Origin of the sequence: Enterococcus sp. CWB-B31 (assembly GCF_020567645.1) — a bacterium.
In the GTDB taxonomy this organism is placed as follows: Bacteria; Bacillota; Bacilli; order Lactobacillales; family Enterococcaceae; genus Enterococcus_L.
This window is the reverse complement of the sequence record NZ_JAJDJW010000021.1, coordinates 1-57671: the sequence shown is the minus strand read 5'-3', so window position 1 is coordinate 57671 and position 57671 is coordinate 1. Positions and strand designations below refer to the sequence as shown.

Genomic DNA, 57671 nt, shown 5'->3' with positions numbered 1-57671 from the left:
TCATTCATGGAAATATTAATAGAATTTGTTTGCAGATGTACAAAAGCCATGTAGACACCATTTGAACATTTCATGATAATATAGTTTCCAGCGATTACACTATAATCGTCTTTGTTTTCGTTAAAGGTAAGAGTTTTTCTTAAAGCAAGAATAGATTCTCTTAACCAATGAACATGTTTTCTTTCCGAAATACCATCTACGATTGCCACGATCTCTCCATCACACGGAGCATAGATTTTTTCCCCCCAGCAATAGAATTTTTTTAAAGGTATACCAAGTAGTAGGAATCTTAAGAAACTAGCATCATAATCTTTGTTCTTATTCTTCCGATCAACTTGTAAAAAATCAAATGCATATCTTAACCCCATTCTATTAGTTCCATGACTAGGGACTTTTTTTGCTGGTGTGGTTGGAGCATTCCATTCTCCCCTTAAAGGAAAGTCTATTGTTACTGGTTCGTTATTGAATATTTTAATCATCTCTAAGATACCTCATTAGAAACATAGAAAATTTTTCGTAGTTCATCAAAGTACCCATCAAGTGTTGAAATAATCTGTTCATTATTCGGGCTTGGAGCTTCTTTACTTTTAATATCTTCTAAAATTTGATTGGTAAATCCTACATTAGACCAAAGAATAAATTGCTTACATTTTTCGATATCTAAATCTTTACGAAATTTAGATATATCCATATCATCAAAAAGTTGAAAACATTCAGACACTTTTCTTTCGTTACCACTATTTTGAATTCTTTTATTTATTTCATTAGAACTTGTTTCAACAGTTAATTTATCAAAATCAAGAATCCACGGATATTGTTTGATTAACTCTAATTGAAGTAAGTAAGACTGTCTTAATCTCTTAAAAAGGTCTTTCTCTTTCAAATTGATTTTTAAATAATATTCCTTTTCTAAAACCTCTTCAAAATAGTCATAAATAAACAAAAATAGTTCTTGCTTACTTCCGACATAATGGAACATTAATGCCTTAGAGATTCCTGCTTCTTTTGCTATAACATTTGTTGAAGCTTCATCATAACCCTTTGCTGTGAACTCTTTTAAAGCAGAGTTTAGTATCACAATTTTTCTTTTTTCATCTAGTTTAGAAATATTCATGCTATCACACCTTTCTAAAGATTTCCGATATTGATGTCTATACTGCTAATTTTTTTAGATTGAAATAATCTAAATAACAAAAAACAACTCCGATTGCACACACAATTAATCCGATTACGCCCAACGTAGCAATTAAAAATTGACTAGATGAGTTAGCAGATGAGGCAAATTCAAATACATTGAACATCGTTAAAGATACACTATTTGTTGTTATTAGAATTGCGATAATAAAAGCGATAATAATAACTAATGAGGTCATAATTAGCTTAAGTCCTCTTTTATTGATTTCTTTATTATCTTTATTCTGAAATAAAGTTACCAGTGCAAAAACGATAAATGCTAATTGAACAGGCTCTCCGATTCCAATCATATTTGTTAAATATGGAATACAGACTAAAGTTCCAAGTATTGCTGTAATAAGAAACATAGTTCTAGTTGTACTATAATTATTTTTCATAATTTCTCCTTTCATTATTTTTTTGACCTACTAGATCAATATCATAATATCGCTTTTTACCTAATAGGTCAATGTAGAAAAGATTAATCTTTTATGATTTTCCAGTTTTCATTTTTCTGTAAGGTTAACTCAAATTGAGAAAGCTATGTAACTTTAGTTTCTTTATCAAGGTATTTCACTGTTACAATGGCTGTCACTTGATTGGCAGCTTGTGTGTAAACAGGTGGTCCTATGTCAAGAATTAGGACAAGTTAAAATGAGAACACCTTATGCTTTTAGCTAATGAGTCGACATTTCCTTTTCTCGGCTTGTTCATGCACCGTTTCAAATTCATTTGGGGACAGATAATTGCAATGGCTGTGGATTCGAACTGTATTGTAGAATGTTTCAATGTATTCAAAAATCATATGGTAGGCATGAGTGAAATTTTTGAGAGTAAAACGATTTAACCATTTGTTTCCATTACAGGGTAGTAGAGGATAGTTGATTCCAGATGGAGCAAGTGCCTTGCCTAGTTTCTAGGGTGTTAGGTACCACTATAGACCATTAAAAACCAGTAGAGAATATCATACATAGGGAACTCCTAAGGTTTAGTTGCAGGTTCGATTCCTGCAGGGGACGTTATGAAAATAAGAAAGCTGAGAATCTTTATTTGAGATTCTCAGCTTTTTCTTATATTACAGGTTTCTTGTATTTTAAGTTAGATGGATTGATAAAAGATATTTTCTCATCTTTTTTAGACTATGCAAAAAAAGAAACACTTGTCTTTATTGTTTCCTCATGCTTCGAAGAGTTTTTAACACTTTTTTCAGAAAAGGAGTATAATATGATTTCGGAAGGTTTAATTAAATCTTCTGTAAATTGTGATTAGGCAAAAGGAGAATAGAAACCTCATGACAAAGGAATTTAAAGAGCGAATTATCAAGCTGAAAAATCAGTATCCTGAGTTGTCTCTTGAAGAAAAAAAAGAACAAAAAAAGTTATTAAAAAAGCGGAACAAGATTGCCTATCATCGATGTGAAATGATGAGACATGAAATTCTGCGTCTTGAAGCTAAAAGAAGTCAGCTGCTGCTTGAAGGAAATGAAGAGCAGGTAGCAGAAATTGAAGATAAAATTTTAGAGAAAAAAGGTCAGTGGCTGAAAATCTTTTATACTAAATTAGAAAAAGTTTAGGAGGTGACCGGATGGAATTTGTTACCCTTATTATCATGTTTGCTTTTGCAGTAACTTTTTCTAATATTATCAGTCGAGTACTGCCGATTATTCCGACTCCCTTTATTCAGATTTTTGTCGGTATTTTAATTGGTCTGACTGAGCAGGGCCGCTCCATCACATTTGAACCAGAATTATTTTTGATTATGATTATTGCTCCGCTGTTATTTCGTGAGGGTGAAAAGATGAATGTTCGTACCTTTTTAAAAAACAGTGGACCTATTCTATTTTTGGCTTTTGGCGGAGTTGTATTAACGTTACTTGCTGTAGGTGGTGTATTTTATATATTATTACCAACAATCCCTTTGGCCGCTTGTTTTGCACTTGGTGCAGCATTAGGACCAACTGATGCAGTAGCTGTTAAATCTTTGGCAGGAAATCTAAAATTTTCAGAAAAGTCGACCAGCATCCTGGAAGGTGAGGGCTTGCTGAATGATGCTTCTGGTGTAACGGCTTTCCAGTTTGCACTTGGTGCACTAATTACAGGGAGTTTTTCTTTACTGGAAGCATCTGAAACATTGCTCTTCTCTAGTCTATTTGGTGCTCTGATTGGTTTTCTTTTAGTATGGATGAAAAATAAAGTGGTAGAATTAATTGAACGAGCTTCTGCAAAAGATGTGACAGGTTACTTGCTTTTAGAATTACTGCTGCCGTTTTTGGCTTATCTACTAGCGGAAGAATTTCATGCATCAGGCATTATTGCTGCTGTAGTAGCCGGTGTGATGCAGTCTTCAGGATTTCGTAAGGTTAGTTTGTTTGAAGCGAAGCTTTCCAATGTTTCTGATACAACATGGTCTACAATTGAATTTACTTTGAATGCATTAGTTTTCCTTTTTTTGGGAATAGAAGTGTCTCAGGTATTTTCTCCTATCTGGAACAGCGTGACCTACTCAAATCCCTACCTTCTTCTGATTGTGGTGATAATCTCCATATTACTCTTTCTTGTCCGTTTTATTTATATCGTTGCTTTTTATCTTTATAAAGAAGGGTATTCTACTGTAAAAAGTCATTTTCACGATCTTCTTGTTCTGACTTTTGGCGGAGTGAAAGGAACCGTCAGTTTGGCAACAATTTTCATCCTTCCTCTATCAATAAATGGAGAGACTTTTGAAGATCGGTCATTGCTATTGTTTATCACTGCCTGTGTTATTTTGACTACACTATTAGTTGGAATGGTGGTTCTGCCTATTCTGGCTGAAGATGAAGAAGTGGAGACGGCAGATGGAAGCTTTATTGCTATTTTAGAGGAAGTAAAAAGCACGCTGATGAGTGAAGTGGAAGGGAAGTCGGAAGATAACCGTCTTCGTCTGGCTGCTGAGGTCGTGATTGAAAATTATCAGGATCGTATTGGAGAAAGTTATACTAACACATTGACCAGTGATGAGCGCAGCGAGTCGCAGGAACTTCAGGCACTGATGCTTTCTGTTGAACGAGACAGCTTAGATAATTATTATCGGCAAGGAAAAATTACAATAAATGGTTATCGTTTTTATTCCCGGTTTATCGATAATTTTGATAAATCAATTACCAGACAGATTCTTTCTTTTGCCAGTTTTTGGCTGGCTTTTGTTAAACGTCTGTTACGGGTTCTTTTACACCCAAAACTTTTTATGTCACGTCATCAAAAGGGAGCAACCTTATTGAGCCAGACGGATATTGCAGAAGTAAAAGCTCTGTTTTTAAAAAATTCAGAGTTACTTCTGGAAAGCTTAGAAAACCTGCAGGATGTCTATGATGAAAGCTTGATTGACTTTTATGCAGCCAAGCGAAAACGATTGCTGATACGCTTGGAGCAGGGAACGTTGATTCCTTCTATGTTGATCCAGCAGGAAGCAGAATATGCCAGAGAGATGCTTCGAGGGTATTACTTGGAGCGTAAGATTATCGATGAATACGAGGTTTCCAATAAAATAACTTCATGGACAGCCAACGATTATCGCCAAAGAGTGAATTTGCTGGAGTCCTACTCTATCAATAATTTGACCGAACAACTGCCGTTAACATTTGTTCTCAGAAAGCGTCGACAAATAAAAAATGAAGTAAAAGAAAGAATGTAGATAAATTGTAATCATTTGAATTGCTGAACGAAAGAGTTATTTTTTCAGGAGTATATTGGTAAGCATTACAAAAAGACGGGACTGTGACATAAGTATGTCTGAGTCCCCTAAAATTGAATAAATGGTGTTCCAGTCTTTGTATGATCTGAGCTTCGAAGAAGCGTAGGAGCAAGTTCATACATGCCCCTCAGACATGCTGTGCATCTTCATCTATCTGAGTTGAGGTCATATCATTCCAAACCTTAACTCTTTCATTTCTTTCCCAAAAAAAGACTATACCTCAAGAGTCCAACAGGAATTTCATTTTCTGATAGTATATAGCCCAGTTGTCTCTGTATTTTCTTTTCGAATTCTTATTCCGGTAAGTGTTCATCAAGTGTAAACCAAAAGGACATATCTGATCGTTGTCATTATTAACCACTCTATGCCAGTCTTTTTATTTTTATTATAGCAGGACCTGAGTATGAAGAATTCATTTTTGATGAAGCAAACGTCTTTATTCAATGTCTTCAACTAACTGATTTATTTCCAGTTGTTTAGTCAATAGACTTAGAGATTTTTTATAATGTGTGCTGAAGGGTTCATTGAAATAATAGGCTCTTCTTTGATGATTTTCCTGTGATTATTTTTATAAGACCCAAATTATTTATTGCTGAAACTCCTTGTAATTTTCTGATGCTCGTTTGTATTGTATATAAGCGAAATTTATTAAGAACTGTCATTGTCATTTAAAATAACCAGTTCTGTAAGCAACAGTGTTCTATCGTTCCAAAATAAGCTCTGAAGATTTGTCAGTAGCTAGCAAATCTTCAGAGCTTTAATAAAAGATTTATTTCAGATGAAACAGATAAACTATGCCCAGTTTCCATTGCGGAAAACAGGGACAACTGAGCCATCTTTTCGGATACCGTCAATATTCATCTGTGCTGAACCAACCATAAAATCAACGTGCGTCTGACTGCGGTTTAACCCGGCTTTAATCAGTTCTTCTTCACTCATTTCAGTTCCGCCCTTAATACTGAATGCATAGGCAGAGCCTAAAGCCAAATGGTTAGAGGCATTTTCGTCAAACAACGTATTGTAAAAAGTGATGCCGGATTGAGAGATTGGAGAGGGATCAGGAACTAGAGCGACTTCACCTAAACGTTTAGCGCCGTCATCTGTCTGCAATAATTTGGCCAGAGTTTCCTCCCCTTTTTCAGCTGAAAAATCAATGATTTTTCCTTTTTCAAATGTAAATTTCATTCCGGAAATTGTTGTACCTGCGTAGCTTAATGGTTTAGTACTGGAAATATAACCATCTACTCTGTGACAGTCAGGAGCAGTAAAGACTTCCTCAGTTGGCATGTTGGCCATAAATTTTTCTCCACGGACATTGTAGCTTCCGGCACCTTCCCACAGATGATTTTCAGGCAGACCGATTGTTAAATCTGTTCCAGGGGCAGTATAGTGTAAGAAATCAAATTGTTCTTGGTTCAGCTCTTCTGCTTTTGAGGCCAAAAGGGCATCATGCTTTTCCCAGGCTGCAATAGGATTCTCTTCATAAACTCGGGTTGTTTTGAAAATCTCATTCCAAAGAGCATCAACTTGTTCCTCTTCAGTTTTCAGTTCAGGGAAGACTTTAGCTGCCCATTCTTTACTGGAGGCTGCTACGACAGACCAACTGATTTTATTTGCCTGCGTTGTTTTTCTTAATTTCATCATCGCTTTTCCAGTTGCGTTTTGAAATAGTGCAACACGTTCAGAATCAACACCTGCCATAGCATCAGGGTTAGAGGAAACGACACTGATTCGGCTTGCACCTCTTTCGATCCATTCGTCCATTTGCATAGTTTTATAAGTAGAAACATTTTCAAGATATTTTTGATCTGCATTCATGAGGAATTCTTTTTGAACAACATCATCTGTCCATTGAACAATTACTTCACCAGCACCTAATTTATAAGCTTCTTCAGTAATTAATCGGGCTAAAGGTGCCTGATCTACATTAATTTGCACTACAATTGTTTGTCCGGGCAGTACATTCACTCCTGTTTCTACAATCAGCCGGGCATATTTTTTTAATAAAACATCAAAATTTGGTAACGTCATAAAACATCCTCCTAAAGTTTATATCATAAACGTAAATATCATAACATGGATAAAAAGCAAACTCAATTATATTAGGAAGTGATGAAATAAGGCTGATTTAACCGTCTATTAAGAACCATAACAAGCTAGTATTAGTATTTTGCAGAAATCTCTAATCGTGTTACAATAATACTAGATATCATATGGAAGATTTTTGAGGGTGTAGGTAAGGTAGAGAGGATTGAGAATATGGCAAGAAAGAAAACAATTACTAAAGACCAAATACTGAATGCTGCATATGATGTAGTAGCTACTGAAGGATTCTCTAAGCTTACTGCAAGGAATATTGCAGCAAAAATGAAATGCTCAACACAACCTATTTATTTAGAATTTGAAAATATGGACGATCTAAAAGAAGCACTGTTTGACAAGATTCACAGCTATCTTTCAACTGAGGTATTTCCTGAAAAGCATACTGGTAATACAATTATTGATCTGGCATTAAACTATATTCATTTTGCAAAAAAGGAAAGTAAATTGTATCGCGCGCTATATTTAGAAGAATATGGCGGGGGACAGCGTATGCAGGAATTTTCTTATAACTATTTTTCCAGTGCGGTTAAAAAGGACCCTAAATATGCAGAATTGACTGATAAGCAGATAAATTCACTACACATGGGAACTTGGATTGTAGCGACTGGGGTTGCGTCACTAATGACTTCCGGGATTATTCATCCGACAGATGAACAGATTGAAGAACTTATGAAAGAAAGTGTTGAAACCACACTTGAACGTAATGTTTTTATAGACATCAGCTAAAATTGAATCGAACGAAATGAAAAGAGAGCAGCCGTATTTTCGGAAACTCTCTTTTTTATCTATTTGTTTATTTAGCTTATTGAAGACTGACTTAAGAAGCAGCTTCTACAAGTTTTTTTGCGAATGCTTCCAGATTTTGAATATCTTCTTCTTCTGCAGCAAGATCAACTTTTACGCTGTCAGCACCTTTTACAGCACCGATTTTAGAAAAAACAGCTTCAAAATCATCTACAGATTTACAAAATTCCTCATAGAATGTATCGCCGGAACCGCAGACACCAAAAATCTTGCCATTCAGATTAATTTCCTGCAGCTCTTCATAAAAATCTACGATTTCATCCGGAAGCTCTCCATCACCATAAGTATATGTAGCAACGACACAGATATCTGCATCCTTAAAATCTTCTGCATCTACTTGAGTGCATTCGTCAATTTCAACTTCAACAGTTAAGTTTTCAAATGCTTCTGCAACGATATCAGCTATTTCTTCAGTATTACCGGTCATACTGGCATAAACAATTTTAGCTAAGGTCATCTATTTCCCTCCTTTGAAATAATACAAATTTGATTATAACAGAAATTTGCTTAAGATGTAAATTACTTAAACGGCAGATGTTTTTTTACTTAAACATTGTTGTAAAGTAAGGTCTGTTGGAACTGGATAATTCAAAAAAAGAACCGCCGTTCTTATCTTTTTTAGTAAGAACGACGATTGATAGTTATTATTGAATAACAGAATCTGTTACTGGCTCTATAGTTGATTCGTCTGTAGATATTTCTGTTTCAACTGTTGTAGAAAGAGTTGTTGAAGTGGTATCAGCTGTTTCTTCAGTAGAAGAGGTGCTAGTAGTAGTAACTGTTTCCTTAGTTGAAACATATTTACTTGGATCAAAGGCTAAAATATTCTGTGTATAGAAATCCGATTGTTGCGAAAGCTGGTCACGCACACTTTGCAGTGAGTCACTTTCTACAATCGTTTGTCTGTCTGAAAATAGGTTTGTTCCCAGGCCTAGCCGATCGCCCTGAATTTTAGCATTTAAGCTAGCCAAAGTTGTCGGGAACATATCAAAACTGGTAAAATCCCTGTTTTTTGTTCTATCTTCCTTGACTTGAAGAGGAACGTTGACGAACATATTAAATATCATACGTTCATAGTCGGCAGGAACACTGTCTGCAAAGGTTTGATCCATCGTCAAATGGTCTCCTGAAATAACTATAGTTGTGTTCTCATAAAATGGTTGTTGACTACACCATTCTATAAAAGCTACCACTTGTTGACTTGTAAATGAAATGACATTTGAATATTGATCGTCAAATTTTTTCGGTGTATCTTCTGACATATAGCCGTCCGGGAAGTGTGTATCAGCGGTTAATATTGACAAATTAAAAGGTTGATTCTGTTCAGATAATCTTGATGCTTCAGATTTGGCAAATTCAAACAGTTTTTGGTCTTCAAATCCCCACCAGACAAAGTAATCGGGGTCTATAAGACCTGTATTTCGAGCTTCGACTAAGTCCAGAATATGATAAGCACCGTGTTGATCAAGATAGGTTCTTCGTCCGCCAAAACTTGCATTGGACCCCATAATAAAGGTTTGATTATACCCTTGATCAGCCAGAACTTCACCTATAGAAGTCAATCCTGGGAGAAAAGCAGAGTCACCATTACTGTAACTGTCCCCATCCCCAAAGTTATTTGCATCAGCTGTAGGAGCTTTGAGTGGCATTCCAGATGTTTGAGCAACAATACCGGCTGCTGTATATTCAGCACCAGGTACTTGATAAGCCCCTCCAAAGTTTTCTGTGTTAGAAAAGTTAATAGCTCCAATATTTGTCAAATCTGTTAAATCTTGTAGCAAATTCTGTTCCTTTATACCGCCTAAGTCTTGGCTTGCATAACTACTTTCAAGAGATTCAACAAAGATATAAATTAAATTCCGTTTTTGTTCAGGAAACTGGATATCAACTAGTTTAGGGTCGACATACTCTTTCTCAAAAAGAGAAGACTTTCCAAAATACAGTTTCACCTGCGCGAAACCTACATTATTAATACTTAACAGAACAGCCCCGGATAATACTATAAAGATAGATAGAGGCAGAAGCGCCTTTTTCCATAATGCTTTCTTTTGCCGGCGAGTCTTTGATGAAGTAAATAAAGAATAATGTGAGAAAAATACAGTCCCTCTAATAAAGAAATAGGTTAAAACCAAGGAAATAATCAGAGGTTTGTCGATAAATGTAATCACCTGATCTGTGTTTGTACCGCCTAATGTTTGCATGCTGTAAAGCAGCTGATCAATGCTGACGGGTCCAAATGTACGAATCAGCCAGCTGCTGCTTGTATATAGTAAAAGAGAAACCAGCAATATGATAGAGTAAAATCCCAAAAGAATTTTAGCAGGTATGGTCAGGGCAGCATTCTTTTTTTCTTTAACTGAGATGTTGACAGCTACTTTATCTGACTGGATATAAGCAACAGCCAGTGCTATAACAACAGCGATAAATAAGTTAATCAAAAAATAGAAAGAATGACTTGTGGTATTGACAGCTTTAAGCGAGCGATTAAAAATATTTGTATAGATTAGCAGAGAGCTACACCAGACAATAAATGAAAGATCCAGTGTCTGCGAAAAATATTTCAGACCGCTTTTTTTGTCAAACAACAGCTTTCCAAAAAGCAGGTTAAAAATGTATATTAATATGAAAGCTATAGATAATGTTAATAAAATATTCAACGAAATTCTCCTCCCAATCTATAGAATAATATCATAAAATCACTGTCATTCAAAGTGTTCGTTTCTTCTTTTAATCCTATTTTAAAACTTTTTTAGTTCTTGTTTTTTGACAATTAATCAGTTTTGTAATTGAATAAATTCTCTTATTCGACAATTTTATGCTAAACTAACAGATGATAAAGATTAATTTGCAGGAGTGGAGTACAGGAATGATTACACTAAAATCAGCTAGAGAAATTGAAATGATGGATGAATCTGGAGAATTACTGGCGGATGTTCACAGACATTTGAGAACGTTTATTAAGCCAGGTATTTCCAGTTGGGATATTGAAGTATTTGTAAAAAATTTTATTGAAGGCCATGGAGGAGTAGCAGCACAAATCGGATATGAAGGTTATAAATATGCCACTTGCTGCAGCATTAATGATGAAATCTGTCATGGCTTTCCAAGAAAAAAAGTGTTGAAGGACGGGGACTTAATCAAAGTAGATATGTGTATTGACTTAAAGGGGGCCATGTCTGATTCTTGTTGGGCTTATGTTGTGGGAGAATCTACGCCGGAAATTGATCATTTGATGAACGTAACCAAAAAAGCACTTTATATTGGGATTGAGCAGGCGCAGGCAGGGAATAGAATTGGCGATATTGGTCATGCTATTCAAACCTATGTAGAAGGGGAGGGGCTATCAGTCGTTCGCGATTTTGTGGGACATGGAATTGGTCCGACAATTCATGAAAGTCCTTCTGTTCCTCACTATGGAGAAGCAGGAAAAGGTCTGCGTTTAAAAGAAGGTATGGTTATAACGATTGAGCCTATGGTAAATACCGGCACTTGGCGAATGAAAATGGACCCTAATGGCTGGACAGCCTACACTCAGGACGGCGGACTAAGCTGCCAATTTGAGCACACGCTGGCTATTACTAAAGAAGGACCGAAAATTTTAACTTCTCAAGGTGAAGAACTTACTTATTAAGCCTTGAATGAAGCGGAGCATTTTTTTTTGCTGTATAAAATTATAAAGTGTTAAAATGGGGAGAGAAATCAGTATGCTGGATAAATTGAAAAATAATGAGAATCTTAATCGATTTATTCAAACTACACAGGAGCGAATAGTCAACTCAGAGATGGGCAATACCTCTGTCGTTGTTGCGTATTATTTGCTTCTGTCATTGTTTCCTCTTTTAATTGCTGTAGGAAATTTACTGCCGTATCTTCAAATTAATCCAAACAGTGTATTGCCCTATATTTCAGAGTTTATCCCAGAAACAATATTTAATGATCTTAAGCCGGCAATCAAGTCTCTTTTGACTCAAAGCTCCGGGGGACTTTTATCAGTTTCAGCACTTGCCACTTTGTGGAGTGCAAGTCAGAGTATTAATGCCCTGCAGGTTGCTATGAATAAGGCGTTCGGTGTAGAACAGCGGAAAAATTTTATTTTGGTTCGACTGGTTTCGTTGTTTGTTATTGCTCTTCTCATGGTTGCATTGGTTGGGGTGGTGCTGATCTTAGGTCTTGGGCAGAATATTTTGGATTACATAGAGCCGATTATTCATATTCCGGCTGATTTTCTAAATACCTTTCAGACGCTGAAGTGGCCGGTTACAGGATTTGGTTTGTTTCTAACGATGAGCCTTCTTTATTTTGCTGTACCAAATGTCAAATTGAAAAGCCGTTCAGTTTTTCCCGGCGCAATTTTTGCAACAATCGGCTGGCTGCTGTTGTCTCAGGTATTTGGTGTGTATATTACGTATTTCAGCTCCCGAGTATCAGGGTATCAGATTATCGGAAGTTTCATCGTTCTGATGTTGTGGCTCAATTTTGCCTCAACAATTATTGTATTGGGAGGTATTATTAATGCGGTGGTTGAAGACTACCTCTCTGAAGGTCAAATAGAAAGCCGTGAAGGAATGATCCGCCAGCTGATCATTTTTATAAAAACTAAAGTTGCCAAATAAATCCTGATTTAACTTTTGATTCCCTGTAATTTTTATTTTAGTAGATTGCAGAAAGAGCAGGGGCGTTATCGAACTTGTAAATCGGGAATGATCCTGTATAATATACGTTGAAACTTAAGAAAGTGGGACGTTTATATGTCTATGTTTATTTATGAAGTCATGTTGCGGCTGTTACTGACATTCATGATTTCTCTAATCCTGACGCCGCTGGTCAAATTGTTGGCTTTTCAAATTGGGGCCTACGATGCTCCAGGGGAACGGAGAATAAATAAAAAAAATATGCCGACTGCAGGCGGACTGGCGATTTACATCTCTTTTTGTATCTCGTGTCTGTTATTTTTTCACTCAGTAATTCCAACAAATTATATTCTGCCGATTATCCTTGCCGGCGGTATAGTGATTGCAACAGGGCTAATTGATGATATTTATGAATTGTCGCCTAGAAAAAAAACAATCGGTATATTGCTTGCTTCGCTGGTCATTTATTTTGTGGCCAAAATCCGAATAGATTTTGTTACTTTACCATTCTTTAATCAGCTTGATCTGCGCTGGCTGAGCCTGCCTCTGACAGTGGTTTGGATTGTTGCTATTACAAATGCAGTCAATCTGATTGACGGGCTGGATGGTTTGGCATCGGGTGTCTCAATTATCAGTCTGACAACCATAGGAATGGTTGGCTATTTCTTTCTGCATGCTGATTCAGTTTACGTTCCAATTGCTATTTTTATTTTAGTTGCCAGCATTGCCGGTTTCTTTCCTTATAATTTTTATCCCGCCAAAATTTTTCTTGGGGATACTGGAGCGCTGTTTCTTGGATTTATGATTGCAGTAATGTCTTTGCAGGGATTGAAAAATGCAACATTTATTTCAATGATCACACCGCTGATTATCTTGGGAGTGCCGATTACAGATACGGTGTATGCTATCATTCGTCGGCTGTTAAATAAGCGTCCTATTTCATCTGCTGACAAGATGCATCTTCATCATCGTTTGCTTTCTTTAGGCTTTACGCACAAAGGGGCAGTTATGACAATCTATGCGTTGGCGCTGGTTTTTTCCTTTGTTGCTTTGCTGTTTAGTTATGCTAGTAATGTTGCCTCGATTCTTTTGATTGTTTTCAGTTTAATTGGATTGGAGCTTTTTATCGAGTTGATTGGGTTGGTCGGAGAAAAGCATCAGCCATTGATGTATATTTTAAGAATGTTTGGAAATAAGGAATTTCGACAAGATCAAATAAATAAGCATGCCGGAAAGCATTCAAAAAAGAGGAAGTAATTTCCGAAAATGCGGAGCCTATGGTATACTTTACAAGGTAGAATGGAGCATATGATAATTATCATATGCTTTTTAATTTATGAAAGGTATAATTACGTACTTAATTTTACAGAAGGCAATGTGGGACAGGGAATAAATCTTTGCTTATTTGGCTAAAAGCTGGTTTGTTTTTTTATGAACATATTGGGAATACGTATATTAAGGGGATTATCTAATATTATGAATAATAAGATCGCACTTTCGATTGTAACGCATAACAGCAAACATATTTTTAAAGTCCTGGATAATCTGAGAGCAGAGCTGGGCGATAATTCAGAATATGAAGTACATATTTTTGATAATAATTCCGATAAAGACTATATAGCACGGCTGCAAACGTATGAACCCTTTATTGTTCTCCAGCAACATAAGGAAAACAGAGGCTTTGGATACGGTCATAATCAGGTTTTTAAAGAAGCAGCTGCACAGTATGGTATTATTTTCAATCCTGATGTTCTTGTGAGCAAGCAAGCAATGGACAGCATGATTCAACGAATCAGAGAGAATGAACAGGTTGCTCTCATCTGCCCGAAGGTATTAAATTATGATGGGACGATACAATATTTGGTTCGTCAGAAATTGGATGTTTTTGACTACATGCTCCGGTTTGTTCCTATCCATTTTGTGAAAAAAATATTTGATAAGCGTCTGGCTTATTATGAATGCCGGGATCTGCCAGAAGACAAAACCTCATACATCAAAATGGGATCTGGGTGTTTTATGGTTATAGATGTAGAAAAATACAATGAGATTCAAGGATTTGATGAACGATTTTTCATGTATTTTGAAGATAATGATCTGTGTCTGCGTTTTGGACAAAAAGGATATAAGATTCTTTATACGCCTTTTGAAACAGTTACCCACCTTTATGAAAAAGGGGCGCATAAAAACATGAAACTATTTAATATTTTTATGCAGTCCATGTTCAGATTCTTCAATAAATGGGGCTGGAGGTTTTTTTGATGGATACGAGATTGGTAATTGTACTTGTATTGTATCAGAAGAAGCTTGCAGAGTCTCCGAGCTATGACATTTTACAGACTGCTGTATCAGAAAATGAAACAGTTGACTTGTTTATTTATGATAACAGTGAGCAAGCCCAGAAAGATTCTTTGTTTGATTTGAAAAATGTACACTATATTCATGATGCGGAGAACTCAGGTCTTGCGAAGGCATACAATGCCGGAGCAGAGTGGCTTAAAAAGTGTAAAGGCAGACTTCTGATGCTGTTGGATCAGGATACTGTCGTTGCTTTGGCAGATATCGAACAAATTCTTGCTCTGCCTGAAACAGAGATAGAGACAGTAGGGGCATTTGTTCCTTTTATTCGCTCAGGGAATCAGCAAATTTCTCCGGTTTTCAGTGATACGTATATCAGCAGAGAGCGTTCTTTTCCACAAACAGGTGTGACAGATCAGGCGCTGATGGCTATTAATTCCGGTACCGTTCTGACAGAGAAAGGGCTCATGGCTGTCGAAGCATTTAATGAATCGTTTCCGTTGGATTTTTTGGATCATTGGGTATTCTGGACCCTGCATCAAAAAGGTTTGAAAATTGAGGTTCTTCCTCTAACTTTCGAACATGACCTTTCTGTTCTTGACTATAGCAGTGTTTCGTTAAAAAGATACGAATCCATTATTTCGGCTGAGTCATTGTTTTATGGGGAATATGATCAAAAGAAATTGGACATTCATACAAAACATTTGCTTAAACGAACACTTAAGCAGTTTTTACTGGTAAAAAATAGAGCGATATGGCGACGAACTTGGAAAGAGTATCGAAAATTAGTGAGGGATAGTAAGTGATTTCTGTATGCATTGCTACTTATAATGGCCAAAAATTTATTTCAGCACAACTAGACAGTATTCTTCCTCAGTTAGGAGCAAAGGATGAAGTGATTGTTTCTGATGACGGTTCTTCAGATGAAACAATAACGATTATCAATGAGTATGTGAAGAAGGATAAACGAATTCGCTTAACAGAGGGACCGCGTCAGGGGGTTATAGCCAATTTTAACTGGGCTGTTAGTCAAAGTGCTGGGGAATTTATCTTTTTGGCAGATCAAGACGATGTCTGGCTGCCTGAAAAAGTTGATAAAATTCTTGGCTATTTTTCAGAACATCCTGAAGCAGAGCTTGTTGTCAGTGACTTAACAATTGTTGATGAAGGATTAAAGCCTATTATTTCTTCCTATTTTGACTATCGAAAGGTAAAGCAGGGATTCTGGACAAATTTTATGAAAAGCGGCTATATCGGAGCAGGCATGTGTCTTCGTGCAAGCTTAAAAAAGAAAATTTTGCCCATTCCTTATAATGTTCCGATGCATGATATGTGGATTGGACTAATCAGTGAATATTACCACAGCAGTGCTTTTCTTAAAGAACCGCTGACGTACTATCGCAGACATGAAGAGAACGTCAGTGAAATTGCTACAAGTTCCAGTGCTGTACAAAAAATAACATGGCGTCTGACTTTGATTTACTTACTGATTCAGCGGCTGTTTTTCAAAAGATGAAAGGCAGATTACGTTTTTGTAAAATATAAGGAAAATACATGACAAGTTTATAGGTTAATGAGATAATGTAAAATGGTATGTAAAGAATGCAACAATAAATATTTATGAAGGAGTTTTTCCATGAAAGGAATTATCTTAGCCGGCGGAAGCGGAACAAGATTATATCCGCTGACAAAAGCAACATCCAAACAACTAATGCCGATATATGACAAGCCAATGATTTATTATCCAATGTCCACATTAATGCTGGCAGGGATTAAGGAGATATTGATTATCTCTACCCCGGAAGACACACCTAGATTTGAAAACCTATTTGGTGATGGTTCTGATTTAGGCATCCATATTGAGTATGCAGTCCAAGAAAGTCCTGACGGCTTGGCACAAGCGTTTATTATCGGAGAATCCTTTATAGGGGATGACAGTGTTTGTCTGGTTTTGGGCGATAATATTTATTATGGCGGCGGGTTATCCAAGATGCTGCAGAGAGCAGCAGCAAAGGAAAACGGAGCAACTGTCTTCGGATATCACGTAAATGATCCTGAACGTTTTGGTGTAGTAGAATTTGATGGAGAGATGACGGCTCTTTCAATTGAAGAGAAGCCGGAAAAGCCAAAATCAAATTATGCGGTTACGGGCTTGTACTTCTATGACAATGATGTGGTGGAGATTGCTAAAGGTATTCAGCCTTCAGAGCGCGGCGAACTGGAAATCACCGATGTAAATAAAGTATATCTGGAAAAGAATAAATTATCAGTGGAAGTGATGGGCAGAGGCTTTGCGTGGCTTGATACTGGAACGCATGAATCGCTTCTGGAAGCATCAACCTTTATTGAGACAATTGAAAAACGTCAAAATCTAAAAGTAGCCTGTCTGGAAGAAATTGCTTATCGCATGGGTTATATTTCAAAAGAGCAACTGACTGAATTAGCACAGCCGTTGAAGAAAAACGGGTATGGTCAATATTTGCTGAGGCTGGCTGAAGTGTAGCAGGAGGAACGGAAAATAAATGAAAGTCATTGAAACAAAATTAAAAGATGTCAAAATAATCGAAATGGATGTCTTTGGTGATCATAGAGGATTTTTTACAGAAAGCTATTCAAAAGAAAAATTTGCACAGCATGGTCTGAATTTTGATTTTGTGCAGGATAACCATTCGCTTTCCAGCGAAGCAGGCGTTTTAAGAGGTCTGCACTTTCAAAAGGGAGAAGCTGCTCAGACAAAGCTGATTCGAGTGGTAACAGGAGCAGTTTTAGACGTTATCGTGGATATTCGTAAAGGCAGTCCGACTTATGGAGCTTGGGAAGGCTATATTTTGTCTGAACATAATTATCGTCAGCTGCTGGTTCCGAGAGGCTATGCTCATGGATTTGTAACGCTGACACCGGATGTTAATTTTATGTATAAATGTGATAACTACTACAGTGCAGAAGCAGATGGCGGGATCGCATTTGATGATCCTGATTTGGCGATTGACTGGCCGATTGATATCAGTAAGGCAATTACTTCTGAAAAGGATCAGCAACACCCTACTTTAAAAGAATTTGAAGCAGAAAACCCATTTGTTTATGGTGAAATTTAGAAATTGAGAGAGGTCTTGAAGATGAAAAACATTATAGTTACCGGCGGAGCTGGTTTTATTGGGTCAAATTTTGTTCACTACGTGGTGAATAACCATCCGGAAGTTCATGTAACTGTATTGGATAAACTAACTTATGCAGGAAACAGAGAAAACCTTGCAGGACTTCCCTCAGATCGAGTGGAATTAGTTGTTGGAGATATAGCAGATGCAGAGCTTGTTGAAAAACTGGTTAAAGAAACAGATGCGGTAGTTCATTATGCAGCAGAATCTCACAATGATAATTCTCTGAACGATCCATATCCATTTTTACAGACAAATATTATTGGAACTTATACACTGATCGAGGCATGCCGCAAAAATAATGTTCGTTATCACCATGTGTCAACAGACGAAGTGTACGGAGATCTTCCATTACGTGAAGATTTACCGGGACATGGAGAAGGACCGGGAGAGAAGTTTACTGATGAAACACCTTACAACCCATCAAGTCCTTATTCTTCAACAAAAGCAGGGTCAGACCTGCTTGTTAAAGCATGGGTTCGTTCATTTAATCTGCAGGCAACAATTTCCAACTGTTCAAACAACTACGGACCTTATCAGCATATCGAGAAGTTTATTCCTCGTCAGATTACGAATGTCTTAAGCGGAATCAAGCCTAAATTATATGGAGCAGGAAAAAATGTTCGAGATTGGATTCACACGAATGATCACTCTTCTGCTGTCTGGGCGATTTTGACAAAAGGACGAATCGGTGAAACCTATTTGATTGGTGCCGATGGCGAGGAAGATAATAAGACAGTTATTGAACTGATTCTGGAATTGATGGGACAGCCGACAGATGCTTACGAACATGTAAATGATCGCGCTGGTCATGATTTACGATATGCGATTGATTCTGCCAAGCTTCGTGAAGAATTGGGCTGGGAACCTGAGTTCACTAATTTCCGGGATGGATTAGCCGACACAATTAAATGGTATTCTGAAAATGAAACCTGGTGGCTGGCTGAAAAAGAAGCAGTTGAGTCAAACTATGCTAAGAACGGTCAGTAGTACTTGACATGTTTATTTAATAAGAGTCAGGATTATAGGTGCCCTTTATCATGTGTTCTAATGATAGAGGGTAGTATTGGTAATGGGGACCAGTTTTTTCGACAATATTTTTTCAAACAAGAAAAATTATTGCTATTACCGGAGAAAGGTTTCCGTAACAAACAATGACAAGCAGAGGAGAAAATAAAATGATCTTAATTACTGGTGGAAATGGACAGCTGGGAACGGAACTACGCCATTTACTTGATGAGCAGGGTTTGGAATATATTTCAACAGATGCTGGGGAAATGGATATTACCAATCTGGAAGAAACAAAAGCGTTTATTTCTGAAGTTAAACCTGAATTGATTTATCATTGTGCTGCCTATACTGCGGTAGACAAAGCGGAAGATGAAGGCAAAGAGCTTGATGAAAAGATCAACGTTGACGGGACTAAAAACGTGGCCGAAGCAGCGGAAGCTGTTGGTGCAGTTTTAGTCTATATCAGTACAGATTATGTATTTGACGGTACTAAAAAAGACGGGCTCTATCAGACTGATGATCAGACAAATCCTCAAAATGAATATGGACGTACGAAATTGTTGGGCGAACAAATTGTTCAGGAAACAATGAGCAAGTATTATATCATAAGGACTTCCTGGGTCTTTGGAAAGTATGGTCATAATTTCGTTTTTACCATGCAAAAGCTGGCGGAAACCAGAGATCAGCTGACTGTTGTAGATGATCAGTTCGGACGTCCTACATGGACCCGGACACTAGCTGAGTTTATGCTGTTTGTTATTCAAGAAAAAGCAGATTACGGTGTTTATCATCTATCAAATGAGAACAGCTGCAGCTGGTATGAGTTTGCAAAAGAAATCTTGAAAGACACGGATGTTGAAGTGCTGCCTGTGGATTCAACGCAATTTCCGCAAAAGGCAAAACGTCCGCAGTACTCTGTAATGGATTTAAGAAAGACTGAAGCATTGGGCTTTGAGATTCCAACTTGGCAGCAGGCATTGGCACAAATGCTGGAAAGTATTAAATAACCGAAATATAAAAAAAGATTTATTTAAATGAATAAGTTCTATGAATACCTGTAGAATAAAATGAAGGAGAGTATTATGAAAGTTGCAGTTTTGATCCCTTGTTACAATGAAGAATTGACAATCAAAAAAGTCATTGAAGATTTTCGTAAAGAATTACCAGATGCAGATATTTATGTTTATGATAATAATTCAACTGACAATACAAATCAAATTGCCAGAGAAGCCGGCGCGATTGTCAGAAAAGAACCACGACAAGGGAAAGGACATGTTGTGAGACAAATGTTCTTTGAGATTGAGGCGGATTATTATCTGATGGTTGACGGGGATGATACTTACCCGGCAGATGCCTGCCACAGTTTACTTGAAACGCTGATAAACGGTGAGGCTGACATGGTCATTGGAGACCGACTTTCCAATGGAACGTATACAAATGAGAACAAACGTCCAATGCATAATCTGGGAAATAATTTGGTAAAGAACTCTATTAATCTATTGTACGGTAGTGATATCAAGGATATCATGACTGGGTATCGCGGATTCAACAAGTATTTTGTTCAAAGTTACCCTGTAATGAGTAACGGCTTCCAAATTGAAACGGAACTGAGTATTCACACATTGGATAAACGCTTCAGGTTAAAGGAAATTCCCATCATTTACAGAGATCGTCCGGAAGGCAGCGAATCAAAGCTGAATACTATTTCAGATGGTTTCAAAGTAATTATGACAATTATTAATATGTTTAAAAATTATAAACCTTTATTTTTCTTTTCTATAGGTGCACTGATATTTTTTATCATTAGTCTTCTCATTGGAATTCCAGTAATCAATGAATTTATTCAGACTTCTTTTATCAGTAAAGTTCCATCTGCTATTCTGGCAGTGGGGCTAATGCTTGTTGCCTTGCTGTTGTTTATTACTGGTCTGATTTTAGATACAGTTGTTAACAATTCAAGGAAAGATTACGAACTGGAGCTGCACGATATTTACTGGCGAAACAATCAGGTTGATAAAAATAAAAAATAAAGCAGGTTGCGGCATAAAGCAAACAACGGATGGTCGGCACCTTGTTAGCAACAGTTAAAAGTGAATGGCAAGCAGAAATAATCATGCAGCTGTTTTTGGAGGCATATATTTTCTGCCTGCTGTTCACTGTTTTTTTGAAAAGCAGTTTTAGAAAGGATATAACTAAGTTTATGCTAAATAAAATCATAGGGTTTGGTATTGTCGGGATTATAGCAACAGTTATTGATTTTGCCAGTTTGTTTATTTTAAGATCTGTATTAGGTGTTGATGTGTACATAGCTGCTACAATTGCATTTATACTGGCACTAATTTTCAATTACGTGGCGAGTATGAAATATGTTTTTGTAGCTAAAGAAGGACTTTCCGTTCAAAAACAGGTAGTTATCTTTTTTGTAACAGCCGTAATCGGCTGGATGATCAATCAGGCAATGATGTATGTGGGAATTGAATGGCTGGGTATTTACTATATGCTGGCCAAGTTCCTTGCGACTACTGTGACGATGATCTTTAATTTTGTTTCTCGACACATATTGCTGGAAAGGTAGAGGAGATTGGGATGAAAAAAAAATTATATTCTTTTATTGTTTGTGGAATCATTTCTAGTATATTGGGGCTGTTTTTGGCGTATGGCACTCAAATTGGTTTTCTAAATATTATCAGTTCTTTAACAAAGCCTGAACTGGCAATTGAAATAGCAGAGCCGAGAATGATCGGATTTAAAGCAGAGGACGGCCGTTTGACTTCGCAGACAGATGATTCCTATTTGGTTTATCATGATATAAATGCGTATGTTAATCAAGTACAGATTTCTCTGAAAACAGTTGATCAGCCTGTTGAGATAAAGATTTATTATGCAAATGGCGGAGAGTTCTCAGAAGAACAGTCTATACAAAAAATTATAACAAATAAAAATAATACAAAACTCAATTTTTTAATTAATTCTTATATTACTGATTTACGGATTGATTTAGGTTCAGCTACAGGACAGGTATTTGAACTTGAATCTGTGGAATTGGAGAAACCAAAAATTCTGTTTTCTAAAGAGACATTGACATTGGCATTACTGATTACGTTGGTTTTTATATTTTTATTTGCACATTTCATTGTTGGTCCGACAGTTTTGTATAATACTATTGACCGCTATCGATACTGGATTGCCGCTGTAGTCGTTGCTTTCGCAGTGATCTTTGAATTGAGCGGTTCTTCTCTTGCATCTTGGAAAGATTACATATACATGGATAATGATGGAGTTTTAGCAGGTATTGCTCGTCCGATTCGATCTGATGAGTGGGCTGTAAATACACCGATGACTATGTCGCAATATTATAATGGGTATTCGGCTGTCAGTAATATTATCAGAGGAACTTTAACTGATGTGTCGATCGTTTACGGTCAGCCGGCGCTCAGTTTGAATCTTCTGTTCAGAATATTCAGTGTCGGCTATGTTTTACTGGGCACTTCATATGGATTGGCATTTTTCTGGTATGCCCGACTGGTTGTTCTATTTTTGGTTACATATGAATTTGTCAAATTAATAACTAAAGGCAATAAACCGTATGCTCTTCTTGGAAGTATCTTGATTACATTTTCCCCAATTGTTCAATGGTGGTTTGCCATCAACGGACTAGTGGAAATGCTGATAGCCACACAGCTGTCAATACTGCTTTTGGATAAGTATATTAAAACAGACAGCAGTAAAAAAAGGGCACTGTATTTTGTTTTAATACTACTTTGTGCCGGCAACTTCATTCTTACGTTTTATCCATCATGGATGATTCCGGTTGCCTATGTCATTTTAGGGTTTATTCTATGGATATTCATTGAAAACTGGTCAACATTAACATTAAAAAAAATAGATATTTTTAATATAGTTTGGATGACAGTGGTGTTTGCTGCTGTAATCGGTTATATTTTCAGTGCATCTATCGATACTATTAATTCTGTAATGAATACAGTTTATCCAGGATCTAGAGTAGAAGTTGGTGGCGGCTCTGAACTTGAAAATCTTGTGGGTGCTTTTTCTAATATCTTTTTCCCATTTAGAAAATATTTAGATATCCATAATACTTCGGAAATGGCTGTTTTTCTGGATATGTTTCCATTAGGGATTATTCTAAGCCTATTTTACATGTTTAAAACGAAAAAGAAAGATTCGCTGATGATCATTCTGATTGCGTTAAGTGTCTTTTTCTTCATCTGGATGAGTGTAGGGTATCCAGAAATCATTGCCAAATTTACATTTTTGGACAAGACACAAGCTAGAAGGACATATCTTGGCTTCGGTTTAGTTAATACGTTTTTACTTTTGCGTGTGCTATCGGTGATGGAACTTAAAATCAGACCGATATGGGGACTTCTTGCAGCGGGGCTTTATGCAATGGTTATGGCTGTGATTAATAGACAACTGTACCCGATTCTTCTTCATCATCCTTTAGCAGTTATGGCTGTCTTCTTTCTTGCTTTCGGTATGAGCAGCCTAGTTATCTGCTGGAACCGAAAACCACAATTGGTGGCTGCTTTTATCGGTTCGATCGTATTGGTCAGCGGTTTGTCTGTCAATCCAATACAACAGTCGACAGATGCAATTGAAAAGTCAAAAATTGCTGATTCGCTGAAAGAGATTCAAAAAGAAGAAGAAGGTGTTTGGATTGTGGAGGGGATGGGACTCCCAATGAATAATCTTCCAATTATGTTTGGACTGCCGACCATTAATTCAACCAATGTTTATCCAAATCTTGAGCTGTGGGAAACTATCGATACGGAGAAACAATATGAAGAGGTTTATAATCGTTATGCGCATATCGTGATTAATGTTGTAGGTGCAGATAATCCTGCGGATGGATCATTTGAGCTTGTGCAGGCAGATGTATTTACAGTCAATTTATCTCTTCAGAAATTAAAAAATATGGATGTTAAATATATTCTTTCGCAAAATGATCTAAGTCTTATTCCTGAATTTAAAGATGGAACAGACCATCTGTATATTTCTGATGAAGGATATAGAGTTTATAAAATTCTCGAATAGTTTAAAAAATCACGTATTTAATTAAAAAATTAAGGTATTTGTTGGATGAGATGGAGTAAGAGGATTTGTTTGATTTATTAATTTAAGATACAATAATTATGAATTGGAAAAGTTATTACTTGGGAAAAGGGTTAATTTATTGCAGGAGGATATAAAATACAATGAATAGAAAATTAATTCTTTCTCTATTGGTCTGCGGAGATTTGTTAGTAACCAGTTTAATACCGACTATAGTGGTATCTGCAGAAGGTAGCACAGGAATGGAGAACAGTGTCAATACACAGACAACTGAGAACTTAACAGGAAACCAACTGACGGGAAATTCATTGATACAAGAAACAATCAGTTCAGAAAGTAACTCCAGCAGGAACGATTTCGAAACAATAGAGAGCAGCACTTCAACTGAAATAGAAGCCTTAGAAACAATTGATTCTGAAGAGGCAACAGATGAACAGAGCTTTGACGTGAATACTTTCGGTGAAGGCTATACTGAACCTTCACCATCTAGTCGTTCAGATTTGATAGTTGCCAGCAGAGCAACTACAGCTTTGGCAGCAATTGACATCGTTAATGCGGGCGAATCGAACCGTCCGAAATTAAGTTTTATTGATGTTTCTTCTCATAATGGAACAATTACAACAAGTCAGTACCAGATGATGAAGAATTACGGGGTGACAGGAGTAGTTGTAAAACTTACTGAAGGAACGACTTATTTTAATCCATATGCACAATCACAAATTGCCAATGCAAAGGCTGCTGGACTAAAAGTATCCGTATATCACTACAGTCACTATACATCTACAGCCGGTGCTCAGGCAGAGGCTAAATATTTTGTCAACAAAGCCAATTCATTGTCTCTTTCAAAAGATACTGTGATGGTGGCTGATATTGAAGAATCATCCATGCGGACTTCAGCAGTCAATGCAAATACTCAAGCCTTTAAAGCTCAGCTGAACAACTCAGGCTACAGTAAAGTTGCCTATTACCTGTCAAGAAGTTGGTTGGATGTTGCCGGTGGTGTATTTAGTAGCAGTATATTTGGAAAAGAAAATATCTGGGTAGCGCAATATCCGTACACGCCGACTGCTTCTCAGAACTGGAACAGCGATTATTCTTCATGGCAATGGTCGTCCAATTTCTATTTTCCAGGAATTTCCCATCCTTTTGATGTAAATACAGATTATACAGGTCTGTTTACAGGAGAAAGTGATAAGTGGGATTCTAGTATTCCAGTTTCGGGGACCATATCTGTCTCAGATGTTTCAGGATCAGAACAGATATTTAAAGCAAGTGCCAAAGTGGAAGCAGGCGGATATACACCTCATAAAGTATATTTCCCAACTTGGTCGAATGAAAATGGACAGGATAATACTATCTGGTATGAGGCTGCCTACAGCAATGGTATCTGGACTGCAGATATTCCTATTACCAATCATAAAACTGCAGGCGATTATACGATCCATGCCTATGTTCAAATGCTCCCAACCTCTTCTATGAATATTTTTATTGGATCCGCTGAGTTCACGATAACACCTGTAACGATGAGCGCTGTCATTACTAATTACAATACACAGGGAACTTTTGATGTTGTTGTAACGGGAAACAGTGTATCGGGAATTGATAGGGTTCGTTTGCCGGTGTGGAGTAAAGCAAATCAATCTGATCTTTACTGGTATGATGCAGTGAAACAGGCAGATGGCACCTATAAAGCAACCATCGATGTTAAAAACCATCAGTACAATTCAGGAATGTATACAGTACATGCTTACATTTATGGGAAAAATGGATTGAGCCAAGGGATGGCATTATCTCAACAAATGGATGTCACAGGAGTAAGTGTGAATGTGACATTTACTGATGCGAAGAAAACTGAGACAAACTATATAGCAACTGCAGCTGTTTCACCGGGAATTACTGGAACTGCTAAAGAAGTAAATTTTGCTGTGTGGAGTGAAAAAAATGGGCAGGATGACATTAAATGGTACAAAGCAACGAAACAAAGCAACGGGACTTTTACTACTATGATTGACATCAATAATCATAAGACCATTGGACAATACAATGTGCATACCTATGTCACTGTTTCTACAGGAGTGATGAAGTTTGCTTCAGCAGATAAGTTTACAGTCAGCAGTCCAACTGTCTCTGTTTTCTCAAAAAATATCCAAAATAATAAAGGGACCTTTGATGTTGTTGTGGAAGCTTCGGCCCCTTCTGGTATAAAAGAAATAAAAGTACCTGTATGGAGCAAGAGTGATCAATCTGACATTAAGTGGTATAATGCTTCGAAGCAATCTAATGGGACTTACAAAGTAACAGTAGATACAAGAAATCATCAATATAATTCCAGCATCTATCAAGCACATGCTTATGTATATACAAATAATAGCCTAACTGGCTTTGGTGCAATGGTACCGGCAAGTATTTCTCTTCCGGCTATCAAAGGCTTGGTGAGTGCTGCTGCAAATGCCAGTGAAACAACATATACAGCAACACTGACAATGGATTTGGGCATCTATGGTACGGCAACAGAAGTCACTTTCCCTGTCTGGAGTGAAAAAAATGGACAGGATGATATTAAATGGTATAAAGCAACAAAGCAAAGTAATGGCAAGTATACCGCCACTATTAATATATCCAATCATAAAGACAGCGGGAAGTATAATCTTCATGTGTATGCAAAGCTTGCGAATGGTGTGAATAAATTTGTTGCTGCCACAGAATTTAGTGTAACTCAACCGACTGTTTTAGTTTCCAAAACAGCTTTCAACAAGTCAACAGGGACATTTAGTATCAGGGTGACTGGAGGCAGTAAATCGGGCATAAAAAATGTAAAAATCCCTGTGTGGAGTAAAAGAAATCAGTCTGATATCAAATGGTATGACGGAGTCAAGCAGTCTGACGGCTCATATAAAGTAACAGTAGATATTAAGAATCACGGCGGAAATACTGGGGTATATAATGTGCACACGTATCTTTATGCCAACAATGGAGTAACCGGCTTTGCTGCTACAACAGTAACTGTTGAAAAATAGAAAATAACAAATGTAAACTGTGGCTTCTGCAACTTTTAACTGCAGCCGCAGTTTATATTTTTGTCAGAAGGAATTGTTAAAGTATTGTTCACATATTTTTGACAGAATTGCCTGCTTTCAAAATAAATGATATAATTCATTGATGTTTTAATGGAAGAAATTAAAAGAATCCAGTGTAGGAGATTGAATGATTTTATGTTGAAAAATTTACTGAGTTTACCAACCGAATTATACCAAAACAGAAAATTAATTTTTACGCTAGCCAAAAATGACTTTAAAACAAAATACGCCGGTTCTTATCTGGGCATTATCTGGGCTTTCGTTCAACCAATCATTACGATTTTTGTTTATTGGTTTGTTTTTGGAAATATTTTTCAAAATGGAGCAGATCGTGGAGCACCGTATGTTTTATGGTTAGTGACAGGATTAGTACCTTGGTTTTTTCTACAGGATGGTCTAGTTTCAGGAACCAGCACGTTTCTTGAGTATAACTATCTAGTTAAAAAGGTTGTATTCAAGATTAGTATTTTACCAATGGTTAAAATTTTGTCTGCTTTCTTTATTCATATATTTTTCCTGATGTTTGTTCTATTGTTGTATATCTTTTATGGTATGACACCAGACATATACTATTTTCAAGTTATTTACTACAGTTTCTGCATTTTTTGTTTCGTGTTAGCAGTATCCTATATTACCAGTTCGCTGGTTGTCTTTTTTAGAGACTTAACTCAAATCATTAGCATCGTGTTGCAGGTAGGGATCTGGATGACACCGATTATGTGGGCATTTCCAGATATGGGTTTAGCTGAAGACAGTACCATCGCTTCTTTGTTGAAACTGAATCCTATGTACTATGTTGTGAACGGATATCGAACAACGCTGATTGATAAAATTGGTTTTTGGGAATATCCTAGCCTGACACTTTATTTTTGGGCAATAACGATTGTTCTGTTTGTCTTTGGAATTTTCTTGTTCAAAAAATTAAAAATCCATTTTGCGGATGTATTGTAGAAGGAGATCGTCATGTCAGAAAGTGTAATTACTATAGAGAATTTAAACAAGGTGTATCGTTTGTATGATAAGCCGTTTGATCGCTTAAAAGAAGCCCTGGGTATGAAGGTTCATTCTACTGAGCATTATGCTTTGAATGATGTCAGTTTTGACGTGAAAAAAGGTGAAACGATTGGCATTATCGGAACCAATGGATCAGGAAAGTCAACCTGCTTAAAAATTATTACAGGTGTTTTAAATCCTACTAGTGGAAATGTAAAAGTAAACGGTAGAATTTCTGCGCTTCTTGAATTGGGTGCGGGTTTTAATCCAGAATATTCTGGTCTGGAAAATGTCTATTTAAATGGAACAATGATCGGATTCAGCAGAGAAGAGATTGATGAAAAACTAGACGCAATTTTGGATTTTGCAGACATAGGTGAGTATATTTACCAACCGGTAAAATCGTATTCCAGCGGGATGTTTGTCCGACTGGCTTTTGCTGTTGCAATAAATATTGAACCAGAAATCCTGATTGTTGATGAAGCGTTGTCTGTGGGAGATGTTTTCTTTCAGGCGAAATGCTATAAGAAATTTGAGGAATTCAAGGAAAATGGTAAGACTATTTTGCTTGTCAGCCATGATCTGGGGAGTATTTCAAAGTATTGTGACCGGGTTGTTCTTTTAAACAATGGGAAAAAACTTGATGAGGGTAGTCCTAAAAAAATGGTGGATCTGTTCAAAAAGGTTCTTGTAAAACAAGAAGGGGTTCAGGCTTATGATGCCCCTGAAGGAGCCAATGAACTGGAAGATATTGAAATAGCTGAGATCGATACATGGAAGAAGCCATTCGTTCTAAATCCAAATGTATTGGAATATGGTAATAAAATGGCTGAGATCGTTGATTTTACAATCATTGATTCAAAGGGAATTCCTACGAATACCATAGAAAAATTCAGCGAGTTCACAATTAAAATGAAAATCAAATTTAATATGGATTTAGAAGATGCGATCTATGCCTTCACCATTAAAGACTTAAGAGGGACAGAGATTACTGGAACTAACAGCATGTTTGAGAAAGTGGAAATCAAAGATCGCAAAAAGGGAACCCTCTTAGAAATAGACTTTACTCAAAAAATGCTGATCCAAGGCGGCGATTATTTACTTTCACTTGGATGTACGGGTTATCCTCAAGGTGAATTTGATGTGTATCACAGACTTTATGATGTTTGTAATATTATGGTTATTTCTTCTAAAGATACAGTAGGATTCTTTGATATGGACTCTAGCGTTCAGGTTGAAGTGATCCAATAACAGTTGAAAGGGGTCCTATTGTGGATACATATGTTGGAAAAGTGAAGTTGGACGAAACACATTATCCTGGTGAAGATTTTTACAGTGATGGTGTAATTGAAGACAGGCTGTTGAATATCGTTACAAATTTTCCAGAAGATGAATATAATAAAGTAATTGCTGAAAGTAAAGACTGGGCAATACTATATCATTTGTCGCATTTAAGAGAAAATATTGTTGAATGGCTTCCTATTGAGAAAACAGATAATGTACTGGAAATTGGAGCTGGCTGTGGAGCTGTCACTGGTGTCTTAAGTGAGAAGGCTCTTAAAGTAGACTGTATTGATTTATCTAAAAAGAGAAGTTTGATTAATGCAACAAGAAACAGAAAAAAAGAGAATATTGAAATAAAACTGGGGAATTTCCAGGACGTGGAACAATCGTTGACAGAGAAATATGACTGGATTACGTTAATCGGTGTTTTTGAATATGGTAAAGAGTATATAGCTTCTGAAAATCCCTATGTAGATTTTTTAAAAATTATCAAAAACCATCTGAAGCCCAGAGGGAAAATAGTTATTGCGATCGAAAACAGATTGGGACTTAAATATTTTGCTGGTTGTACTGAAGATCATACAGGAATTTTGTTTGATGGTATTGAAGGTTATCATAATGGTGGTATCGCAGCAACTTTTTCAAAACCTGAACTTCAACAAATTTTTAAGAAAAGTGGATTTTCTAAAACAACATTTTACTATCCTTATCCAGATTATAAACTACCTTTATATATATATTCTGACGACTACCTTCCTCAGTTAGGTGATTTGACGATTAACCAAAATTTTGACCGTTTGAGAGTGAATGTGTTTGATGAAACAAAAGCTTATGACAATATTATAAAAAGTGGACTGTTTCCTCTTTTTTCTAACTCTTTTTTGACAATACTGGAAGGAGATCATTAATATGGAAAAGTTGATTTTCAGTAAGTACTCTAATGAAAGAGCTAGACGCTTTGCGATTCGCACTGATATTGTTTCTGATGAATCAAAGCAGCTTACAGTCTATAAACGAAATCTTTATCCAGAAGGTGAACAGCACATTAAAGATATTTATCAGTGGTATGAGAAGTTGAGCGATACCTATAAAGAGACTCAAATCGAGATGAACCGCTGCGAGTATCTTGGAGATAAAGTTTCTTTGGAATTTCTCACACAGCTTACTCTGGAGCATGAACTGAATGAACTTTTGAGAGAAAGAAAATTGGAGCAGTTTTCCGAATTGCTTTTTTCCTACATCAACGAAGTAAAAAAAGGGGATATGATCCATCCTTTTGTTAAAACAGAAGCGTTTGTCAATACATTTGGCGATGTGTCAATTGAAGAAGCGCTTTCTGCTAAAGTAACGAATATTGATATGGTGCTGAATAATGTAATCCTTGGGGAAAAGTGGACAATCATTGATTATGAATGGACCTTTGATTTCCCAATTCCTTCAAGCTTTGTTATTTATCGTATTCTTCATTATTTCATCAGCAGCAGTCCTTTTCAAAAAATGATATCTGGTATGGATTTGTTTGAACAGGCAGGCATTTCTGCAGCAGAGCAAGAAGTTTATGCGGAAATGGAAAAACATTTTCAAATGAAATTTTTACTTAGCGATGAAAATCAGGAGGAAACAATAGTTCCTATTAGGGAACTGCATGAAGCAATTTCTCCTGGCGGTATTGATCTCAAGCGATTGTTTAATGAAGAAAAAATGCGTAGAGAAACACCGATTCAGTTATTTTTCAGTGAGGTTTATGACTTTTATGAAGAGAATTCTACTATTTTATTTTGTAATATAGACCAAAAAGTTGAACTGGAAGTGGAAGTGGCTCCTGAAATAGATTTCCTGAGACTGGACCCACACGAGCTTACGTGCAGTTTAACAGAACTGGAAATTAAGGATGAACTGGGACAGGAAGTTCCTGTCTTTGCTACAAATGGAATTTTTATAAGTGAACATCAGCTTACATTCCTTGAAGAGGATCCGCAGATTATTTTAGGTGGCTTAAAAGAGAAAAAACATCTTACAATAAGCTATAAAATCAAACTTATAAGTGTAGAAGAGCGTGAAGTAATTGTTCCTATTTTGAATGGGAAAAATGTATTTGAAGAAATAGCGTTGGATTTGCAGGCGGAACAGCTTCAGTTTAAAGCAGAAATAGAGCGGCAGCAACAGCAGCTTCAAGAAAATGCAGATAAAATTAACTATCAATTACAACTTATTTCAAATATGGAAAATACAAAGATTTGGAAAGCTTATGAGCGATACCGGAAAATATTTAGTAAATAGTGATACAGGGATTATTTGTGAAATGAGGAGAAAGAAATCGTGGATAATAGTTTTTGGATAAGAAATGATCGTTTCCATCTAAAGGATAGTTCTAAGTACATTATAGATGCCTGGTTGGAAGCAGATCAGACAATCAGTATAAAACTAGATGACGAACTGCTGGAATATACATTTGAAAAATCAAATGAATTTCAGAAAGATACAATTGGTCAATTTGTAAAAATTGTTGTTGCTTTTCCAGAAGCATTGGAAAACTATCATAGCTTAAAGATTTATAGCGGCGATAAAGGAAAAGAGATACTACGCTATGAAATGAGTATTTCTTCTATTTTAGAAAAGAAAGAGCCAATAAAAGTTTGTTATGATAAAAAAGCCGTTGATTTCGAAAAGAAAACATGTGAAATTGAAGGATGGGTTGTATCAAGCCGTCCTGTAGAAATTCTTTTGGTGGATGAAAAGAATAAGCCAATTCTGTATGAGATCGAATGGGTGAAACGCAGAGATGTTTTGTCTATTTACTCGGAATATGATGTCAGTGATAACAATGGCTTTATCATTCGCTTTCATTATGGAAGCAGTAAAAAGGTCCGTCTGATTTTTCAAATGGAGACATCTCAGGTAAATGAAATGATTTATCTAACTAAGACCTATTATCAGAGGAAAAAAATGCAGGAATTGATGAAAAAAGCAATTAAGGTACTGCGAACGGAAGGCTTTGGTCGATTCTTTAAAGCTGTTATCAGAAAATTTAAGCATAAAGTTGGTTCAGATGTTCCGAAAGTTGTCAATTATCAGGAATGGATACAAAGACACCTGCCAAATGAGCAAGAACTGAGTCGCCAAAAAGCGAACAAGTTTAACACACGCCCATTAATCAGTATCGTCATTCCTTTATATAGAACATCAGAGTTTTATCTCAATCAGCTGATTGATTCAATTAGAGCTCAAACCTATGACAATTGGGAATTGTGTCTGTCCGATGGAAGTGGTGAAAATTCGCCGATCAGAGCTATGTTGGAGGTATTTGAAAAAAGTGATGAACGAATTAAAGTAGTTCATAATGAAAGACAGCTTCACATCTCTGAAAATACCAATGAAGCGATTAAAATAGCAACAGGGAACTATATTGCTTTTGCAGATCATGATGATGTGTTGACACCAAATGCACTTTTTGAAAATGTATTGTTGATTAACAACGCTCCTGATGCAGAAGTTATTTATTCAGATGAAGATAAAGTAAATGATGAAGGTCTGTATGTGCAACCTCACTTCAAGCCGGACTTCAGTATTGATTTGCTCTGCTCAGTGAACTATATTTGTCATTTTTTAGTTGTAAAAAGAAGCATTATTGATAAAGTCGGTCTTCTCCGTTCAGAATTTGACGGAGCTCAGGATCATGATTTTATTCTTAGATGCGTAGAAAAAACCGCTCATATTTATCACATCCCAAAGATATTGTACCATTGGAGGATTTCTGAGGATTCTACCTCTGAAAATCCTGAAAGTAAGCGCTATGCGATTGATGCAGGCAAACTGGCTGTACAAGAACATTATAATCGTATGGGAATTGCAGCCACTGTAGAAGATGGAGAATATTTTGGATTATACCGTACACGGTTAATAAGAGATCATGACCCGTTGATTTCCATCATCATTCCAAATAAAGATCATGTGGATGATTTGCGATTATGTATTGATTCAATTGATGAAAAGAGTACGTATAAGAATCTGGAGTACATCATTATAGAAAATAACAGTACGGAAGATGCAACATTCAGTTATTATGAACAGTTAAAAAAACATAACCCTCGTGTAAAAGTAGTTACTTATGAAGGTTCTTTCAATTATTCTGCCATTAACAATTATGGTGCATCCTTCGCTACTGGGGATTACTTCTTATTTATGAATAATGATGTTGAAATTATTAATCCGGAAACCATTGAAGAGCTGTTGAATTATGCAATGCGTGAAGATGTGGGAATTGTTGGTTCACGACTATATTATCCTGACGGAACGATTCAACATGCAGGTGTTGTCGTGGGGCTTGGCGGTGTTGCAGCCCATTCCTTTGCCAATCATGTACCGGGAGATACGGGATATTTTCATCGAATTATTGTTACTCAGAACTGCAGTGCTGTTACGGCAGCCTGTATGATGGTCAACAGAAATGACTTTGAACAGGTAGGTGGCTTTTCAGAAAAACTGGCTGTGGCATTTAATGATATTGATTTTTGTCTTAAGATCCGATCGCTTGGTAAACTGATTGTATATAATCCTCATGCGGAATTATATCATTATGAATCCAAGTCGAGAGGACTTGAGGATACGCCTGAAAAAGTCGCACGTTTCCAAAATGAGATTGCTGTGTTTCAGGAAAAATGGGCGGATATTTTGGAATCTGGAGATCCATATTATAATGTAAATCTTTCGCTTGATACACAGGACTTTGCCTTGAAAGCAATCTGAATTTTGGCATGATCCGTGAACGAAATATCAGAATTCTGAAAGCACAGAATAGAATTGTAAAAAATATATTTTGTGTGTGAATAGGATTAAAAAATGGCTCTTTGTCAACGAATGTTAGCAAAAAAAATCCAGAGAAATAGAGTCGAGTCTAGAGAGAAATTTTCTCTAGGCTTTTTTGCTCAGTTTGAAATGCGTTTCTGACCATTCAGTTTTGTTTGATTCTTTTGTAGCAGTTTCCAATACTTCTTTACGTGGTTGTACTTTCTTCGTTCTGCATAAACACGGCGATCAAATGTGTTCATTCGCTGAATACGATGAGTCAGAAACTTCGGCTGATGAGCTGAACGAGATGAAAACGGTCCAGAATGATCTGTGCATTTGGAAACATCTTTTTCACTAAAGAAAAATAAGGCGTATACATATCACAGACAACGAAGGTCACTTTTTGCCGTTCTGCCAAAGGGCAACGAGTAAAGTACCTTTCTAAATGAGTCAGCTGTCTGTTTTCAAGGAAGCTCATTGCCCCAGAGACTTGTTTCACTGATTTAAATACATTCGGCAAGGTGAGCTGCCCCATCTTTTTCGGTTCATAGAATTGTTTCATTACGCGATAAACTGAAGAAAGCGAGACATTTTTCTGTCGCGCAATCTCTGTCATTCCCGTTACTTGTGTTAATCGTTGGGCAATAGATAATTTCACTTTCCTAGCAATCTTACAGCCTTTTTCTACGACAGTTGTTTGAGCCACAAACGTACGTGAACAATTCGAACAGAAGAAACGACGTTTCTTCAAGCGAAAATACGTTTGAAACTCGGACACTTCGTTCATTAGAATGAGTGCAGGTTTTGATGTAAATCCCCAGCGGATAATCGCAGAAGCCACAGAACATAAGCAATGCGGACAATTGCGAGGGGTGTCATCAAGGACACCAGAAAAAATTATATACACCTGTTCCTTGATTATTTCTTTAGAAAAACAATTTTCTTCGAAATGAAGATTTAAGTCTAGAATATCGAGCATATCTTTGATAGAATCTGAATAGGACATCGTGCCATTCTCCTTTAAAGTAGTTTTTGACGACTTTATTTTAAAGGATTGTAGGGTGTCTTTCCCATATATTTTTACTAAAAAAGATGCCAGTGATTTCTCACCAACATCATAAAGATTGTTTCTGTTCATTTATATGCGTCTTTTTATTTCTCGCTTACTCTTATAGTGTCTTTTTTGCAAAGCATTTTACGAAAATCTTATTGCTCATTCATCTATTTTGAAATTACGATAGTCAGCCCAATAAGTTGTTCCATTAAGAGAGTACTGACAAACTATATTATTTGCAGAAGTTTTAACTCTCTTAATTACAGTAACTCTTTTACCAACATTGGAAGCCAAAGTTCCTAATTTTTTGTATCCTTTAGTATTATAAGGTACTGGTCCATATTCATTATAAATAGATGAAATGATTGTTGCATCTTTATTAATTGTTGTTTCTTCTGCCACTGTGTCTGCAAGTTTAAAATTACGTTTGTCAGCCCAGTAAGTAACTCCGTTTAGTTTAAACTCATACAAAATATTATTTCTTGCTGTAGTAACGATTTTTGAAATGGAAACCACTTTTCCAACATGATCTGTTAAATATCCTAATTTAGTATAACCAACGGTATTATAAGGTACATTTCCATATTCATGATAATCAGAGGCAATAATTTTAGCTTCATTGTCAATAAAAGTTGTTTGATTTATAGTATCTCTTATAGAGAAGTTGCGGTAATCTGACCAATATGAAGCTCCATTAATTGTAAATTTGTAATAGATATCACCTGATTGAGCTTTAACACGGCTGGAAATTAATACTTCTTTTCCTTTAAATTCTGTAGTGCTACCTAACTTTTTATATTCAAGTTTATTATAGGGGGTGTCGCCATATTCATCATATTGAGATGGTGATATAGTCGCATAGGTGTTATATGAGACATCTTCAATTATTTTATTAGTATCTTCAAAATTGCGATAATCTGCCCAATAAACTACTCCATTAAGTGTGAATTCATAAACAGTATTATTGGCAGAGGTGGTTACCATTTTAGTGATTTTTACTTTTTGACCTTCGTAATTAGTTAAATAACCCAATCGTTTGTAACCAGCTGTATTATAAGGCGTTGGTCCATATTCATTATAAGCAGACTTCACAATTTTCCATTGTCTGCCACTCGCAATTATCTGTTTGCTGATTATATCTCGTGGTTGAAAATTACGATAATCTGACCAGTATGTTTTCCCATCTATTTTGAACTGATAGTATATATCTCCATTTTTTGCAGTTACCTTTTTAGAAATAGTTGCTTCTTTTCCAGAAAAGACTTGAGTACTGCCTATTTTCCTGTACTCAAGGGAATTATATGCATTATCTCCGTATTCATCATACTGAGAAGGTTTTATTATGGCACTGAAATTCATGGTTTCTTCTTTAAGCGTAGCATTTATAGTAGCAAAATTACGATAGTCAGCCCAATATGTTTTTCCGTCAATAACAAACTGATATACTTTATTATTTGCGGAGGTTACAACAACTTGTTTTACTGCTACTTTTTTTCCAACCGAACCTGATAAAAAACCTAATTTTTTATAATTTTCAGTATTATAAGGTACATTTCCATACTCATTGTATGCTGAGGTTATGATGAGTGCATCTCTGCTGACATTATATTGTGTTTTTACAGTATCAAATGTTTTGGAAGGAACATCTTTGAAGTGGATATACCCGCTTACAGATCCTTTGCTAATCCATCGGGAATTATATTTTCCTGTAAAACCATAATTATATTCCTCAATTAATACTCTGTCTCCATCAACAGCAGCTACCCAGGCAACATGCATACTGCTCCACCAAGCAACAGAACCTCTTACAGGATTTATATCAACGGTATATCCTAATTTTCTTGCATTTGTTCCCCACACATCAGCGTTTCCAATAGCTCGTGGTATTTCAAATTTATTTGTTTTACTGAGCCGATTAGCTACAAAAGATGTACAATTTCTTGAATAATATCCCCATGTATCGATATACTGATTCATGGGAGCATTTTTCCAAACGGAAGGATAATCATCTCCTATCGCAGTGTCAGCAGCAGATACTTGTTGATTACTAAAGCTCACACTTCCTATGGTAATAGTAATAATTAATGCTATCCAAATTATTTTTTTCATTAATATTCCCCATTCTAATTATATTTTATTTGAAGATTTTAAAGAGGATACGTAATACACACTCTGTGCAAAAAACAAAGAAAGACCATAAAAATTTTTTCCATCACTTCTTTCAATATTTTATATTTTGTCCAATAATTAGTTAACCTCCAATGATCCAAATTGACATTTTCACTATACAATCCCTCCTTCTAATCTCCTTAGTAGTTATTATATAATAACTACTAAGGAGATTATTAAAATGTATACTAAAGTAAACTAGGAGGGTAATTATGAAACAATTGGGTACATTGTTAAAAAAAATCAGAGAGGATAAAGGACTAAGCCAACAAGATATTTGTGGCAAATTTATTTCCAGAGCTGCTCTTTCAAGAATTGAAAATAACAAATCGAATCCAAAATATAAAACACTTGAATATTTGCTGGAAAAACTTTCAATTTCGTTTGGTGAATTTGAATTTTTACAGCAAGGAAGAATATCCAAGAATGAAATAATCTCTCAATTCTGGAGGATTTCTGATAACACTCAAGTAAACAAACTAGAGAAAGTTATTGACTTTTGTAATTATTATTTAGTAGATATCTATGACAAATATGTTGAAGACATAAGAACAGTTTGTGAAATTTTAATCTCTTTACCTGATTTAGCCAATGAATCTCTGACAGAAATAGATAAGGAAAGAATTGTTCCTATTTGGGAGCGATTAAACCAAATGAACCAGTGGACACTTTCTGAATTAAGACTCGCAAGCAGTATACTTTTTTTCTACAGGGCAGAAATTGCTATTAATATTGCTGCTAGAATAGAACATGAAATAAAAAAATATGAGACTTATACAAATATAAAGCCTGTTATTCTTAGTGAATACATTAATCTAACTACTTTATATATGAATACTTCAAATCTGGAATTAGCTGCTCAATTAAATGATAAATCTCTTGAGTTATCAAAGCAGTTGAATCGATTTGATTATTATTATCTTTGTTATGTTCGCAAAGGTATTTTTGAAAATGATATTTCGAGAGTTAGTCATGGGAAAATAATGCTTAAAGAACTTGGTAAAGAAAACTATATTAAATTCTTAGATAACGAAATTCAAAAGAAAACTCAATTAAATGACATTTTCATCAAATAAATAAAAAAGTGGTAGGTTGATGTTATTGGACTGAAATTTATGATATGAAAAGTGGGGTGCATGTACGTACTGGTGTTACTCTACACTAAAATCTCTTGAAGAAAATATCAACTGGGTCTATGATATTTCAGGTTGGGCTGGTGAGGACGGCGAAGTACATGGCGATATTATTTTCTGGGCATTTCGACAGTCACTGGTTGAAGATGGCTATTATGAAAGTGCAGTAAAATCAAATGAGCTATTTGAAAAACTGTTCAAAGAGCTTGAAGAAGGGTTTGCGAACGGACAGTTAATCAAGAAAAAAGGACTGTTTATTTCAAAATCAGGTGACGGAAAGACCATGGAAGACATGCCGCTGATCTGGGAGTATTTCCAATATGGCTTTTACGCAACCAGCCAATATGGGAACTATGATTCGAGAATTGGAGTAATGAATGCTTCTGATGAAGAGCTGGCATGGTATGGGGAATTGATAAACACGAGATTTATTTATCCAGGTACTCCAGAAGATGCTGAAATCTTTACATCAGCAAAACCAGCCGTAAAAATATCAAACCACATTATTAAGGTTTATAGAGCTGTAAGTTTACCGCTTCTGTTTTTATCACTTATCGGCTATCTGGTTATCATCTGGCAAATGGTTAAGAATAAATTTAAAGAAGAGCACACAACGCTTTTTATTATTGTTACCGGCTTGTTTTTAAGCTTTATTATTTTATTGTTCGGTGTGGCATGGTTTTCAACCTGGGCAACCGATCGAAAAGAGCTGTTCATGACACTTTATACAGGGGGCGGAGTTCCGGTTATTCAAGTTTTTAAATTGCTGTGCCTGTATTCTTTAGGAGCTTTCGTAAAAGAAAAAGTAAAGAAAAAAGATATTTCTCCTGTAAACGAATAAACTTTCTTCTGCCTATTAATTCAGAAGGAAGCGATAGGAGCGATAGTAAAGCACCTGTGAATCCACCCGTAATCGGGTTCAGATCACAGGTGCTTTTGTGTAGAAGAAAAGAATTTACGCAAAAGAAAATCTTTGTAGATAAAGTTCTTTTGTTTAGCAGTGAAATTGATTTTTAAGGAACATCTTTTTTGGGCTGAAAGGAACAAACCATTTCTTCTCAAAGTATTCAATTGATGATAAAATAAATCAGTATGTTATTCCTTGAACTGGAAATCACAACAAAGCGACTGTTCATTTAAGTTCGGCGGATGCCTGTTTAGTCTGTTGGAAGACGAGCAGATAAGCACAATTTCGGCTTCGTTTGACATTTAAATGATTGAATTGGACTTTGCTCATAAAACACTGTAATCTATGAATAGAATAAACTTATAGAAAAGGAACGAATAAATGGCTAATGAACAAAAAATCCTCGTGAATATTGATAACATTTATAAAGACAAACAAAAAAAAGAGATAACAATTATGGGCTGGGCGATAGATATGCTCAGTAAAAAAAATCCGCAAATTGAAGTGAAAAAGACAGCAGAGATTGTTTCCAGCAAAATAGGACTGGCACCTAGAGGAGACGTAATAGGGATTTATGATCTTCCGCCCTATGTCTCTGTTGGTTTCAGTATTACTTTAACAGTGCAGTCTTTTAAAGGGGAGGCAGTTCTTCTTTTTTCAAACGCAGAAGAAACGGTCACTCAGACGATTGATTTGGAAAAGAACTATGCCAATCTTAAACAGTCTGTCAATAAAGACAAATGGAAGCAGTATTTCAGAAAAGTAAAAAAGGGTTTCGGCTATCTCAAAAGAAACGGTTTGTTGAATACGTATCGCAGAGTTCGAATTGAGCAGCAGAAAACGAATGATAAGTATTTGGAATGGATTGAGAAAAATGAACAGCCTTTACAGCAAACAGCTGAATTAAAGAATCAGGTTCTTATTTCAGTTGTCATGCCGGTATACAATGTGGAAGTTAGATGGCTGGACAAGTGCATACAGTCAATTAAAGATCAGACCTACACAAACTGGGAGCTATGCATAGCAGACGATGCTTCGACAAATAAAGAGCTGCTGGATGCTTTGGCTGCCTATGAAAAGTCAGACAGCAGAATCAAAGTTGTCTTTAGAAAAGAAAATGGTCATATTTGCAAAGCTACAAATTCAGCATTGGAAATTGCTGAGGGAGAATTTGTGGCACTGTTGGATAATGATGATGAGCTTGCTCCGAATGCATTATATGAGGTTGCTGCATTATTAAATGAGCATCCGGAATTAAACTTAATTTATACAGATGAAGATAAAATTGATGAATCCGGTACACGTTCTGATCCGGCATTTAAGCCTCAATGGTCTCCGGATCTGTTGATGGGAACGAACTACATTTCTCATTTAGGTGTTTACCGTCGTTCGATTATTGAAGAAATCGGCGGACTGCGTGAGGGCTTTGAAGGGGCTCAGGACTATGATCTGGTCTTACGATTTACTGAAAAAACAGCACCGGAAACTATTGCTCATATTCCAAAAGTACTCTATCATTGGCGAATGCTGGATACCTCTACTGCAGCGAATCAGGGCTCAAAAAACTATGCCTTCCTGGCTGGTCAGAAAGCACTGCAGGAAGCATTAAACAGAAGAGGGATTGCCGGATCTGTGGAATCTGGTGCAGCTAACGGACTGTATCGGGTAACTTATGATATTCCTGAAAAAGAAATGGTGTCAATCATTATTCCTACAAGAAATGGTTATAAGGATCTTAAAAGATGTGTAGATTCAATTGTTGAGAAAACAGAGTATCCCAATTTTGAAATTATTGTTGCAGATAATGGCAGTGATGAGGCACAGATGGAAGAGCTCTACAGTCATTATGAAACAATGCTTGGAGATCGTTTTACAAAACTGTCAATTGATATTCCGTTCAATTTTTCGAAAATCAATAATCTTGCGGCGAAAGAAGCAAAAGGAAAGTATCTCTTGTTTTTAAATAATGATACGAAAGTTATCAATATGAATTGGCTGACCAATATGGTTTCACTGGCACAGTTTGACCATGTGGGAACAGTTGGGGCAAAGCTCTATTATGAGAATAATACGATTCAGCATGCCGGTGTTATTGTCGGACTGGGCGGAGTTGCCGGACATGGGCATCATACATACCCTAAAGGGGATTTCGGCTACTTCGGAAAGCTGGTTGTAAATACAGATTATCTGGCAGTTACTGCAGCCTGTGTGATGATTAAAAAGACTGATTTTGACCAGCTGAACGGTTTCGATGAAGAGTTTGTTGTAGCGTATAACGATGTGGATTTATGTATCCGCGTTTACGACGAGCTGGGTAAATACAATGTGTTTGCAGCGGATACGGAACTTTATCACTATGAATCACAGTCCAGAGGCTATGAAGATACACCGGAAAAGCAAGAACGATTCCTGCAGGAAGCAGAACGATTCAGAAGAAGATGGCCGGACTATGTAGAAAATGATCCGTTTTATAACCCGAACTTAACAGTAAGCGGCGGAGATTTCACAGTACGCTTATAAGTGATGAAATTACATTGGGTTTGTGCAGAGAAATGGATGTTTAGAGACAGAAACTCTTGAACAAGATGCTAATTGTTGTGAAAGAACTTTTGACGAGTAATGACAGAAGTACAGTTTAATGCCGGGAGTATTTCTAGAATGAGTACTACCCGGTTCTTTTGAAGAATTGAGAAAAAAGAAAAGGACAGTAAAGATGAAGAAAGTACTGGCAATTACAGGACCGACAGCAGTTGGCAAGACAGCATTGAGCATATATTTGGCAGAAAAATTTAATGGTGAAATTGTCAGCGGAGATTCCATGCAGGTTTACCGTCAACTGGATATTGGAACAGCTAAAGTGACAGAGCAGGAAAAAAAGAATATTCCTCATTATTTGATTGACTGCCGTGAAATAACTGAAAGTTACTCTGCGGCTGATTTCCAGTGTGAAGGCAGGAAATACATAGAAGAGATTACTGCTAAGGGCAAACTACCGATTATTGTTGGCGGTACAGGCTTGTACATTCAGGCATTGCTGTATGATTTTCAATTGGGCGGACAAAACGAGCCGGAAACTTCTGCTATTCGTGAAAAATATGAAGAATATGCTGAGAAGAATAGCAATGAAGCTTTATGGCAGCTGCTGAAAGAGAAAGATTTGAAAGCGGCAGAGGTCATCCACTTCAATAACCGGAAAAAGGTCATCAGGGCGCTGGAAGTGTTTGAGACAACAGGTTACAGTATCACGTCACCGAAAGAAAAACCAAAGCCAGTATATGATTATTTTCTGATTGGCTTGGAAACGGAGAGGGAAATCCTTTATGCACGAATTAATCAGCGAGTGGAACTAATGATGGAACAAGGGCTTTTGAGGGAAGCAAAGCTGATGGCTCAAAACAGGTCTGTACAGGCTGCTCAGGGTATTGGCTATAAGGAATTTTTCCCGTATTTTGATCAGCAGCTTCAGCTAGAGGAAGCGGTTGATCAGGTAAAACAAAATTCACGAAGGTATGCGAAACGACAGCTGACATGGTTTAAAAATCGAATGACTGCTCATTGGATTGATCTGGTCATGCACCCAGAAAAATTACCTGATTTGGAACGATCCGTTGCCCAATGGCTCGATCAATAGAGAGGAAGAAACTATGGAGAATGGAAAAGAACGAGTGATTCTGGTTGGTGTAGAAACGGAAGCAAATACTCGTCAATTTGATTATTCAATGCAGGAATTAAAAAAACTAACAGAGACAGCACAAGGAGAAGTCGTTTTCTGTTTGACTCAAAAGCGTCCTCGAGTAGATCGGCAGACAGTTATCGGCAAGGGGAAATTAGAGGAGCTTATTAACTTTTCAGATGCCCATGAAGCAGATTTGGTGATTTTTAATCATGAGTTAACCCCCAGACAAAACCAGCAGCTTGCAGAGGCTCTTGGGATAAGAGTTATCGACAGAGTACAGCTGATTTTAGATATTTTTGCTCTTCGGGCACGCTCAAAAGAGGGAAAACTTCAAGTAGAGCTGGCTCAGTTGAATTATCTATTGCCGCGACTGGTAGGACAAGGTTTGCATTTGTCCCGGCTGGGCGGCGGGATCGGAACGAGAGGACCTGGAGAAACCAAATTGGAGTCCGATCGAAGGCATATTCGCAATAAAATTACCATTATCAAAAGAGAATTAAAAGAAGTTGCTGCACATAGAGAACGAAGCAGGCAGAAGCGGCAAAATGCTGACGTCTTCCAAATTGGGCTGGTAGGATATACGAATGCCGGAAAATCAACGATTATTAACATGTTGACAGCTGCGAAAACTTATTCAGAAGATCAGCTGTTTGCCACCTTGGACCCGTTGACTAAAAAATGGCAGATGCCTAATGGGATGGAGGTTACGATCACTGATACAGTTGGATTTATTCAGGATCTGCCTACACAGCTGATTGAAGCCTTTCAGTCTACACTGGAAGAAAGCAGAGAAATGGATCTCCTGCTTCACGTTGTTGACGCCAGTGCTCCCAATCGTCTTCAACATGAACAGACAGTGACAGGTCTGCTTGATGATCTTGATTTTGAAAATATTCCTGTACTAACCGTTTATAATAAGGCGGATTTGATTATGGAAGATGATTTTACCCCAACCCTGTTTCCAAGTGTGCTGATTTCCGCAAAGAACAGTCAGGATAAAGAAATGTTAATTGGCAGAATCAGAGAGAAGATGATGGAGCTGCTTATTCCTTATGAGCTGGAAATAGCTGTTGATCAGGGACAGCTGCTGAGCGAACTTAAACGGCATACGATTCTATTGTCAGAAGAATTTGCAGAAGAAGAGAATAGTTATAAGGTGCGCGGATTTGCGAAAAAAGATTCCAAATGGGTAAGGAGACAGGAAAATGAGTTGGACTGAAGGCTTTTATCCTGAATTGATCACTAAAATTGAAGAAGTTGATAAAAAAATAAATTCGCAGCTTAAACTGCTGTAGGAAAGATTGAAGGAAAAAGAGGCGATGATCAAGTTTTGTCAGGCGATTCAAAAGTTTTCTCCAGCTGATGCATTTGTCGTACCGATTCCGTCCTGCATGCCGAGCTATGAAGATGATGTTATCATGGCAACCGGAACGTTTATTCAGGGACCCAGTATGGAGTTGAGTGCAGATGCCCCCGTTCGTCCTCCGTGTTTAATTTATCTTCAAGGCGGACTGACTTATGAACACATAAAAATTGCTGTTTCACATGCTGTTAACGAAGTATTCTATTAGCATAAAAATGGTCTGGTTTTTTCAAACTTTTTAGTATATCGATGATTGGAAGGATATCTCCAGTCATCGTTTTTTCATATGTAGGGAAATCTTAATATTTTCAATGAAAAAGTAATTTTTTATCTTTGAGAAGTGGTCTAAAACCGAACGAAAAAACATTTATGTTAGAAAACCTAACATAAATGATTGACAAGTTAAAAAAGTGCTGTTATCCTAATAGCAACTAAGAGAGGGGGGTGGATATGAGAGAAAAGGAACTGAGAAGATCTATGTCAGTATTTCCAATTGGTACAGTTATGAAATTAACAGATCTGTCTGCGCGTCAGATTCGTTATTATGAAGAACAGGATTTGATACATCCGGAAAGAAGTGAAGGAAATCGTCGGATGTATTCATTGAATGACATTGATACCCTGCTAGAAATAAAAGATTATTTATCTGATGGACTGAACATGGCTGGTATTAAACGAGTGTATACAATGAAACTGGAAGAGCAGAAGAACGGCACGGATACCAGTAAGCCTTTGACTGACGAAGATGTCCGGAAAATTCTGTATGATGAGATTCTTTCTCAAGGAGGACTTACTCAACAGAATCCATTCCAATCGCAAGGACCGAAACTATAACTTTAAGAAAAAGATGAGGGGCGTGAAGGGAATTTATGGTTAAAAAAGAGAACAGTGTAGAAGATATCAAGCGGATGGTTGAAGAGGAAAACGTTCGTTTCCTGAGATTGATGTTTACAGATATCATGGGAACAATCAAGAATGTAGAAGTGCCGGTCAGTCAGCTTGATAAAGTATTGAGCAACAAAATGATGTTTGACGGTTCCTCTATTGAAGGATTTGTAAGAATTGAAGAAAGCGACATGAATTTATATCCGGATCTATCTACATGGATGGTTTTTCCTTGGGAAAGTGCCCATGGAAAAGTGGCTCGTTTAATTTGTGATATCTATAATCCTGACGGAACGCCATTTGCCGGAGATCCGCGCGGGAATTTAAAGCGAGCGTTGAAAGACATGCGGGAATTGGGTTTCACTTCGTTTAACTTAGGACCTGAGCCGGAATTTTTCCTGTTCAAATTAGATGAAGATGGTGAAATTACGACAGATTTAAATGACAGAGGCGGATACTTCGATTTTGCTCCAACGGATTTGGGCGAAAACTGTCGTCGTGATATTGTTTTGGAACTTGAAAGCTTAGGCTTTGAAGTGGAAGCCTCTCATCATGAAGTAGCTCCAGGGCAGCATGAAATTGATTTCAAATATGCAGATGTGGTTGAAGCCTGCGACAATATCCAGACATTTAAATTAGTAGTAAAGACGATTGCAAGAAAGCATGGACTGCACGCTACCTTTATGCCAAAACCTTTATTTGGAATTAATGGTTCTGGAATGCACTGCAACATGTCATTATTCAGTGAAGAGGGAAATGCATTCTTTGATAAAGAAGGACCGATGCAATTAAGTCAGACTGCCTATTACTTCTTGGGCGGCTTGTTAAAACATGCACGTGCCTATACAGCTGTCTGCAATCCAACTGTGAATTCTTATAAACGCCTAGTTCCCGGATATGAAGCACCTGTTTATGTAGCATGGAGTGGAAGAAACCGTTCTCCTCTGGTACGGGTACCTGAATCAAGAGGGATGTCAACTCGTCTAGAGCTTCGTTCAGTGGATCCTTCGGCGAACCCTTATTTAACAATGGCTGTACTGCTTCAGGCTGGTTTAGATGGAATCAAAAATGAAATTATACCGCCGGCTGCAGTGGACAGAAATATTTATATTATGAATGAAGAAGAACGCAGAGAAGCACAAATTGAAGATCTGCCCTCTACTATTCACAATGCGATTAAAGAACTTCGGAAAGACGATGTAATGATTGATGCATTGGGACAGCATATTTATGCAAACTTTGTTGAGGCAAAACGAATGGAATGGGCAGCATTCCGTCAGACAGTTTCTGAATGGGAAAGAGAACAATATTTGGAACTGTATTAGAATAGAAAAATGCAGGAAACACTGATTGCTGAAAACGTAATCAGTGTTTCTTTGTAATTTTGAAAACTGCGTTTTTGACGGGACAAACTTTCAAGGGCTGATACGTCAGTAAGTACATTTGTTAGCAGCTATTCAAATGAAGAATAAATAGAAAGCTGTATCTTGGCAAAGTATATCAAATTTCTTGAAAAAGACTCGTAACTGTTTTCATAAATAAACTAGTCTCTTTGCATTTTTTACTACAAAGAGAACTAGTGCTTCGACACTGTTATAAATCATAATAAAGATAGTTTATAAAAGATGTTCAAAGATAGAAAATTTTAACTTGTATGCTTCAATGACAAGAACGAGCAGCTACAAAAATTGAAGTTTCTCCCGTGCTGGCTGCACATTTCTTGGATTAGAAATTTCTCTTAATTTTAACTTAGTTAACAGAATAGTTTCAAGTCTTTCCTGTTTACATGCATTAGAATAACTCAGTACGATTACTGCAATGAGACTATAATTGTGCTGAGTTTATTTTTTATTTCGTGTGTTTTTTCACTGATTACAGAAACTATATTCAGTAAAATCGTCATTTTTCAATTGAAATATAGATTCTTTTGAATGATATTTTATGAAATGTTTGTGAAAAATTTCTATAAATTGTTTCAAAATAATACTGTATCCGTTATAATAGATACGTATAAATAGTTAAAAAATTTACTTTTTCGACAGAAGGATGATATAAACATGAGGAAAATGAAAACAATGGATGGAAATACTGCAGCTGCTTATATTTCCTATGCCTTTACAGAGCTGGCAGCAATTTATCCAATCACACCAAGCTCAACAATGGCTGAGCTGGTGGATCAATGGGCTTCAGAGGGAAAAAAGAACTTATTTGGTCAACCAGTAAAAATTGTGGAAATGCAGTCAGAAGCAGGTGCTGCAGGAGTTGTTCATGGTTCACTAAAAACAGGAGCGATGACGACCACTTACACAGCATCACAGGGATTATTATTGATGATTCCAAATATGTATAAAATTGCCGGAGAACTTCTGCCGACAGTCTTTCATGTGGCCAGCAGAGCGGTGACAACCGGAGCTTTGAATATCTTTGGAGACCACGGGGATGTGATGGCAGCCCGACAGACTGGTTTTGCAATGCTGGCGGAAAGCAGTGTTCAGGAAGTGATGGATCTTTCTCCTGTTGCCCATCTGGCATCTCTTGAATCCAAAGTTCCGTTTATGAATTTTTTTGACGGATTCAGGACAAGTCACGAAATTCAGAAAATAGAAGTATTGGAATATGATGAACTGCTTCCCTTGATGAACCAGGATGCGTTGGCTGATTTTAGAAGCCGAAGCATGAATCCAAATCATCCTTCAGTCAGCGGAACCAATCAGAACCCAGATATACATTTCCAGCAGCGTGAGGTAGTAAATCCATATTATGAGAAGCTTCCTGCTATTGTACAGAAATACATGAGAGAAATTAATCAGCTTCGGGGAACAAATTATGATCTGGTTACCTATTATGGTGCTGAAGATGCGGAAGAAGTTATTGTTTCTATCGGTTCTGTGGCTCAGACAATTGAGCAGACCGTTGATTTTCTAAATAAAAACGGCAGAAAAGTCGGCTTTTTAAATATACGTTTATATCGCCCGTTTCCTATTGAAACATTTTTGGAAAAAATGCCGAAAACAGTAAAATCTGTCGCTGTTCTTGACCGTACGAAAGAAGCAGGAGCAGGCGGCGAACCTTTACTTCTGGATGTGCAGAGCGTTTTATATGAATCGGATATCCATCCTTCAATTATTGGAGGACGTTACGGACTTGGATCAAAGGATGTACTGCCGGACCAGATTATGGCAGTTTATGATGAGCTTGTAAAGGAAAAGCTAGAAAGAAAATCCCGCTTTACGCTGGGAATCAACGATGATGTGACTGGAACATCACTATCTTCTAAAGGAGTCTGCGATTTAACGGATGCTCAGACTTATCAGGCAAAGTTCTGGGGATTCGGCTCAGACGGTACAGTTGGAGCAAACAAGTCTGCAATAAAACTTATTGGAGACCATACCGATAAATATGCTCAAGGCTATTTTCATTATGATTCCAAAAAATCAGGCGGTTTGACTGTTTCACATTTACGTTTTGGCGATATACCCATAAAATCGGCTTATTTAATTGAGAATGCAGATTTTATTGCTTGTCATACTGCAGCATATCTGCATACGTATGATCTGGTAAAAGGGTTGAAAAAAGGTGGAACTTTCCTTCTCAATACAATTTGGAATGATGAGCAGCTTGACCGATATCTGCCGGCAGGCATCAAACGTTACCTTGCACAAAATGACATTCAGTTTTATACCATTAATGCAGTTCAGCTGGCTTCAGAAGTTGGTTTGGGCGGAAGAATCAATACGGTTATGGAAACTGCATTTTTCAAACTTGCAAACATTATGCCGTTTGAAGAAGTTCTGCCTATTTTAAAAGAAGAAGCATTAAAAAGCTATGGGCATAAATCAATGGCAGTTGTTGAGAAAAATATACAGGCAATTGATCGAACGGTTGAATTGCTTCACAAGGTTGAAGTACCGGCTGCCTGGAAAGAAGTCCAGGCTAAAACGACAGCGGCAGACAGAAGTGTTTCAAAATATGTCCGGGAAATTGTTGAACCAGTTAATCGTCAAGAAGGAAATGAGCTGTCTGTCGGAACCTTAGTGGCAAATGGAATGGTAGACGGACGGATGCCGCTTGGTACAACTGCTGTTGAAAAACGTGGTATTGCATTGGAGGTTCCTGAGTGGATCAGCGATCGTTGTACGATGTGCAATGAGTGTTCATTTGTCTGTCCTCATGCAGCGATTCGACCATTTCTTGCAGATGAGGAAGAGATGGAAGAGGCACCGGAAGGATACATTGTCAGAGAAATGCGTGGTGCAGATGGTCTGAAATATCGCATTCAGGTTTCTGTAGAAGATTGCACAGGCTGCGGACTCTGTGTTGAAGCCTGTCCTGCTAAAGGAAAAGCACTTGTGATGAAGCCTTACAACGAACAGAAAGAACAGGCAATAAATTGGGCTTTTTCTATGACGTTGAGACAAAAAGAAAACCCTGCGAAAGCAACTACCGTTTTAGGTACACAGTTTAGTAAACCGTTGCTGGAATTTTCCGGTGCCTGCTCTGGCTGTGGTGAAACTCCTTACGTGAAATTATTGACACAAATGTTTGGTGATCGAATGATGATTGCCAACGCAACTGGCTGTTCATCTATCTGGGGGGCAGCGGCACCGGTTGCACCTTATACAACGAATGAGCTGGGGCAGGGACCTGCCTGGTCAAACTCCCTATTAGAAGATAATGCCGAATTTGGCTATGGAATGTTCTTGGCCAATCAGACACGAAGAGAATATTTGGCAGTTAAAATGGATGAGAGTATGTCAGTAGCTTCAGATGAATTGAAGAGTTTGATGACAGATTGGCAAAATCATCTTCATGACAGTGAAGGGACTCAGCAAAGAGCTGCTAAATTAAGGGCAGCTCTGGAAGCAGAAAAAATGGGTCAGCCGCTTTTAGAAGCCGTTTATGAGGATCAGGATCTCTTTGCAAAACCAAGTCAGTGGATGATCGGTGGGGATGGCTGGGCTTATGATATAGGATATGGAGGAATTGATCATGTGCTGGCCAGCGGTGCAGATGTTAATATGCTGGTGCTGGATAATGAAGTATATTCCAATACAGGCGGCCAGACCTCGAAAGCAACACCGGCATCTGCAATCGCAAAATTTTCTGCCAGCGGAAAATATGTATCTAAAAAGGATTTAGGGATGATGGCAATGACTTACGGCAATGTCTATGTTGCTCAAATCGCATCAGGTGCCAATCAAATGCAGACGATTAAAGCATTTGAAGAGGCAGAGAAATTCCCGGGACCGTCTATTATCATTGCTTATACACCTTGTATTGCTCATGGCTTGAAGGGCGGAATGAGCCAGACGTTGGAGGAAGCAAAGGAAGCTGTACAGTCAGGCTACTGGTCGCTTTACCGCTATAATCCTGAGTTGAAAGAAAAGGGAAAAAGTCCAATGATCCTGGACTATAAAAAACCTGATTTTAATGTTATGAAGGATTTCATGCGTAAACAAGTCAGATTCTCATCACTAGAGGCAACACAAGCTGAATACGCCGGGAAATTATTTGACAAAACTGTTTCAGATGCGAAAAATCGTTTTTACAGCTATGCTCGAGTAGCGGGACAGGAAGAAAAAATTCGGGAAAAACTGGAAAAAAATACAATATCTGCAGCAGATTTAACTGAGGAGAAGCCTGTTCGAGAAAAACGGGAACGAGTGAAAGATTCTGAAGCTGAAGCACGCAGAGCTGCAAGAAGAGCGGAGAGAGCTGCTAAAAGACAGTAAGAGGAAAGTTAGTACTTTTTGATAGCTGTTAAGGTGAGGTTGAGAAAGAAGTGTTCTGTCTCAAGAACCAGGTAGGTAACATGCATCATCTACTCTGACAAGTCAATCGTAGTGATTTATGTCAATAAGTCGGAATATCCGAAAATTGTCAAGGAGCACTATTCATAAAATGAATAGCTGTGGATTGATACACTACGCTGCGCTTCGATCCTCGAAGGATGGATGGGCTTTAGAACACCGTTTATTCGGCTCTAGGGGACTGTGACAAACTTTTGTCACAGTCCCATCTTTCTTCATATATCAGTTGTTACGAGGAATAATTGGAAAAGATTATGACCATTTTTCTAAAAGTTTCTTTCAATTTCCTGTATTCTGTAATCTATAAAAAATTTATGCTATACTAAAATGGAATTCCTCAGAGAGAAGTGATAAAAGATATGTCGTCTTTTCAAATCAGTCAGTTATTTGATTTAAGCTATTGGGAAAAATTTGTTCCTTCTGATTTGTTATCCCGCAATTTTATTATAAATATTATAGATATTCTGGTTGTCTGGTACCTGGTTTATAAGCTGTTTATGCTTATAAAAGGAACAAAGGCGGTTCAACTCCTTAAAGGTGTGGCAGTCTTTATCCTCATCCGAATACTCAGTGAGTTTATTGGTCTGCACACATTATCCTGGCTGATGAATCAGGTTATTATGTATGGAGTAATTGCAGCTGTTGTAATCTTTCAGCCGGAAGTGCGCCGCGGATTGGAGCATTTGGGAAGGAGCTCATTTTTCAGAGCCTCCAAAAATGAAGAGCAGGAAGATGAGAAAATGATTTTGGCATATGATAAAGCCATCCAGTATATGGCCAGACGGAAGATTGGTGCGCTGATAACTATTGCCAGAAATACAGGTTTGGAGGAATATATTGAAACAGGAATTTCTTTGGATGCGGATGTAACCGGCGAACTGTTGATAAATATTTTTATTCCGAATACACCTTTGCACGATGGGGCAGTGATTGTTCAAGATGGAAAAATTGCGTGTGCCAGTGCCTATTTGCCTTTATCTGAAAGCAGTTTGATTCCAAAAGAATTTGGAACAAGGCACAGAGCTGCTGTAGGAATCAGTGAAGTCAGCGATGCATTGACAATTGTCGTGTCAGAGGAAACTGGCGATGTCAGTCTAACTTTAAATAATGAATTAATTCCACGCCTGAATCAGGAAGAATATTTAAAAATACTTAGAGAAGAACTGGTTCAGACAAAAGAGCCTAAAAATGACAAGGACCGAAACAACCTTTTACAGCACTTTATTGATGGTGTGGCTAAAGGAGGGAAAAAGAAATGAAAAAAGCCTACGAAAGCAACTGGTTTTCTGGTCTGCTGGCTTTATTATTTGCTTTACTGCTCTTCTTTAATGCGAACTCAAACAGCAGCTCAACCAATACTGCAACTAATAATCAAGTGTATGATGAGGTGCTTTATAATATTCCGGTCAAGCTTGAATATGATGAAGACACGTATTTTGTTTCAGGGTATGAAGACAGTGTAACGGTTCATTTAAGCAGTGCAAACCGAATACAGTTGAATCTTGAAACGAATGAAGATACAAGAAATTTTCGGGTAGAGGCTGATTTGACAAATCTTTCACTGGGAACAGCCGAAGTTCCGTTAAGAGTAACAGGAATCAGCTCGGCAGTTACGGCTGAACTTGATCCGGCTACGATTACAGTAACGATAGAAAACAAAGTGACAAAAGCTTTTGATGTAGAAGCTCAAATACCTGAAAGCTTTAATACTGAAGGATACAAAGTTGATTCGATTTCAATCAGTCCCAAAACTGTAGACATTACAACCGGCGAGGATACTATGGCGGAAATTGTAAGAGTAGTTGCGCCTTTGACCAGTGTCACTCAATCGGCAGACACGATCAGACAGACAGTAAACGTACAGGCTCTTGACAGTAAAGGTCAGATATTAAGCATTGAAAATCCAGCACCGCAGGTCAAAGTGTCTGTTAAGCTGTCGCTGCCTAAAAAAGAAGTAGCGCTGAAAATTGTCAGTACCGGATCTTTACCATCAGATATAACAGGGTACACATTTAATACATCCGAGCAGGTGGTGGAAATCAGTGGATCAAATTCAGTCTTGGAGTCGATTGATTCTATAGAGGTACCTGTTGATATCAGTGATATTCGAACTTCTATACGAAAGACAGTGAATATTCCTGTTAATGGCGACTATACGGTGAATCCGTCTCAAATAGAAGTCACGATTATACCAATTTATGCTGGGTTCGGTACCAGCGACTCTATCAGCAGTTCAACGCCTCGTGGAACTGACGGTAATGGAACAGCAGACAGCAGCAACACGGTTGTGTCATCTGCTGAATCATCAGAAAACAATCAGGGATCGACAGAAGAAAGTACAGATTCGACAAACTAATTAGTGAGTAAGGAGAATAATGATGGGCAAATATTTTGGAACAGATGGAGTTAGGGGAATTGCAAATAAAGAATTAACTCCTGAATTGGCATTTAAATTGGGACGCTGCGGGGGCTATATTTTAAGTCAGCATGAAGAAGACAGTTCACGCAAACCCAGAGTTCTGGTGGGAAGAGATACTCGCATTTCAGGACAAATGCTGGAGCAGGCAATTATTGCCGGATTGCTGTCTGTTGGGATTGAAGTATTTCAGCTGGGAGTCATTGCTACTCCGGGAGTCGCCTACCTGACTCGTTTGCAGAAAGCTTCAGCAGGAGTCATGATTTCTGCTTCTCATAATCCTGCTGAAGATAATGGCATTAAGTTCTTTGGTTCTGACGGTTTTAAGCTGGATGATGAACAGGAGCTGGAAATTGAAGCATTACTTGACAGTGAAGAAGATACGCTGCCTAGACCTTCTGCTGCAGGACTGGGAACGGTAGAAGATTTTCCGGAAGGGCTGTTAAAATATTCTCAGTTCCTTGTACAGACGATTCCTGGGGATCTGTCAGATTTAACTGTTTGTATTGATGCGTCTAATGGGGCGACGACTACATCTGTCAACCGACTGTTTGCGGATCTGGAAACAGACTTCTTTACGATGGGTACTAGTCCGAATGGCTTAAATATCAATGATGGCGTAGGCTCAACACATCCTGAAAAACTGGCTGAATTTGTTCTTGAAAAAGGGGCAGATGTGGGTCTGGCGTTTGATGGTGATGGAGATCGGCTGATTGCGGTTGATGAATTGGGAAATATAGTTGACGGAGATAAAATTATGTTTATCTGTGCAAAATATTTGTTCGAGAAAAAACGGCTGAAAAAGAATACGATTGTGACGACAGTTATGAGTAACTTAGGCTTTCGTAAAGCAGTTGAAGCAAATGGACTGCTGGATGTGATCACACAGGTAGGAGACCGTTATGTTGTAGAAGAAATGAGAAGAAATGACTATAATTTTGGCGGTGAGCAGTCCGGACATATGGTTTTTCTTGATTATAATACAACAGGTGACGGGATGTTATCTGGTATTCAGCTGCTAAATGTGATGAAGCAAACAGGTAAAACATTATCCGAGCTGGCATCTGAAGTAACTGTTTATCCTCAAAAACTGGTGAATATTCGCGTAATGAATAAAAACAATGCCATGGATGTACCAGCTATCAAAGAAATTGTAGAAAAAATGGAAGCAGAAATGAATGGCGATGGCAGAATTTTGGTTCGACCTTCCGGAACAGAGCCGTTACTTCGAGTGATGGCAGAGGCGCCGACAAAAGAAAAAGTCGACTACTATGTAGATACGATTGTTCGGGTTGTTGAAGATGAGATCGGTATCAAATAAATAAGAAACTAACGAAACGGATTTCTTTCTAAAGAGCTTATTGTCAAATGATAGTGGTGAGGGGAAAGAAATTCTTGATGAAGACTATAGCTATTTTCTAACAGAAGCAATCTGTATTCTTTTATTGCACTCAGAAACACCAATGAAATGAACCCTTTTTGGGGCATTCCATTGGTGTTTTAGTATGGACTGAGGTTACTTCTTTTTGTATATACCAATTTATTTTTTTAATTCTTTCGTTGACAACCGTATGTGTTTTATTATAATATTTAATAAGTTTCTATAGATATTAAAGTTAAGGGGGATTGTGTATACCAATTTAGGGGAGCGCCAGACCTGAATGACTATTTTCAGGTGACGAGGGTGAAGCTTATCGAAGATTCGGCGGGTAGCTTCAGGGACTGCACTCTACAAGTCAGAACAAAAAATAATTGTGAAATTATAATAAAACACTGACTAAGCAGATAGAAACAGATGTTGAATAGATGAGTGAATGAATTTGTATTATTTTAAATAAATGGAAAGTACAGAAAGCCCTCTCTATTCTTTGAATCTTAATAACTGGCGGGAAGGATGACCTAATCCCGACCTCGTGAGAAAGCAGGAAAAGATATTATGTGTGGAATTGTTGGAATTATAGGCAAAGAAAATGCTGCAGATATTTTATTACAAGGATTGGAAAAACTTGAGTATAGAGGCTACGACTCAGCCGGTATTTATGTAACAGATAAATCTGGAAAAGATTGCCTGGTTAAATCCCAGGGAAGAATTGCGGATCTGCAAAGTAAGATAAAAGAAGAACTGTCCGGAAATATCGGGATAGGGCATACCCGATGGGCAACGCATGGCAAACCAAGTGAACGGAATGCCCATCCGCATACTTCAGAAAATGGTCGTTTCACATTGGTTCATAATGGAGTAATCGAAAATTTTGAAGAAATAAAACAGGAATTTCTTCAAAACAGCAGATTAATCGGAGAGACAGATACAGAGATAGTTGTTCATTTGATTAATTATTTTGCCGATCAGTCAGGTGATACAAAGGAAGCATTTAAACAGACCTTGAAAGTAATTAAAGGTTCATATGCTTTTGCATTAATTGACAATCATAACCCGGAAGTTATCTATGTAGCAAAAAATAAAAGTCCGTTGCTGATTGGACTTGGAGATGGCTTCAATGTGATTTGCAGTGATGCAATGGCTATGCTTCAGGAAACGAATCATTTTGTGGAAATTGCCGACGGCGAGCTGGTAGTCGTTAAGACTGACAGCATTCAGATTGAAGATGAAAAAGGAAACATGGTTTTTCGCGAATCTTATGAAGCCCAGCTGGATTTGAATGATTTGGAAAAAGGAACTTATCCTTATTATATGCTGAAAGAAATTGATGAACAGCCAAGTGTTATGCGTCGAATCGTTGATTGTTATACAGACAATGAAGGAAATCATCTGGTTGATCAGAAAATCATTCAGCAGGTTCTTGAAAGTGATCGGATTTACATTGTTGCCTGCGGGACAAGCTATCATGCAGGTTGGGCCGGTAAAAAGATTTTTGAAGAGCTAACCGGCATACCGGTGGAAGTTCATCTTTCCAGCGAATTTGGCTACAACATGCCTTTGATTTCTCAAAATCCGCTGTTTATTTTTTTGAGTCAAAGCGGAGAAACGGCTGACAGTCGTCAAGTCTTGGTACAGATTAATCAAATGGGATATTCTTCATTAACACTGACAAATGTACCCGGCTCCACATTGTCCAGAGAAGCAAAACATACGATGCTGCTGTATGCAGGGCCGGAAATTGCTGTTGCCTCAACAAAAGCCTATACTGCTCAAATTGCAGTACTGACAATGCTTGCTGCAGCTGTCGGCAGAGAAAAGGGAAATTCAGCAGCACTTGGATTTGATGTGGTCCATGAGGTGAGTCTTGCTGCAGCTGCGATGGAAGCAATTGTTGATGAAAAAATGATGATTAGCCAACTTGTTGAAACATTTCTAAATGATACACGAAACACTTTTTATATTGGCAGAGGAATGGATTATTTTGTTTCGATGGAGGCAGCATTGAAGCTGAAGGAGATTTCCTATATTCAGGCAGAGGGATTTGCTGCCGGGGAATTGAAGCATGGGACGATTGCACTGATTGAAGAGGAAACCCCGGTTATCGGGATTATTACTGATCAGAAGACGGCGTCCCTTACTAGAGGGAATCTAAAAGAAGTAGAGAGCCGAGGAGCTCAGACAGTGACAATTGTCACTGAGTCACTGGCGAAGGGAACAGATCAGCTGGTCATACCTGAGATTCATCCATTGCTGACAGTACTGGTCAGTGTTGTTCCAACACAGCTGATTGCTTACTTTGCAACCCTTCAAAGAGGGTATGATGTTGATAAACCAAGAAATTTGGCGAAAAGTGTTACGGTAGAATAAATGGGCAGCAGATATCTGTAAAAGCCTGAAATGAAAAACATACTAAGATTGAGGTTGCGACAGAAGTGTTCTACCTCAAGAACCAAGTAGGTAACATGCACATAGCCATCAAGCTAAGAAATAAATGTAGAAAGTCACTTTGTCTAATGATTATCTGTCAAAAAAAGACCGCACGAATCTAAAGAAGGACAAACACGCTGTTTTATTCTAATGAAATAGCTACCAAAATATCAAGACTGGTCTTTTTGCCCTTGCGTCGTGACTTCTTCCCGTTCTGCTCTAAGAAACGAAAGATTTCGCCCAGAAGATTACGTAAAAGAATGCCATCTGCCTGTATCGCTGGAAATAAATCAGGTAAAAAAGGAACCAATACAGACATAGCCTTCTGCTCACT

The 57671-nt window shown here is 37.4% G+C and carries 43 protein-coding genes and 2 pseudogenes (1 of these 45 running past the window's edge); 35 read left to right on the top strand and 10 right to left on the bottom strand.

Annotated features, from left to right (window positions below):
- The 4 genes from LI954_RS14710 to LI954_RS16390 form a co-directional block, all read right to left on the bottom strand.
- On the bottom strand, positions 1-479 hold the 5' portion of the coding sequence (locus LI954_RS14710) for a M23 family metallopeptidase (protein ID WP_229444824.1). Its footprint begins 220 nt before the window's first position; the window shows 479 of its 699 coding nt (coding positions 1-479); its start codon is at positions 477-479; its stop codon lies off the left edge, out of view.
- Between the two features lie 2 nt (positions 480-481).
- Positions 482-1114 carry a TetR/AcrR family transcriptional regulator gene (locus LI954_RS14705; protein ID WP_229442639.1) on the bottom strand — a complete coding sequence of 211 codons (633 nt, stop codon included), beginning with the start codon at positions 1112-1114 and terminating at the stop codon, positions 482-484.
- A 37-nt stretch (positions 1115-1151) separates the two neighbouring features.
- On the bottom strand, positions 1152-1586 hold the full coding sequence (locus LI954_RS14700; protein WP_229442642.1) for a hypothetical protein: 435 nt from the start codon (positions 1584-1586) through the stop codon (positions 1152-1154).
- Between the two features lie 260 nt (positions 1587-1846).
- Positions 1847-2059, bottom strand: a complete 213-nt coding sequence (locus LI954_RS16390; RefSeq protein ID WP_420705943.1) for an IS3 family transposase — start codon at positions 2057-2059, stop codon at positions 1847-1849.
- A gap of 405 nt (positions 2060-2464) precedes the next feature.
- On the opposite strand from LI954_RS16390, the gene LI954_RS14690 reads away from it, so the two are divergent.
- Together LI954_RS14690 and LI954_RS14685 are read left to right on the top strand one after the other, a co-directional pair.
- Entirely contained in the window at positions 2465-2746 is a 282-nt protein-coding gene (locus tag LI954_RS14690) for a hypothetical protein (protein WP_202068970.1), read from the top strand.
- A gap of 11 nt (positions 2747-2757) precedes the next feature.
- The gene (locus LI954_RS14685) at positions 2758-4842 is read left to right on the top strand and encodes a cation:proton antiporter (protein ID WP_229442644.1); all 2085 of its coding nucleotides are present in this window, start codon (positions 2758-2760) and stop codon (positions 4840-4842) included.
- Positions 4843-5694: 852 nt separating this feature from the next.
- On the opposite strand, the gene LI954_RS14680 is transcribed toward LI954_RS14685, so the two are convergent.
- The gene (locus LI954_RS14680; protein ID WP_229442646.1) at positions 5695-6933 is read right to left on the bottom strand and encodes an aminopeptidase; all 1239 of its coding nucleotides are present in this window, start codon (positions 6931-6933) and stop codon (positions 5695-5697) included.
- A gap of 228 nt (positions 6934-7161) precedes the next feature.
- Between LI954_RS14680 and LI954_RS14675 the strand changes: the two genes are divergently transcribed.
- A complete protein-coding gene (locus LI954_RS14675) occupies positions 7162-7731 on the top strand; it encodes a TetR/AcrR family transcriptional regulator (protein WP_202068966.1) in 570 nt (189 codons plus the stop codon).
- A gap of 91 nt (positions 7732-7822) precedes the next feature.
- Here LI954_RS14675 and LI954_RS14670 read toward each other — a convergent pair whose 3' ends face one another.
- Together LI954_RS14670 and LI954_RS14665 are read right to left on the bottom strand one after the other, a co-directional pair.
- A complete protein-coding gene (locus tag LI954_RS14670) occupies positions 7823-8266 on the bottom strand; it encodes a flavodoxin (RefSeq protein ID WP_202068964.1) in 444 nt (147 codons plus the stop codon).
- A gap of 187 nt (positions 8267-8453) precedes the next feature.
- Positions 8454-10466: a sulfatase-like hydrolase/transferase gene (locus tag LI954_RS14665; protein WP_229444823.1), complete on the bottom strand. Its 2013-nt coding sequence runs from the start codon at positions 10464-10466 to the stop codon at positions 8454-8456.
- A 209-nt stretch (positions 10467-10675) separates the two neighbouring features.
- Here LI954_RS14665 and map point away from each other — a divergent pair, with 209 nt between their 5' ends.
- From map to LI954_RS14570, 19 genes are all read left to right on the top strand, one after another.
- The gene (map, locus tag LI954_RS14660; protein ID WP_202068959.1) at positions 10676-11440 is read left to right on the top strand and encodes a type I methionyl aminopeptidase; all 765 of its coding nucleotides are present in this window, start codon (positions 10676-10678) and stop codon (positions 11438-11440) included.
- A gap of 67 nt (positions 11441-11507) precedes the next feature.
- Entirely contained in the window at positions 11508-12422 is a 915-nt protein-coding gene (locus tag LI954_RS14655; protein ID WP_202068981.1) for a YihY/virulence factor BrkB family protein, read from the top strand.
- Positions 12423-12557: 135 nt separating this feature from the next.
- Positions 12558-13697 carry a glycosyltransferase family 4 protein gene (locus tag LI954_RS14650; RefSeq protein ID WP_229444822.1) on the top strand — a complete coding sequence of 380 codons (1140 nt, stop codon included), beginning with the start codon at positions 12558-12560 and terminating at the stop codon, positions 13695-13697.
- Positions 13698-13916: 219 nt separating this feature from the next.
- Positions 13917-14699: a glycosyltransferase family 2 protein gene (locus tag LI954_RS14645; protein WP_202068955.1), complete on the top strand. Its 783-nt coding sequence runs from the start codon at positions 13917-13919 to the stop codon at positions 14697-14699.
- Positions 14699-15541 (top strand): glycosyltransferase, encoded by an 843-nt coding sequence (locus LI954_RS14640; protein WP_229442653.1) that lies wholly within the window; start codon positions 14699-14701, stop codon positions 15539-15541. Before LI954_RS14645 ends, LI954_RS14640 begins: the two co-directional genes overlap by 1 nt.
- A complete protein-coding gene (locus LI954_RS14635) occupies positions 15538-16251 on the top strand; it encodes a glycosyltransferase family 2 protein (RefSeq protein ID WP_202068951.1) in 714 nt (237 codons plus the stop codon). The genes LI954_RS14640 and LI954_RS14635 overlap by 4 nt, the downstream gene beginning before the upstream one ends.
- 120 nt (positions 16252-16371) lie before the next feature.
- The gene (rfbA, locus tag LI954_RS14630) at positions 16372-17238 is read left to right on the top strand and encodes a glucose-1-phosphate thymidylyltransferase RfbA (protein WP_202068949.1); all 867 of its coding nucleotides are present in this window, start codon (positions 16372-16374) and stop codon (positions 17236-17238) included.
- A gap of 19 nt (positions 17239-17257) precedes the next feature.
- Positions 17258-17830, top strand: a complete 573-nt coding sequence (gene rfbC, locus LI954_RS14625; protein WP_229442655.1) for a dTDP-4-dehydrorhamnose 3,5-epimerase — start codon at positions 17258-17260, stop codon at positions 17828-17830.
- A 21-nt stretch (positions 17831-17851) separates the two neighbouring features.
- Positions 17852-18880: a dTDP-glucose 4,6-dehydratase gene (gene rfbB, locus LI954_RS14620; RefSeq protein WP_229444821.1), complete on the top strand. Its 1029-nt coding sequence runs from the start codon at positions 17852-17854 to the stop codon at positions 18878-18880.
- 188 nt (positions 18881-19068) lie between these two features.
- Positions 19069-19908, top strand: a complete 840-nt coding sequence (gene rfbD / locus LI954_RS14615; protein ID WP_229444820.1) for a dTDP-4-dehydrorhamnose reductase — start codon at positions 19069-19071, stop codon at positions 19906-19908.
- Between the two features lie 75 nt (positions 19909-19983).
- A complete protein-coding gene (locus tag LI954_RS14610; RefSeq protein ID WP_420705990.1) occupies positions 19984-20931 on the top strand; it encodes a glycosyltransferase family 2 protein in 948 nt (315 codons plus the stop codon).
- 41 nt (positions 20932-20972) lie between these two features.
- On the top strand, positions 20973-21476 hold the full coding sequence (locus LI954_RS14605) for a GtrA family protein (protein ID WP_229442660.1): 504 nt from the start codon (positions 20973-20975) through the stop codon (positions 21474-21476).
- 11 nt (positions 21477-21487) lie between these two features.
- Entirely contained in the window at positions 21488-23956 is a 2469-nt protein-coding gene (locus tag LI954_RS14600; protein ID WP_229444818.1) for a YfhO family protein, read from the top strand.
- A gap of 161 nt (positions 23957-24117) precedes the next feature.
- The gene (locus tag LI954_RS14595) at positions 24118-26991 is read left to right on the top strand and encodes a GBS Bsp-like repeat-containing protein (RefSeq protein ID WP_229444817.1); all 2874 of its coding nucleotides are present in this window, start codon (positions 24118-24120) and stop codon (positions 26989-26991) included.
- Positions 26992-27186: 195 nt separating this feature from the next.
- A complete protein-coding gene (locus LI954_RS14590; protein ID WP_229444816.1) occupies positions 27187-28002 on the top strand; it encodes an ABC transporter permease in 816 nt (271 codons plus the stop codon).
- Between the two features lie 12 nt (positions 28003-28014).
- On the top strand, positions 28015-29295 hold the full coding sequence (locus tag LI954_RS14585; protein WP_229444815.1) for an ABC transporter ATP-binding protein: 1281 nt from the start codon (positions 28015-28017) through the stop codon (positions 29293-29295).
- A gap of 20 nt (positions 29296-29315) precedes the next feature.
- Positions 29316-30236, top strand: a complete 921-nt coding sequence (locus LI954_RS14580) for a class I SAM-dependent methyltransferase (RefSeq protein ID WP_229444814.1) — start codon at positions 29316-29318, stop codon at positions 30234-30236.
- Position 30237: 1 nt separating this feature from the next.
- Positions 30238-31608, top strand: a complete 1371-nt coding sequence (locus LI954_RS14575; RefSeq protein WP_229444813.1) for a hypothetical protein — start codon at positions 30238-30240, stop codon at positions 31606-31608.
- A gap of 39 nt (positions 31609-31647) precedes the next feature.
- The gene (locus LI954_RS14570; protein WP_229444812.1) at positions 31648-34074 is read left to right on the top strand and encodes a glycosyltransferase family 2 protein; all 2427 of its coding nucleotides are present in this window, start codon (positions 31648-31650) and stop codon (positions 34072-34074) included.
- Between the two features lie 319 nt (positions 34075-34393).
- On the opposite strand, the gene LI954_RS14565 is transcribed toward LI954_RS14570, so the two are convergent.
- Positions 34394-35122, bottom strand: coding sequence for a transposase (locus LI954_RS14565; RefSeq protein ID WP_229444811.1), 729 nt, complete (start codon positions 35120-35122; stop codon positions 34394-34396).
- 207 nt (positions 35123-35329) lie between these two features.
- Positions 35330-37279 carry a GW dipeptide domain-containing protein gene (locus LI954_RS14560; protein WP_229444810.1) on the bottom strand — a complete coding sequence of 650 codons (1950 nt, stop codon included), beginning with the start codon at positions 37277-37279 and terminating at the stop codon, positions 35330-35332.
- A 272-nt stretch (positions 37280-37551) separates the two neighbouring features.
- On the opposite strand from LI954_RS14560, the gene LI954_RS14555 reads away from it, so the two are divergent.
- The 13 genes and pseudogenes from LI954_RS14555 to glmS all read left to right on the top strand — a co-directional run bounded on the left by LI954_RS14555 (position 37552) and on the right by glmS (position 57277).
- A complete protein-coding gene (locus LI954_RS14555) occupies positions 37552-38415 on the top strand; it encodes a helix-turn-helix domain-containing protein (protein ID WP_229444809.1) in 864 nt (287 codons plus the stop codon).
- Between the two features lie 340 nt (positions 38416-38755).
- On the top strand, positions 38756-39313 hold the full coding sequence (locus LI954_RS14550; RefSeq protein ID WP_229444808.1) for a hypothetical protein: 558 nt from the start codon (positions 38756-38758) through the stop codon (positions 39311-39313).
- A gap of 522 nt (positions 39314-39835) precedes the next feature.
- Positions 39836-41899: a glycosyltransferase family 2 protein gene (locus LI954_RS14545; protein WP_420705944.1), complete on the top strand. Its 2064-nt coding sequence runs from the start codon at positions 39836-39838 to the stop codon at positions 41897-41899.
- Positions 41900-42092: 193 nt separating this feature from the next.
- Complete coding sequence (gene miaA, locus LI954_RS14540) at positions 42093-43010, top strand: tRNA (adenosine(37)-N6)-dimethylallyltransferase MiaA (protein ID WP_229444807.1); 918 nt, start codon at positions 42093-42095, stop codon at positions 43008-43010.
- Between the two features lie 13 nt (positions 43011-43023).
- Positions 43024-44274: a GTPase HflX gene (gene hflX, locus LI954_RS14535; protein ID WP_229444806.1), complete on the top strand. Its 1251-nt coding sequence runs from the start codon at positions 43024-43026 to the stop codon at positions 44272-44274.
- 82 nt (positions 44275-44356) lie between these two features.
- Positions 44357-44626, top strand: a pseudogene (locus LI954_RS14530) (methionine gamma-lyase family protein); the annotation flags it as partial.
- Between the two features lie 242 nt (positions 44627-44868).
- Positions 44869-45252, top strand: a complete 384-nt coding sequence (locus LI954_RS14525; RefSeq protein WP_202067561.1) for a MerR family transcriptional regulator — start codon at positions 44869-44871, stop codon at positions 45250-45252.
- Between the two features lie 35 nt (positions 45253-45287).
- On the top strand, positions 45288-46628 hold the full coding sequence (gene glnA, locus LI954_RS14520; RefSeq protein WP_202067560.1) for a type I glutamate--ammonia ligase: 1341 nt from the start codon (positions 45288-45290) through the stop codon (positions 46626-46628).
- A 732-nt stretch (positions 46629-47360) separates the two neighbouring features.
- Entirely contained in the window at positions 47361-51035 is a 3675-nt protein-coding gene (nifJ, locus tag LI954_RS14515) for a pyruvate:ferredoxin (flavodoxin) oxidoreductase (protein WP_229444805.1), read from the top strand.
- 437 nt (positions 51036-51472) lie between these two features.
- Positions 51473-52372, top strand: coding sequence for a diadenylate cyclase CdaA (cdaA, locus tag LI954_RS14510; RefSeq protein ID WP_202067558.1), 900 nt, complete (start codon positions 51473-51475; stop codon positions 52370-52372).
- Positions 52369-53469 (top strand): YbbR-like domain-containing protein, encoded by a 1101-nt coding sequence (locus tag LI954_RS14505; RefSeq protein ID WP_202067557.1) that lies wholly within the window; start codon positions 52369-52371, stop codon positions 53467-53469. Before cdaA ends, LI954_RS14505 begins: the two co-directional genes overlap by 4 nt.
- Positions 53470-53491: 22 nt before the next feature.
- Positions 53492-54850 carry a phosphoglucosamine mutase gene (glmM, locus tag LI954_RS14500; protein WP_229441802.1) on the top strand — a complete coding sequence of 453 codons (1359 nt, stop codon included), beginning with the start codon at positions 53492-53494 and terminating at the stop codon, positions 54848-54850.
- 615 nt (positions 54851-55465) lie between these two features.
- Positions 55466-57277 (top strand): glutamine--fructose-6-phosphate transaminase (isomerizing), encoded by a 1812-nt coding sequence (glmS, locus tag LI954_RS14495; RefSeq protein WP_202067555.1) that lies wholly within the window; start codon positions 55466-55468, stop codon positions 57275-57277.
- Between the two features lie 202 nt (positions 57278-57479).
- On the opposite strand, the pseudogene LI954_RS14490 reads toward glmS, so the two are convergent.
- A pseudogene (locus LI954_RS14490) lies at positions 57480-57671 on the bottom strand (IS4 family transposase); the annotation flags it as partial.

What these genes read in the sequence shown, in the direction of transcription:
- LI954_RS14705 (WP_229442639.1), bottom strand. Translation starts at nt 1,114, where the DNA reads ATGAATATTTCTAAACTAGATGAAAAAAGAAAAATTGTGATACTAAAC.
- LI954_RS14700 (WP_229442642.1), bottom strand. Translation starts at nt 1,586, where the DNA reads ATGAAAGGAGAAATTATGAAAAATAATTATAGTACAACTAGAACTATG.
- LI954_RS14690 (WP_202068970.1), top strand. Translation starts at nt 2,465, where the DNA reads ATGACAAAGGAATTTAAAGAGCGAATTATCAAGCTGAAAAATCAGTAT.
- LI954_RS14685 (WP_229442644.1), top strand. Translation starts at nt 2,758, where the DNA reads ATGGAATTTGTTACCCTTATTATCATGTTTGCTTTTGCAGTAACTTTT.
- LI954_RS14680 (WP_229442646.1), bottom strand. Translation starts at nt 6,933, where the DNA reads ATGACGTTACCAAATTTTGATGTTTTATTAAAAAAATATGCCCGGCTG.
- LI954_RS14675 (WP_202068966.1), top strand. Translation starts at nt 7,162, where the DNA reads ATGGCAAGAAAGAAAACAATTACTAAAGACCAAATACTGAATGCTGCA.
- LI954_RS14670 (WP_202068964.1), bottom strand. Translation starts at nt 8,266, where the DNA reads ATGACCTTAGCTAAAATTGTTTATGCCAGTATGACCGGTAATACTGAA.
- map (WP_202068959.1), top strand. Translation starts at nt 10,676, where the DNA reads ATGATTACACTAAAATCAGCTAGAGAAATTGAAATGATGGATGAATCT.
- LI954_RS14650 (WP_229444822.1), top strand. Translation starts at nt 12,558, where the DNA reads ATGTCTATGTTTATTTATGAAGTCATGTTGCGGCTGTTACTGACATTC.
- LI954_RS14645 (WP_202068955.1), top strand. Translation starts at nt 13,917, where the DNA reads ATGAATAATAAGATCGCACTTTCGATTGTAACGCATAACAGCAAACAT.
- LI954_RS14640 (WP_229442653.1), top strand. Translation starts at nt 14,699, where the DNA reads ATGGATACGAGATTGGTAATTGTACTTGTATTGTATCAGAAGAAGCTT.
- rfbA (WP_202068949.1), top strand. Translation starts at nt 16,372, where the DNA reads ATGAAAGGAATTATCTTAGCCGGCGGAAGCGGAACAAGATTATATCCG.
- rfbC (WP_229442655.1), top strand. Translation starts at nt 17,258, where the DNA reads ATGAAAGTCATTGAAACAAAATTAAAAGATGTCAAAATAATCGAAATG.
- rfbB (WP_229444821.1), top strand. Translation starts at nt 17,852, where the DNA reads ATGAAAAACATTATAGTTACCGGCGGAGCTGGTTTTATTGGGTCAAAT.
- rfbD (WP_229444820.1), top strand. Translation starts at nt 19,069, where the DNA reads ATGATCTTAATTACTGGTGGAAATGGACAGCTGGGAACGGAACTACGC.
- LI954_RS14610 (WP_420705990.1), top strand. Translation starts at nt 19,984, where the DNA reads ATGAAAGTTGCAGTTTTGATCCCTTGTTACAATGAAGAATTGACAATC.
- LI954_RS14600 (WP_229444818.1), top strand. Translation starts at nt 21,488, where the DNA reads ATGAAAAAAAAATTATATTCTTTTATTGTTTGTGGAATCATTTCTAGT.
- LI954_RS14595 (WP_229444817.1), top strand. Translation starts at nt 24,118, where the DNA reads ATGAATAGAAAATTAATTCTTTCTCTATTGGTCTGCGGAGATTTGTTA.
- LI954_RS14590 (WP_229444816.1), top strand. Translation starts at nt 27,187, where the DNA reads ATGTTGAAAAATTTACTGAGTTTACCAACCGAATTATACCAAAACAGA.
- LI954_RS14585 (WP_229444815.1), top strand. Translation starts at nt 28,015, where the DNA reads ATGTCAGAAAGTGTAATTACTATAGAGAATTTAAACAAGGTGTATCGT.
- LI954_RS14575 (WP_229444813.1), top strand. Translation starts at nt 30,238, where the DNA reads ATGGAAAAGTTGATTTTCAGTAAGTACTCTAATGAAAGAGCTAGACGC.
- LI954_RS14565 (WP_229444811.1), bottom strand. Translation starts at nt 35,122, where the DNA reads ATGTCCTATTCAGATTCTATCAAAGATATGCTCGATATTCTAGACTTA.
- LI954_RS14560 (WP_229444810.1), bottom strand. Translation starts at nt 37,279, where the DNA reads ATGAAAAAAATAATTTGGATAGCATTAATTATTACTATTACCATAGGA.
- LI954_RS14555 (WP_229444809.1), top strand. Translation starts at nt 37,552, where the DNA reads ATGAAACAATTGGGTACATTGTTAAAAAAAATCAGAGAGGATAAAGGA.
- LI954_RS14550 (WP_229444808.1), top strand. Translation starts at nt 38,756, where the DNA reads ATGGAAGACATGCCGCTGATCTGGGAGTATTTCCAATATGGCTTTTAC.
- LI954_RS14545 (WP_420705944.1), top strand. Translation starts at nt 39,836, where the DNA reads ATGGGCTGGGCGATAGATATGCTCAGTAAAAAAAATCCGCAAATTGAA.
- miaA (WP_229444807.1), top strand. Translation starts at nt 42,093, where the DNA reads ATGAAGAAAGTACTGGCAATTACAGGACCGACAGCAGTTGGCAAGACA.
- hflX (WP_229444806.1), top strand. Translation starts at nt 43,024, where the DNA reads ATGGAGAATGGAAAAGAACGAGTGATTCTGGTTGGTGTAGAAACGGAA.
- LI954_RS14525 (WP_202067561.1), top strand. Translation starts at nt 44,869, where the DNA reads ATGAGAGAAAAGGAACTGAGAAGATCTATGTCAGTATTTCCAATTGGT.
- glnA (WP_202067560.1), top strand. Translation starts at nt 45,288, where the DNA reads ATGGTTAAAAAAGAGAACAGTGTAGAAGATATCAAGCGGATGGTTGAA.
- nifJ (WP_229444805.1), top strand. Translation starts at nt 47,361, where the DNA reads ATGAGGAAAATGAAAACAATGGATGGAAATACTGCAGCTGCTTATATT.
- cdaA (WP_202067558.1), top strand. Translation starts at nt 51,473, where the DNA reads ATGTCGTCTTTTCAAATCAGTCAGTTATTTGATTTAAGCTATTGGGAA.
- LI954_RS14505 (WP_202067557.1), top strand. Translation starts at nt 52,369, where the DNA reads ATGAAAAAAGCCTACGAAAGCAACTGGTTTTCTGGTCTGCTGGCTTTA.
- glmM (WP_229441802.1), top strand. Translation starts at nt 53,492, where the DNA reads ATGGGCAAATATTTTGGAACAGATGGAGTTAGGGGAATTGCAAATAAA.
- glmS (WP_202067555.1), top strand. Translation starts at nt 55,466, where the DNA reads ATGTGTGGAATTGTTGGAATTATAGGCAAAGAAAATGCTGCAGATATT.